This is a genomic window from Glycomyces niveus (assembly GCF_017592475.1).
Taxonomy (GTDB): Bacteria; Actinomycetota; Actinomycetes; order Mycobacteriales; family Micromonosporaceae; genus Glycomyces; species Glycomyces niveus.
In genome coordinates this window covers 281,687-337,605 of sequence record NZ_JAGFNP010000005.1, presented here as the reverse complement: position 1 = coordinate 337,605, position 55,919 = coordinate 281,687, and the positions used below count along the sequence as shown (strand labels likewise).

Annotated in this window: 49 protein-coding genes and 1 tRNA gene (2 of these 50 running past the window's edge); 22 read left to right on the top strand and 28 right to left on the bottom strand. The window is 70.3% G+C overall.

Features of this window, described 5'->3' with window-relative positions:
- Nucleotides 1-1,150, bottom strand: the 5' portion of a protein-coding gene (gene rimO / locus J5V16_RS12125; RefSeq protein WP_307792938.1) for a 30S ribosomal protein S12 methylthiotransferase RimO. 329 nt of this gene lie to the left of the window's left edge; only the first 1,150 of its 1,479 coding nucleotides appear in the window; its start codon is at nucleotides 1,148-1,150; the stop codon falls past the left edge of the window.
- Between the two features lie 226 nt (nucleotides 1,151-1,376).
- On the opposite strand from rimO, the gene J5V16_RS12120 reads away from it, so the two are divergent.
- Entirely contained in the window at nucleotides 1,377-2,456 is a 1,080-nt protein-coding gene (locus J5V16_RS12120) for a hypothetical protein (protein ID WP_208496531.1), read from the top strand.
- 52 nt (nucleotides 2,457-2,508) lie between these two features.
- Here the strand turns inward: J5V16_RS12120 and J5V16_RS12115 are convergent, their stop codons facing one another.
- The gene (locus J5V16_RS12115; RefSeq protein WP_208496530.1) at nucleotides 2,509-6,597 is read right to left on the bottom strand and encodes a DNA translocase FtsK; all 4,089 of its coding nucleotides are present in this window, start codon (nucleotides 6,595-6,597) and stop codon (nucleotides 2,509-2,511) included.
- 74 nt (nucleotides 6,598-6,671) lie between these two features.
- Between J5V16_RS12115 and J5V16_RS12110 the strand changes: the two genes are divergently transcribed.
- Together J5V16_RS12110 and J5V16_RS12105 are read left to right on the top strand one after the other, a co-directional pair.
- Nucleotides 6,672-7,373: an SDR family oxidoreductase gene (locus J5V16_RS12110; protein ID WP_208496529.1), complete on the top strand. Its 702-nt coding sequence runs from the start codon at nucleotides 6,672-6,674 to the stop codon at nucleotides 7,371-7,373.
- Between the two features lie 274 nt (nucleotides 7,374-7,647).
- Nucleotides 7,648-8,316 (top strand): hypothetical protein, encoded by a 669-nt coding sequence (locus J5V16_RS12105; protein WP_208496527.1) that lies wholly within the window; start codon nucleotides 7,648-7,650, stop codon nucleotides 8,314-8,316.
- A gap of 131 nt (nucleotides 8,317-8,447) precedes the next feature.
- On the opposite strand, the gene J5V16_RS12100 is transcribed toward J5V16_RS12105, so the two are convergent.
- From J5V16_RS12100 to thyX, 3 genes are all read right to left on the bottom strand, one after another.
- The gene (locus tag J5V16_RS12100; protein WP_208496526.1) at nucleotides 8,448-10,139 is read right to left on the bottom strand and encodes a ribonuclease J; all 1,692 of its coding nucleotides are present in this window, start codon (nucleotides 10,137-10,139) and stop codon (nucleotides 8,448-8,450) included.
- Entirely contained in the window at nucleotides 10,139-10,987 is an 849-nt protein-coding gene (gene dapA / locus J5V16_RS12095; protein WP_243901067.1) for a 4-hydroxy-tetrahydrodipicolinate synthase, read from the bottom strand. Before dapA ends, J5V16_RS12100 begins: the two co-directional genes overlap by 1 nt.
- 204 nt (nucleotides 10,988-11,191) lie before the next feature.
- Nucleotides 11,192-11,944 (bottom strand): FAD-dependent thymidylate synthase, encoded by a 753-nt coding sequence (gene thyX / locus J5V16_RS12090; RefSeq protein WP_208496524.1) that lies wholly within the window; start codon nucleotides 11,942-11,944, stop codon nucleotides 11,192-11,194.
- Nucleotides 11,945-12,150: 206 nt separating this feature from the next.
- Between thyX and J5V16_RS12085 the strand changes: the two genes are divergently transcribed.
- Together J5V16_RS12085 and J5V16_RS12080 are read left to right on the top strand one after the other, a co-directional pair.
- The gene (locus tag J5V16_RS12085; RefSeq protein WP_208496523.1) at nucleotides 12,151-12,642 is read left to right on the top strand and encodes a hypothetical protein; all 492 of its coding nucleotides are present in this window, start codon (nucleotides 12,151-12,153) and stop codon (nucleotides 12,640-12,642) included.
- Nucleotides 12,643-12,654: 12 nt separating this feature from the next.
- The gene (locus tag J5V16_RS12080; RefSeq protein ID WP_208496522.1) at nucleotides 12,655-13,476 is read left to right on the top strand and encodes a DUF4097 family beta strand repeat-containing protein; all 822 of its coding nucleotides are present in this window, start codon (nucleotides 12,655-12,657) and stop codon (nucleotides 13,474-13,476) included.
- 56 nt (nucleotides 13,477-13,532) lie between these two features.
- Here the strand turns inward: J5V16_RS12080 and J5V16_RS12075 are convergent, their stop codons facing one another.
- Nucleotides 13,533-14,039, bottom strand: coding sequence for a DUF2752 domain-containing protein (locus tag J5V16_RS12075; protein WP_208496521.1), 507 nt, complete (start codon nucleotides 14,037-14,039; stop codon nucleotides 13,533-13,535).
- A 240-nt stretch (nucleotides 14,040-14,279) separates the two neighbouring features.
- Between J5V16_RS12075 and J5V16_RS12070 the strand changes: the two genes are divergently transcribed.
- A complete protein-coding gene (locus tag J5V16_RS12070; RefSeq protein WP_208496520.1) occupies nucleotides 14,280-14,975 on the top strand; it encodes an LppM family (lipo)protein in 696 nt (231 codons plus the stop codon).
- 91 nt (nucleotides 14,976-15,066) lie between these two features.
- Nucleotides 15,067-15,918 carry a hypothetical protein gene (locus J5V16_RS12065; RefSeq protein WP_208496519.1) on the top strand — a complete coding sequence of 284 codons (852 nt, stop codon included), beginning with the start codon at nucleotides 15,067-15,069 and terminating at the stop codon, nucleotides 15,916-15,918.
- Nucleotides 15,919-15,967: 49 nt separating this feature from the next.
- Here the strand turns inward: J5V16_RS12065 and dapB are convergent, their stop codons facing one another.
- The 6 genes from dapB to J5V16_RS12035 all read right to left on the bottom strand — a co-directional run bounded on the left by dapB (nucleotide 15,968) and on the right by J5V16_RS12035 (nucleotide 22,413).
- Nucleotides 15,968-16,702: a 4-hydroxy-tetrahydrodipicolinate reductase gene (gene dapB / locus J5V16_RS12060; RefSeq protein ID WP_208496518.1), complete on the bottom strand. Its 735-nt coding sequence runs from the start codon at nucleotides 16,700-16,702 to the stop codon at nucleotides 15,968-15,970.
- Nucleotides 16,699-17,997 carry a M16 family metallopeptidase gene (locus J5V16_RS12055; RefSeq protein WP_208496517.1) on the bottom strand — a complete coding sequence of 433 codons (1,299 nt, stop codon included), beginning with the start codon at nucleotides 17,995-17,997 and terminating at the stop codon, nucleotides 16,699-16,701. Before J5V16_RS12055 ends, dapB begins: the two co-directional genes overlap by 4 nt.
- Complete coding sequence (locus J5V16_RS12050; protein ID WP_208496516.1) at nucleotides 17,998-20,430, bottom strand: polyribonucleotide nucleotidyltransferase; 2,433 nt, start codon at nucleotides 20,428-20,430, stop codon at nucleotides 17,998-18,000.
- 349 nt (nucleotides 20,431-20,779) lie between these two features.
- Entirely contained in the window at nucleotides 20,780-21,055 is a 276-nt protein-coding gene (gene rpsO, locus J5V16_RS12045) for a 30S ribosomal protein S15 (RefSeq protein WP_208496515.1), read from the bottom strand.
- Nucleotides 21,056-21,141: 86 nt separating this feature from the next.
- Nucleotides 21,142-22,104, bottom strand: a complete 963-nt coding sequence (locus J5V16_RS12040) for a bifunctional riboflavin kinase/FAD synthetase (protein WP_307792937.1) — start codon at nucleotides 22,102-22,104, stop codon at nucleotides 21,142-21,144.
- Between the two features lie 75 nt (nucleotides 22,105-22,179).
- Complete coding sequence (locus J5V16_RS12035; RefSeq protein WP_208496514.1) at nucleotides 22,180-22,413, bottom strand: hypothetical protein; 234 nt, start codon at nucleotides 22,411-22,413, stop codon at nucleotides 22,180-22,182.
- 253 nt (nucleotides 22,414-22,666) lie between these two features.
- Here J5V16_RS12035 and J5V16_RS12030 point away from each other — a divergent pair, with 253 nt between their 5' ends.
- Nucleotides 22,667-23,779, top strand: coding sequence for a phospholipase D-like domain-containing protein (locus J5V16_RS12030; protein ID WP_208496513.1), 1,113 nt, complete (start codon nucleotides 22,667-22,669; stop codon nucleotides 23,777-23,779).
- A gap of 48 nt (nucleotides 23,780-23,827) precedes the next feature.
- On the opposite strand, the gene J5V16_RS12025 is transcribed toward J5V16_RS12030, so the two are convergent.
- From J5V16_RS12025 to J5V16_RS12015, 3 genes are all read right to left on the bottom strand, one after another.
- Nucleotides 23,828-24,781 carry a carbohydrate ABC transporter permease gene (locus J5V16_RS12025; RefSeq protein ID WP_208496512.1) on the bottom strand — a complete coding sequence of 318 codons (954 nt, stop codon included), beginning with the start codon at nucleotides 24,779-24,781 and terminating at the stop codon, nucleotides 23,828-23,830.
- Entirely contained in the window at nucleotides 24,778-25,752 is a 975-nt protein-coding gene (locus J5V16_RS12020; RefSeq protein WP_208496511.1) for a carbohydrate ABC transporter permease, read from the bottom strand. Before J5V16_RS12020 ends, J5V16_RS12025 begins: the two co-directional genes overlap by 4 nt.
- Nucleotides 25,753-25,838: 86 nt before the next feature.
- A complete protein-coding gene (locus J5V16_RS12015; RefSeq protein ID WP_208496510.1) occupies nucleotides 25,839-27,194 on the bottom strand; it encodes an ABC transporter substrate-binding protein in 1,356 nt (451 codons plus the stop codon).
- Nucleotides 27,195-27,507: 313 nt separating this feature from the next.
- Here J5V16_RS12015 and J5V16_RS12010 point away from each other — a divergent pair, with 313 nt between their 5' ends.
- On the top strand, nucleotides 27,508-28,854 hold the full coding sequence (locus J5V16_RS12010; protein ID WP_208496509.1) for a GH1 family beta-glucosidase: 1,347 nt from the start codon (nucleotides 27,508-27,510) through the stop codon (nucleotides 28,852-28,854).
- Here J5V16_RS12010 and J5V16_RS12005 read toward each other — a convergent pair.
- A complete protein-coding gene (locus J5V16_RS12005) occupies nucleotides 28,851-29,420 on the bottom strand; it encodes a thiamine phosphate synthase (protein ID WP_208496508.1) in 570 nt (189 codons plus the stop codon). The two genes, J5V16_RS12010 and J5V16_RS12005, sit on opposite strands and share 4 nt — an antisense overlap.
- Nucleotides 29,421-29,564: 144 nt before the next feature.
- On the opposite strand from J5V16_RS12005, the gene J5V16_RS12000 reads away from it, so the two are divergent.
- Together J5V16_RS12000 and J5V16_RS11995 are read left to right on the top strand one after the other, a co-directional pair.
- The gene (locus J5V16_RS12000) at nucleotides 29,565-30,347 is read left to right on the top strand and encodes a maleylpyruvate isomerase family mycothiol-dependent enzyme (RefSeq protein ID WP_208496507.1); all 783 of its coding nucleotides are present in this window, start codon (nucleotides 29,565-29,567) and stop codon (nucleotides 30,345-30,347) included.
- A gap of 142 nt (nucleotides 30,348-30,489) precedes the next feature.
- Nucleotides 30,490-31,767 carry a YibE/F family protein gene (locus J5V16_RS11995; protein ID WP_208496506.1) on the top strand — a complete coding sequence of 426 codons (1,278 nt, stop codon included), beginning with the start codon at nucleotides 30,490-30,492 and terminating at the stop codon, nucleotides 31,765-31,767.
- A gap of 9 nt (nucleotides 31,768-31,776) precedes the next feature.
- On the opposite strand, the gene J5V16_RS11990 is transcribed toward J5V16_RS11995, so the two are convergent.
- A complete protein-coding gene (locus J5V16_RS11990) occupies nucleotides 31,777-32,697 on the bottom strand; it encodes a LysR family transcriptional regulator (protein ID WP_208496505.1) in 921 nt (306 codons plus the stop codon).
- Between the two features lie 101 nt (nucleotides 32,698-32,798).
- On the opposite strand from J5V16_RS11990, the gene J5V16_RS11985 reads away from it, so the two are divergent.
- Nucleotides 32,799-34,046: a pyridoxal phosphate-dependent aminotransferase gene (locus J5V16_RS11985; protein WP_208496504.1), complete on the top strand. Its 1,248-nt coding sequence runs from the start codon at nucleotides 32,799-32,801 to the stop codon at nucleotides 34,044-34,046.
- On the opposite strand, the gene J5V16_RS11980 is transcribed toward J5V16_RS11985, so the two are convergent.
- The 3 genes from J5V16_RS11980 to J5V16_RS11970 form a co-directional block, all read right to left on the bottom strand.
- Nucleotides 34,043-34,390 carry a hypothetical protein gene (locus J5V16_RS11980; RefSeq protein ID WP_208496503.1) on the bottom strand — a complete coding sequence of 116 codons (348 nt, stop codon included), beginning with the start codon at nucleotides 34,388-34,390 and terminating at the stop codon, nucleotides 34,043-34,045. The two genes, J5V16_RS11985 and J5V16_RS11980, sit on opposite strands and share 4 nt — an antisense overlap.
- Nucleotides 34,391-34,515: 125 nt before the next feature.
- The gene (locus tag J5V16_RS11975; protein WP_208496502.1) at nucleotides 34,516-34,806 is read right to left on the bottom strand and encodes a 4a-hydroxytetrahydrobiopterin dehydratase; all 291 of its coding nucleotides are present in this window, start codon (nucleotides 34,804-34,806) and stop codon (nucleotides 34,516-34,518) included.
- Nucleotides 34,807-34,832: 26 nt separating this feature from the next.
- On the bottom strand, nucleotides 34,833-35,444 hold the full coding sequence (locus J5V16_RS11970; RefSeq protein ID WP_208496501.1) for a carbonic anhydrase: 612 nt from the start codon (nucleotides 35,442-35,444) through the stop codon (nucleotides 34,833-34,835).
- Nucleotides 35,445-35,604: 160 nt separating this feature from the next.
- On the opposite strand from J5V16_RS11970, the gene J5V16_RS11965 reads away from it, so the two are divergent.
- On the top strand, nucleotides 35,605-36,339 hold the full coding sequence (locus J5V16_RS11965) for a winged helix-turn-helix transcriptional regulator (RefSeq protein WP_208496500.1): 735 nt from the start codon (nucleotides 35,605-35,607) through the stop codon (nucleotides 36,337-36,339).
- Here the strand turns inward: J5V16_RS11965 and J5V16_RS11960 are convergent.
- Nucleotides 36,336-37,151: a putative hydro-lyase gene (locus J5V16_RS11960; protein ID WP_208496499.1), complete on the bottom strand. Its 816-nt coding sequence runs from the start codon at nucleotides 37,149-37,151 to the stop codon at nucleotides 36,336-36,338. The two genes, J5V16_RS11965 and J5V16_RS11960, sit on opposite strands and share 4 nt — an antisense overlap.
- 202 nt (nucleotides 37,152-37,353) lie before the next feature.
- Between J5V16_RS11960 and J5V16_RS11955 the strand changes: the two genes are divergently transcribed.
- Nucleotides 37,354-40,401, top strand: coding sequence for an AfsR/SARP family transcriptional regulator (locus J5V16_RS11955; protein ID WP_208496498.1), 3,048 nt, complete (start codon nucleotides 37,354-37,356; stop codon nucleotides 40,399-40,401).
- 130 nt (nucleotides 40,402-40,531) lie between these two features.
- Nucleotides 40,532-41,512 (top strand): zinc-binding dehydrogenase, encoded by a 981-nt coding sequence (locus tag J5V16_RS11950; RefSeq protein WP_208496497.1) that lies wholly within the window; start codon nucleotides 40,532-40,534, stop codon nucleotides 41,510-41,512.
- Nucleotides 41,513-41,740: 228 nt separating this feature from the next.
- On the opposite strand, the gene J5V16_RS11945 is transcribed toward J5V16_RS11950, so the two are convergent.
- Nucleotides 41,741-42,940 (bottom strand): MFS transporter, encoded by a 1,200-nt coding sequence (locus J5V16_RS11945; protein ID WP_208496496.1) that lies wholly within the window; start codon nucleotides 42,938-42,940, stop codon nucleotides 41,741-41,743.
- 190 nt (nucleotides 42,941-43,130) lie between these two features.
- A complete protein-coding gene (locus tag J5V16_RS11940; protein WP_208496495.1) occupies nucleotides 43,131-43,979 on the bottom strand; it encodes a helix-turn-helix transcriptional regulator in 849 nt (282 codons plus the stop codon).
- Nucleotides 43,980-44,081: 102 nt separating this feature from the next.
- Between J5V16_RS11940 and J5V16_RS11935 the strand changes: the two genes are divergently transcribed.
- Complete coding sequence (locus J5V16_RS11935; protein ID WP_208496494.1) at nucleotides 44,082-44,825, top strand: SDR family NAD(P)-dependent oxidoreductase; 744 nt, start codon at nucleotides 44,082-44,084, stop codon at nucleotides 44,823-44,825.
- Nucleotides 44,826-44,908: 83 nt separating this feature from the next.
- On the opposite strand, the gene J5V16_RS11930 is transcribed toward J5V16_RS11935, so the two are convergent.
- Nucleotides 44,909-44,982 (bottom strand) — tRNA-Ile (locus tag J5V16_RS11930).
- Nucleotides 44,983-45,294: 312 nt separating this feature from the next.
- Between J5V16_RS11930 and J5V16_RS11925 the strand changes: the two genes are divergently transcribed.
- The 4 genes from J5V16_RS11925 to J5V16_RS11910 are packed head-to-tail and all read left to right on the top strand — an operon-like array spanning nucleotide 45,295 to nucleotide 49,467.
- A complete protein-coding gene (locus J5V16_RS11925) occupies nucleotides 45,295-46,677 on the top strand; it encodes a branched-chain amino acid ABC transporter permease (RefSeq protein WP_208496493.1) in 1,383 nt (460 codons plus the stop codon).
- 9 nt (nucleotides 46,678-46,686) lie between these two features.
- Entirely contained in the window at nucleotides 46,687-47,730 is a 1,044-nt protein-coding gene (locus J5V16_RS11920; RefSeq protein ID WP_208496492.1) for a branched-chain amino acid ABC transporter permease, read from the top strand.
- Nucleotides 47,720-48,622, top strand: coding sequence for an ABC transporter ATP-binding protein (locus tag J5V16_RS11915; protein WP_208496491.1), 903 nt, complete (start codon nucleotides 47,720-47,722; stop codon nucleotides 48,620-48,622). The genes J5V16_RS11920 and J5V16_RS11915 overlap by 11 nt, the downstream gene beginning before the upstream one ends.
- Nucleotides 48,623-48,630: 8 nt before the next feature.
- Nucleotides 48,631-49,467, top strand: a complete 837-nt coding sequence (locus tag J5V16_RS11910; RefSeq protein ID WP_208496490.1) for an ABC transporter ATP-binding protein — start codon at nucleotides 48,631-48,633, stop codon at nucleotides 49,465-49,467.
- Nucleotides 49,468-49,540: 73 nt separating this feature from the next.
- Here J5V16_RS11910 and J5V16_RS11905 read toward each other — a convergent pair whose 3' ends face one another.
- Nucleotides 49,541-50,782, bottom strand: a complete 1,242-nt coding sequence (locus J5V16_RS11905; RefSeq protein ID WP_208496489.1) for an ABC transporter substrate-binding protein — start codon at nucleotides 50,780-50,782, stop codon at nucleotides 49,541-49,543.
- A gap of 281 nt (nucleotides 50,783-51,063) precedes the next feature.
- Here J5V16_RS11905 and J5V16_RS11900 point away from each other — a divergent pair, with 281 nt between their 5' ends.
- Both J5V16_RS11900 and J5V16_RS11895 read left to right on the top strand, forming a co-directional pair.
- Complete coding sequence (locus tag J5V16_RS11900) at nucleotides 51,064-52,176, top strand: hypothetical protein (RefSeq protein ID WP_208496488.1); 1,113 nt, start codon at nucleotides 51,064-51,066, stop codon at nucleotides 52,174-52,176.
- An 85-nt stretch (nucleotides 52,177-52,261) separates the two neighbouring features.
- The gene (locus tag J5V16_RS11895) at nucleotides 52,262-53,194 is read left to right on the top strand and encodes a carbohydrate kinase family protein (RefSeq protein WP_208496487.1); all 933 of its coding nucleotides are present in this window, start codon (nucleotides 52,262-52,264) and stop codon (nucleotides 53,192-53,194) included.
- A 34-nt stretch (nucleotides 53,195-53,228) separates the two neighbouring features.
- Here J5V16_RS11895 and J5V16_RS11890 read toward each other — a convergent pair whose 3' ends face one another.
- From J5V16_RS11890 to J5V16_RS11880, 3 genes are all read right to left on the bottom strand, one after another.
- Nucleotides 53,229-54,392 (bottom strand): hypothetical protein, encoded by a 1,164-nt coding sequence (locus tag J5V16_RS11890; RefSeq protein WP_208496486.1) that lies wholly within the window; start codon nucleotides 54,390-54,392, stop codon nucleotides 53,229-53,231.
- 152 nt (nucleotides 54,393-54,544) lie between these two features.
- Nucleotides 54,545-55,711 (bottom strand): serine hydrolase domain-containing protein, encoded by a 1,167-nt coding sequence (locus J5V16_RS11885; protein ID WP_208496485.1) that lies wholly within the window; start codon nucleotides 55,709-55,711, stop codon nucleotides 54,545-54,547.
- Nucleotides 55,712-55,798: 87 nt separating this feature from the next.
- A protein-coding gene (locus tag J5V16_RS11880) for a glutaminyl-peptide cyclotransferase (RefSeq protein ID WP_243901063.1) crosses the window boundary here: on the bottom strand, nucleotides 55,799-55,919 show its end. Its footprint extends 725 nt past the window's final position; the window shows 121 of its 846 coding nt (coding positions 726-846); its start codon lies off the right edge, out of view; its stop codon occupies nucleotides 55,799-55,801.

The following is a 55,919-nucleotide window of genomic DNA, read 5'->3' as shown; positions in this document are numbered from 1 at the left end:
CGGAGTAGGCGAACACGCCGGTGGAGTCGAGGCGGGCCTCTTCGAGGAAGCCCATGAGCTCCTGCACGTCCTCCTCGGTCTCGCCGGGGAAGCCGACGATGACGTTGGTGCGGGCGCCGGCGAGCGGGGCGACGTCGCGGATCTGCTTGAGCAGCGCGAGGAAGTTCTCGGTCGAGCCGAAGCGGCGCATCCGGCGCAGCACCTTCGCGGACGAGTGCTGGAAGGACAGGTCGAAGTAGGGGACGACCTTCTCAGTGCGGTGCATCGCCTCGATGAGGCTCGGGCGCAGCTCGGCGGGCTGCAGGTACGACAGGCGGATCCACTCGATGCCGTCGATCGCGGCCATGTTCTCGAGCAGGTGCTCGAGGGCCTGCGAGTCGGCGAGGTCCTTGCCGTACGAGGTGGTGTTCTCGGAGACGAGGTTGAGCTCCTTGACGCCTTCGGAGGCGAGCCAGGCCGCCTCGGCCAGGATCTCCTCGGGCGTGCGGGACACGAACGAGCCGCGGAAGGACGGGATCGCGCAGAAGGTGCAGCGCCGGTCGCAGCCGGACGCGAGCTTCAGGTTCGCGACGGGGCCGTCGGTGAGGCGCTTGCGCACGACCGCGAGGTGCTGGGGGGTGCCCGCACCGAGGGTCGCGGCGTCGGCCTGGGAGGCGCGGGAGTGGCCGGGGACGACGGCGGCGGCGCTCTGGCGCGCGGCCGGGGCCAGCGGCAGGAGCTTGCGGCGGTCCGAGGGCTGGTGGGACTCGACCGTGCGCCCGGCGAGGATGTCGTCGAGGCGGGCGGCCATGTCCGGGTAGTGGTCGAAGCCGAGCACGGCGTCGGCCTCGGGCAGGCTCTCGGCGAGTTCGCGGCCGTAGCGCTCGGCCATGCAGCCGGTCGCGACGACCTTCGCGCCGGTCGCGGAGGCGTCGAGGAGGACGTCGATGGACTCGGTCTTGGCCTGCTCGATGAAACCGCAGGTGTTGACCATGACGACGTCGGCGTTCTCGCCGTCGTCGCTGATGCGCCACCCTCCGGCGGCGAGGCGGGCGGCCAGTTCCTCGGAGTCGGTCTCGTTGCGGGCGCAGCCGAGCGTCAGGAGCGCGACGCTCTTGCCGGCCTCGCGTGCGGTCGATTCCTCGGAACGGGTCGAATGAGCTGCAGACACCAGGAAAGCGTACCTACCGGCGGGCCGCGAATGCCCCCGGCGGCGGGCCGGGCCACAGTGATACAGCTCAGCGCCGCCGCGGGGGCCGCAGGGCCGCATCGCGGAGCGCGTCCCGACAGGGCCGGTCCAAGCCGCCGAAAAGGCGACAATTCTCCCCATTGTGACCCGTCTGCGCAGGGACAACAGTGGATCACCGCACCTGGCGGCCATACCCTAGGCTTGTCCTATGTCCCCCAAAGGCATCGCCCCAGCCCATCGCCCTGCCTTCCGAAGGTCGGCATTCGCCCTGCTCGCCACCGCCGCCGTGCTGTCCGTCGCCGCGTGCGGCGAGACGCCCACCGGCACGCTCCACACGCGCGCCGGGTACACGCTCACCAGCGACGAGATCCCGGTCTCCGTGTGCCCCGCCGAAGACGCCGCGCGCTTCGCCGGCGACGAAGGCCTGCTCCTCGGCGCCCACTTCGAGCTGCGCGTCGAGTGCGTCGCGTCATTCGACGCGCTGCCCGAGGGCTTCCAGCTCGACTACCTCCTCGGCGAGCACGTGAACCTGTACTCGCCCGAGCCCGGCTACGAGTTCACGCTCGTGCAGTTCGCGCACGAGCCCGGCGACGCCGAGCCGTTCAACGCCGAAGCGGGCGAGCTCGCCGCGACGCTGAAGATCGGCGACCGCGCCTGGGACTTCGACGGCGAGGTGCCCGCCCCCGGCGCGGTCTACTTCACCGTGGCGAAGAAGGACGCCCCGATCACCCTCGAGGTGGTCGACGCCGAGCGGACCCAGACGATGGACCTGCGGGAGCGCACCCGTGAAGGCCTCATCCAGGCGCTCTACACCGGAAAGGCCTCGGTCGAGACCGAGGCGGCCAAAGGCTCGGTCGACGGCCGCACGACCCAGGGCAGCTACGAGTACTGGTTCGACGACTGGGAGTACGAGACGGTCTTCTACCTCTCCCGCGACGTCTTCCAGCCCGGCACGGGCTGGGTGGCCGAACCGGACCGGGCGCTCCTCACGGTCGAGTTCGGCTGGCTCCACTCCGCCAGCGGCCTCGAATGGCCCATCGACCCGAAAAAAGTCCTGAAGGTCTCGGGCCCCGAAGGCGAACTGGCGCCGGTCTCCTCGAACCACTCGGACGAGGACCTCACGGACGCCGTCTGGCGCACGTACACGCTCACCTACGACGTGCCCGCCGACGCGCTCGCGTTCACGCTGAACTTCCACCCGGTGGGTCCGGTCAAGTGGCCCGAGGAGGACGTATCGCTGCCGCTCTCCGGCGAGAAGAACCACGAGATCGCCGCCAGCTTCGAATAGGCGACCGCGAAGGGCCGGTCCGCAGATGCGGACCGGCCCTTCGCATTCTTGCTCAGCCCTGGAGCGAGGCGATGACGCCGTCCAGGTCCTCGGGCTTGACCAGCACGTCGCGGGCCTTCGTGCCCTCCGAAGGGCCCACGACCCCGCGCGTCTCCATGAGGTCCATGAGCCGCCCGGCCTTCGCGAACCCGACCCGCAGCTTGCGCTGCAGCATCGAGGTCGACCCGAACTGCGTGGTCACGACCTGTTCGATGGCCTGGATGAGCAGCTCCAGGTCGTCGCCGATCTCGGGGTCGATCTCGCGCGTCGAACCCGGCGCGGCGGTGACCTCCTCGATGTACTGGGCGTCCATCTGGGCCTTGACGTGCGCCACGATCGCCTCGATCTCGTCGTCGCCGACCCAGGCGCCTTGAATGCGCTCGGGCTTGGAGGCGCCCATCGGCAGGAACAGGCCGTCGCCTCGGCCGACGAGCTTCTCAGCGCCGGGCTGGTCGAGGATGACCCGCGAGTCGGCCAGTGAAGAGGTGGAGAACGCGAGCCGGGACGGGACGTTGGCTTTGATGAGGCCGGTGACGACATCCACGGAAGGCCGCTGGGTGGCGAGCACCAGGTGGATGCCTGCGGCGCGGGCCAGCTGCGTGATGCGAACGACCGATTCCTCGACGTCCCTCGCCGCCACCATCATGAGGTCGGCGAGCTCGTCGACGATCACGAGGAGATAGGGATGCGGCCGCAACTCACGACCCGACGCCGGATCGGTCTTCAATTCACCTGAGCGAACCTTGCGGTTGAAGTCGTCCACATGGCGCACCCCCGCTTTCGCGAGATCCTCATACCGCATGTCCATCTCCTTGACGACCCATTGCAGCGCATCGGACGCCTTCTTCGGGTTGGTGACGATCGGATGGACGAGATGCGGCACGCCCTCGTAGTTGGTGAGCTCGACCCGCTTCGGGTCGATGAGGAGCAGCCGCACTTCCTCAGGTGTGGCACGGACGAGCATCGACACGAGCAGCGTGTTGATGAGGCTCGAGTTGTGCGTGGGGATCATGGCGCGGCTCGCCAGGAACTGGTGGCTCGGACTGTCCACTTCGATGCACCGCACCGGCACCGACGGCACCGGCCGGACATCGACGATGTACCGCTCGCGAGTCGTCGGACGCACGGACTCGACTTGGCGCTCGCCCTTCCGGCTCAGCCGGAACACCTGGTCCGACGTGGTGAACGCGACAGAATAGCGGACCGAAGTCTCAGGTTTGCGGCCCTTGACGTTCCTGGTCGAGACGGTGGCCTGGTAGCCCAGACCGCGCACCAGTTCCAGGAAGTCGCTTGCGAGCCGCTCACTCGTCACGGCGAAGGCGATGTTCCCGCTCTTAGAGACCGTGCCGTCGGTGTCGAGCAGGCCTGCCAGCAGGTCGCGCCGCTGCGATTCGGACGCCCGCAGGTACTCCTGCGGAATGTGCTTCTCCCCGAGTTCCTTGAACAGTGCGCTCATCGATCGGCACGGTGTGCGCGCCGGGCCTTCGGGCTCGGCACCGCCGTTGCGGCCGACCGCAAAGCACCCCTTCGCCGCGGCGAACACCGCGGACTCTCCGACGCCCTGGTGCCGGGCGGCCCGAGTCAGACCGACGCCCTGTTCCGCCAGCCGGATCGCGGACCGGATCCGCTCATCTCGATCCGGGGCGTTCGAGATCGTGTACTGGGGCCGTGCGCCCGGATGTTTGGTGACGACATACCCGTCGGCTCGGATGCCGTCGAGGATCTCCTCATCAGCGGACGTGAATCCTGCGGATCCGGTAGTGCCGTCGCCCAGCCAGCAGCCGAGCGTGTACGGCGCGATCGGAAGGTCCGCAGGAGGAAGGTCAAGCGCGCCGGCGACCGCTACCGCGTGGTTCGCCCACGACTGCCCGCGGCCCTCCACGCGCAGCGTTGCGGCGATTTCAGCGGTCGTCGTGATGTGCTGCCGTTCCTGGCGGCGAGCGGATCGGCCCGGCATCGTGACGCGGTCGACCAGCGCCTGGTACATCGCGTGGCCGGAGCGAACAGGCGAACGCCTTCGCACGGTCCTGCCGCCGCGCTTGTAGAAGGTGCTCGCTTCGCCCTCGATCACCGGGATGTCCTTGGCGACCTGCAGGAGAACGGTCCTGTACCGTGCTCCGACGTCGTCGACGACCTGCGCGGTCGACATCGGAATGTCGGGCAGTCCGAGCACCGAATGAGCGCGCGTCTTGATCCAGAGGACCTCGTCCTCGGACCAGTACGAGTCATTCCTGCGGCGCCGTGCTTTGGAACGGTCGGAGCGCGTCGTGGTGACCCACTGGTGCTCGGCGTCCGCGACGATGACCGTGCCGTCCGAGAACTCCACCTCGTAGCAGGGTCGGTCCTCCATCACTTCGGTGGCTGCGATGACAGTGCAGGGTACGCCCCGCTCATCGAATACGCGGTCACCCACTCGCAGATCGCCCATAGTCGACCACCCTGCAGGTGTCGGGATTGGCTCGTCCAGCGACAAAGCTTTCCCAGAGCCGGTGGCTCCAGCCACCAGCAAGTGCGGAGTCTTGGTCAGGTTGGTGAGGACATAGCCGCCTTCGACGTCCTTGCCCAGGCCAACGATCATCGGATGGTCGTCGGAAAGCGCGAGTGGTGATCGCAGGACATCGCCCAGTGCCACATCGTCGCGGTCGGTGTTCGGGATCTCGACGCCGACCGCGCTCTTGCCTGGGATCGGGTTGATGATGCGGATATCCGAGCTCTTCACCGCGTACGCGATGTTCTTCGAGAGCTGGATGATCCGCTCGACTTTCACGGCGGGTCCCAGCTCCACTTCGTAGCGGGTCACCGTCGGGCCGCGCGTGAAGCCGGTGACGGCCGCATCGACCTGGAACTGCGCGAACACTTCCTGAAGCGCCGCAATGACCGAATCGTTGGCTTTGGAGCGCTTCTTGGCGGTCGGCCCGGTCGGGAGCAAGTCGATCGGCGGCAGGCGGTACTCGCCCTCGACAGCCGCACTGCCGTCCGAAAGGGTCGGCTGCTCGATGCGCTTGGGCGGTGGCGAGTGCTTCGGCGGCTCGCGCACCGGCTCGGGCTCGGGGATCGGCACGGAGTCGCGGGCCGAGACGTGCTCCGAGTTGAGCTCGGGCACCTCCTCGGGCGCGAGTCGCGGCAGGACCGTCGTGGGGTGGTGGACCCGGCGGGCCTCCTCCTCCTGGAGCTGCTTGGCCTCGCGGCTGGGCTTGCGAGCCTTCGGCTTCGGCTCGTCTTCCGCTTCCTCGTCGTCATCGTCCTCGTAGGAGTCGACCTTGCCCGTGGCGAGGTCCCAGAGGCGGCCGAGCTTGTACGGCACCTGGTTGAGCGGCGTCGCCGTCACCACCAGGACCCCGAAGAGCAGCAGGAGGATCAGCAGCGGGAACGCCACGTACGCCGAGACGCCCAGTGCGAGCCCTCCGCCGACGAGCCAGCCGATCTGGCCGCCCGCGACCATCCGCTCGCCCATGTCGGCCGGCAGGCCCGACATCAGGTGCAGCAGACCGAGGCTCGAGAGCCAGATCGAGGTCCAGCCCACGAGCGAGCGGCCGTGCGCGTCCTCCGGCGGGACCTGCCGCATCACGCGCAGCCCCCACAGGACGAGCAGCACCGGCAGCGCGCGGGTGGCCAGGCCCAGCAGCCAGTCGAGGATGAACGCCAGGCGCTCCCCGATCGGACCGGCCACATCGAACCAGACCGCGCAGGCCAGGACGATCGCGATGGCGATGAGGAAGAGCCCGAGGCCGTCTCGGCGGTGCGCGGGGTCGATGTCGCGGGCCGTGGCGGCCTCCTTGCCGACGGAGCGGGCCATCCAGCCCGTGGAGCGGGCGGTGCCGACCCAGAGCCCGCGCAGGCCGAGCCCGAGGGCCTCGAGCGGCCCGGGGACCGCGTCCATGCCCTTGCGCTTCGGGGCGGCCTTTTTGGCGGTCCGCTTGGCGGCCTTCTTGGCGGCGGTCTTCTTCGCGGTCGTTTTCGCCGCCTTGCGGGCGGCGGGTTTCGCGGGCGATCTGGCGGCGGTGGAGGCGGGCTTGCGGCGCGCCGCGGGCGCACTGCTCTTGCGAACGGTGCCCCCCTTGCGGGCGGCGCCGCCCGAACTGCCGCTCGTCCTGGCCATCATGCCCCATACGTTACCGCCCTCATGCTGAGCGGAGTCGGCCCGAAGGCAACCATGAAAACGGTTAATGTGAGGACATGTCGAAAACGATTCTGGTGACGGGCGCGGGCCGCGGCCTCGGCCGGACCCTGGCCGAGCAGCTCACCGCGCGCGGCGACAAGGTCATCGCGCACGCCCGCAGCGAGTCCGCTCTGGACGGTGTGCCGCACGACCGGAAGCTCGTTTTCGACCTCGGCGAGCCGGAGACGATCGCGGCCGCGGTCGCGGATCTCGGCCTGGAGCGGCTCGACGGCGTGATCCACAATGCCGGGATCGCCCACATCGCCGCCGTCGCCGACCAACCGCTGGAGCAGTGGCAGCAGACCCTCGCGATCAACGTGACCGCGCCCGCGGAGCTCACCCGGGTCCTGCTTCCGGCGCTGCGCGCCGCGCGCGGCCACGTTGTCTTCGTCAACTCGGGCGCGGGGATCAACGCGGCGCCGAAGTGGAGCTCGTACGCGGCGAGCAAGCACGCGCTGCGGGCGCTGGCGGACTCGCTGCGCGGCGAGGAGCAGCCGAACGGCGTGCGGGTCACCAGCGTGTACCCGTCGCATTTCGCCACCGACATGCAGCGCAGCGTGCGCGAGCAGTACGGCGCGGACTACGACCCGGCCCGCGCCACGAGTCCGGAGTCGATCGCGCAGACCATCATCGGCCTCCTCAACACCCCGGCCGACATGGTGGTGAACGAACTCCGTCTGGAGCCCCCGAACCCCCTGCCGATCCGAGCGCGAAACTAGGCGAATCACGCTTCAAGCCGATAAATCCCTCTTAAGGGACCCGGCCTCGGCGAAGTTTGCGAGCCGTAAGTTTGCGGAGCACAAAAATAGCGCGCCGGTACGACACTTTCCGTACCCGCAGGTCAGCGCCACCGCGCCACTAAAGCGAGCGAGCCTCACGCGTTTGGCAGGCACCCCTTAGGATGCTCTGTCGGATACCCGTGTCCCACAAGGCGACCCGTCTTCGCCTTGATACTCAGCCCATCGGATACCAGAGTTAGGTGTGATCTCTCTCTTGAGCGACCCCGCAGCCCAGTACCCGCAGTACGCCTCGCAGCCGCAAGCCCAGCCGAGCCAGCCGCAGCAGCCCGCGTACCAGCAGCTCCTCCCCAGCGGCCCGGACCGCCCGACGCCCGTCGGGCTCGGGCTCGCCGGGGCGGGCCTCCTGCTCCTCGCGGTCGGCTCGCTGCTCCCCCAGATCTCGTTCAGCGGCAGCGACGCCGACGAAGTCGGCGGCTTCGGCATCGACACCGCCGGCGTCGGCCTCCCCGGTCTCGCGCCCGCGCTCGTCCTCATCGTCCTCGTCGGCTGGGCCGCCGCCGGTGTCAAGCCCGGCCTCGCCTGGGCCGCCAAGCTCGGCGGCATCGGCCTCGCCGCGATCACCGTCGCCGCCGCGCTCCACCCGGTCATCGAACTCAACAGCGCCTTCAACGGCGACGCCTGGGAGGACGCCGACCTCGACGTGAGCGCCACCGCCGGCGGCGGCATCTGGCTCTACATCCTGGCCGCCGCACTCCTGGCCGGCAGCATCTTCCTGATGCGCTGGGCGCCCCCGAAGCAGCAGCCCGCCCAGCCCCAGTACGCACCGCAGCCGTACCAGCAGCAGGCCCCGCAGACCACCCAGCTGCAGGTCCCGCCGCAGCAGCCCCAGCAGCCCAACACCTGGCCGGGCCACAACCCCTAAGCGCGCCAGAGCAAAAGCGGCGGGGGCCCGCCCCCAACAAAGGCGCGGCCCCCCCCCCGCCCCGCACCCGAAAAAGCGGCGGGGCCGCTCCCTCAAGAAGGGAGCGGCCCCGCCGCATTCGTTCGCAGGCCTCAGACTTCCAACACGTGAGGCACGATCATCGGGCGGCGGCGGTAGGTGTCGTTGACCCACTTGCCGACCGTGCGCCGCAGGATCTGCTGGAGCTGGTGCGGGTCGGTGATGCCGTCCTGCGCCGCGCGCTCCATCGCGTCGTCGATGAGCGGCAGCACCCCGTCGAAGGCCTTGGGGTCCTCCGAGAAGCCCTTCGCCGAGACCGTGGGGCCGCCGACGACCTTGCCGTTCTCGGAGTCGATCACCACGGTCGCGGCGATGAAGCCGCCGTCGCCGAGGACGCGGCGCTCGTTGAGCACCGGCTCGCCGACGTCGCCCACCGAGAGGCCGTCCACATAGATCAGGTTGTTCGGGACGTGCCCGACGAGCCGCGCGCGGCCGTCGATCAGGTCGACCACGTCGCCGTTCTCGATGACGATGACCTGGTCGGCCGGGACACCGGACTCGATCGCGAGGCGCGCGTGCGCCTGCAGGTGCCGGGCCTCGCCGTGGACCGGGATCATGTTGGAGGGCTTGACGACGTTGAGCACGTACAGCAGCTCCCCCGCCGGGGCGTGGCCCGAGACGTGGACCTTCGCGACGTCCTTGTGGATCACGGTGGCTCCGGTGCGCGCGAGCCGGTTGATCACGCCGTACACGGCGGTCTCGTTGCCGGGCACCAGCGACGAGGCGAGGATGATCGTGTCGTCGGGCTCGACCGCGATGTGCCGGTGGTCGCCGGAGGCCATGCGGCCCAAGGCGCTCATCGGCTCGCCCTGGGAACCGGTGGACATGTACACGATCTCGTCGGCGGGCAGGCGCACCGCCTCGTCCATGCTCACCAGCAGGCCGTCGGGGACCTGCATCAGGCCGAGGTCGCGGGCGATCGCCATGTTGCGCACCATCGAGCGGCCCACGAACGCGACCTTGCGGCCGTGCGCGTGAGCGGCGTCCATGACCTGCTGCACGCGGTGCACGTGGCTGGCGAAGGACGCGACGATGATGCGGCCCTTCACGTCCTCGAAGAGCTTGTCGAGCACGGGCCCGATCTGGCGCTCGGAGGTCACGAAGCCGGGGATCTCGGCGTTCGTGGAGTCCGAGAGCAGCAGGTCCACGCCCTGGTCGCCCAGGCGCGCGAAACCGGCGAGGTCGGTGATGCGCCCGTCGAGCGGCAGCTGGTCCATCTTGAAGTCGCCGGTGTGCAGCACCAGGCCGGCCTCGGTGCGGATCGCGACGGCGAGCGCGTCCGGGATCGAGTGGTTCACGGCCAGGAACTCGAGGCCGAACGGCCCGAGCTGCAATGTCTCGTTCTCGGCCACGACGATCCCGGCGGGCTTGATGCGCCGCTCGCGGAGCTTGGCCTCCACCAGGGCGACCGAGAACTTCGAGCCGACGACCGGGATGTCGTTCTTGTGCTCGAGCAGGTACGGGATCGCGCCGATGTGGTCCTCGTGCCCGTGGGTCACGACGATGGCCTCGATGTCGTCGAGGCGGTCGAGGATCTGCGTGAAGTCCGGCAGGATCAGGTCCACGCCGGGCTGGTCGACGTCGGGGAAGAGCACCCCGCAGTCGACGATGAGCAGTCTGCCCTCGTACTCGAAGAGGGTCATGTTGCGGCCGATGGCGCCGAGGCCGCCGAGGGGGATGACGCGCAGCGCCCCCTCGGGGAGGGCGCCGGGCGCGCCGAGATTCTTGGGTCGAGTCAGGCCCATCAGGCCTCCTTCAGGTCGGCGAGGGCGGTGGCGATGCGGGCGCTGAGCTCGGCGTCGGCCGGGACGTGCGGCAGGCGCGGGTCGCCCGCGGGCAGGCCGAGGCCCTTGAGGCCGGCCTTGACGCCGACGAGTCCCGGGTTCTCGAAGAGGACTTCGGTGACCGGCAGGAGCGCGTCGTTGATCGCCGAGGCCTTCGCGATGTCGCCTTCGTCGAAGGCGTCGAACATGGCGTTGAGCTGGCGTCCGATGAGGTGGGCGGTCACGGAGACGATGCCGACCTGCCCGGTGGCGTACGCGGCGAGGTTGATCTCGTCGACGCCGCAGTAGACGGCGAGGCCGGTGGCGCGGCGGAGTCGCTGGCCGTGGACGACGTCGCCCGTGGCGTCCTTGACGGCGATGATGCGCTCGTGGCGGGCCAGTCGCTCGTAGGTGGCGTCGGCGATGCCGATGACCGAGCGGGGCGGGATGTCGTAGAGCATGACCGGCAGCTCGGTGGCGTCGGCGATGGCCTCGAAGTGGGCGGCGACGCCGTCCTGCGTGGGCTTGTTGTAGTAGGGGGTGACGAGCAGGAGCCCGTTGGCGCCGGCCTGCTCGGCGGCCTGGGCGAGGCGCACCGAGTGGCGCGTGTCGTACGTGGAGGCGCCGGCGATGACGTGGGCGCGGTCGCCGACGGCCTCGAGGACGGCCTCGATGACCTGGGTCTTCTCGGCGTCGGTGGTGACAGGGGATTCACCGGTCGTGCCGTTCACGACGAGGCCTTCGCAGCCCTGCTCGTCGACGAGGTGGCGGGCGAGGGCGGCGGTGCCGGGGACGTCGAGTTCGCCCGAGGGCGTGAACGGCGTGATCATGGCCGCGAGTGTTCGCCCGAAGGGGCGCGTTGCGTTGCGCATGTTGCTTTCACCAATGCTGGGTCCGGCGGCCGGGGCGCCTGCGCCCGGCCGCTCGCTGCGTTTTGTAACTGTCTCAAGTTTTTCCGCCGCACCACTGCGGTTCGGCGCTCGCGGCGGTGCCGGCGAGCCTTCCGAGCGGTGTGCGGATATGCGTCCGCGGCTCTAGCCCTCGGTGACGTAGGGGCTGGAGGCGACCTCGGTGCCGTCGTCGAGCTTCGTGATCTGGAAGTCGGCGAAGACGTTGGCGGCCTTCTCTTTGAGCTGCTTGAGGCATGCGATGGCCAGCGCCCGGATCTCGACGTCGGCGTGCTCGGAGGCGCGCATGGCGATGAAGTGCCGCCAGGCGCGGTAGTTGCCGGTCACGACGATGCGGGTCTCGGTGGCGTTGGGGAGTACTGAACGCGCCGCTTGGCGCGCTTGCTTTCGGCGCAGCGTGGGGTTGGCGACGTCGGCGAACTGCTTCTCGAGGCCTTCGAGGAGGTCGTTGTAGGCGCTCTGGGCGGCTTCGGCGGCGGCGAGGAAGCGCGCGTGGAGTTCGGGGTCGTTCGCGATGACGTCGGGTTCGACCATGGCGGCGTCGCGTTCGGGGACGTAGCGCTGGGAGAGCTGGGAGTAGGAGAAGTGGCGGTGGCGGATCAGCTCGTGGGTGAGGGAGCGGGAGATGCCGCTGAGGTAGAAGCTGACGGTGCCGTGCTCGAGGACGGAGAGGTGGCCGACCTGGAGGATGTGCTCGAGGTATCCGGCGTTGGTGGCGGTCTTGGGGTTGGGCTTGGTCCAGGACTGGTAGCAGGCGCGGCCGGCGAATTCGGCGAGGGCTTGGCCGCCGTCGGCGTCGGTGTCCCAGGGGACGTCGGCCGGGGGCTCGAAGTGCGTCCAGGCGATGAGTCGGACGTCCATCGGTACGATTTCGGGCATCCCCGCTCCCCCTCGTTTCATGTGCAGTGCCTGTTAGTGCTGGTGCTCGACTCCCTGAGGGTACTCGGCTGCGGAGTGTGGTCCGGCACGCGCCCGGGTTCGGGGGGTGTCGCGGAGGTGTGCGGGCGGCGGTGGTGGTTCGGATCGCACTGCCTGGTTTCACAGCGCCGGTTGACAGACGTCAGAAATGATGTCACCATGGTGTCATGGACTTGACGCCGTATATCGAATCGCTCCGCCGGAGCCTCACCGCTGCCGCCGCGCCCGGCGGCGAGGATGCCGCGCGGACCGCTGAACTGCTGGCCGAGGCGCTCGATGCGGGCGCTCGTCTGGCGCTCATGGAAGCACTCTCGGAAGCCGCCGCGGAGATCACCGCGGGGCTCGACCAGGCCGGTTCCTCGGCCTCGGTCGATCTGCGCGTGCGCGGCCGGGAAGTGGACCTGCAGGTGCGCGGTGGCGAGACCGCCGAGGCCGCGCCGCCGCCGGCCCCGCCGGTGGACGACGACGTCGCCCGTATCACGCTGCGTCTTCCCGAGTCGCTGAAGGAGGACGTCGAGAAGGCGGCCTCCTCCGACGGCGCCTCCGTCAACGCCTGGCTGGTGCGTGCGATCAACAACGCCGTCCACGCCTCGCGCACCTCGGGGCAGCCCGCCGGCGCGAAGTACAGCCAGCGCATCACCGGCTACGCCAGGGCTTAGGAGCACCGAGCAATGAACGAGTACACCGAATTCACCCATGACGGGCCGGTCACGGCGGCGATCACCCTTGCCGACGGGTCGGTCACCGTCACCGCGCACGAGCTCGACACGGTGCTCGTGGAGGTCAAGCCCGCGCAGCGCCGCTCGGAGGGCGACGCGGACGCCGCGGACCTGGCGCGCGTGGAGTTCGAGAACGGGCACCTGCGGGTCGTGGCGCCGGAGAAGGCGCAGAACTGGTTCTTCCGCAAGGAGATCGGCGTGCACCTCTCGGTGAAGGTGCCGGTCCGCTCGGAGGTCTCGGTCAAGACGACGTCGGCGCCGATCAGCCTGCACGGCAGGCTGGGCGCGGTCTCGATCAACACGGTCGCCGGTTCGGCGACGGTGGAGAACGCGACGAGCGTCCGCGCGAACACGGTCTCGGGTTCGATCAGCGTCATCGACGCGATCGAGGACTTCCGGGCGAACACCGCTTCGGGCCAGGTGCGGGCCGACCACGTCGGCGGGGACTTCTCCGCGAAGACGGTGGCCGGTTCGATCACGGCCGAGCGGGTCGACTCGAACGCGAACGTGAACACCCTGTCGGGCGGGATCGAGCTGAGCGCGCTTCGGTCGGGTTCGGTGCGGGCGAACACGGTCTCGGGCCGGATCAGCCTCGGGGTCGTGCCGGGCACGGACATCTGGGTGGACCTGGACGCCAAGGCGGGCTCGGTCACTTCCGAGCTGGCCACGGGTGACACGTCCCCGGCGCCGTCGAGCACGGGCACGAGCCTGGAGGTGCGGGCGCGCTCGGTCTCGGGCGACATCTACCTGCACCGGGCGAGCGCTTACGCGTAGAGCTGCAACCAACACCCACGAGAGGACCCGGTCGCCTGAGGCGGCCGGGTCTTTTCTCATACGTAGAAGAAGCTGAACGGCTCCCACGGCAGGTTGCGGGCGATGAAGAAGACGCCCCAGACGATGAGGAAGCCGGTGAGCGCGTTCGGGGTGAGGTGGAAGGTGGGGAGGCGCCAGGTGCGGCGCGTGACGAGGCGCGGCAGGGCCCAGGCGAGGTACATCCAGACGATGAACGGGGCGGCGAAGACGGCCATGAGGTGGTGGCGGGCGGCTTCGGGCAGGTTGAGGGTGGCGAGGTAGTAGAACGCGCGGGTGCCGCCGCAGCCGGGGCAGTCGAAGCCGGTGGCGACCTTGAACAGGCAGGTGCTGGGGCCGGTGTTGTCGGTCGGGTCCGTGACGACGATTCCGGCGGCGGCCGCCGAGAAGCAGCCGAGGATCGCGAGCGGCGCGAACGCCGGGTGCCCGACGACGCCGGCGACCCAGCGTTGTACGGGGTTGCCGCGCTTGGGTTCCGGGGCCGGGCCGGGTTCCGGCACCAGCGTGGCCTCATCGACTGCGCACACATCGCCTCCTCTCCGGAAAGCGTAGCCGGAGGAGTCGCGCGAGGTGGTTTCACAGGCGGGGCGGGAGCGATCGGGCTCGCAGTGGTGTGCGGCTTCCCCGCGGTTCGGCGCGCACGGGCGGACCATCAGGGTGCCGGTTCGCCGCCCCCGATACCAGGGTGGCAGGCGGGTGCGACATCGGCCTCCCGCGAGTCGGGCGAAAGCGACGAATCAGCGCTTTATCGGGCCTAAGCTCGGGGCATGCTGGGTCTGCTCACTCGCCGCGTGCTCCTCGCCGCCGCCGCACTCGGACTGCTCGTCGCCACGTCCGGGTGCCTCCGGCTCGACCTCGGCCTGCAGGTGCGGCCCGACGACACCGTGGGCGGCGAGTTCACCGCCGCGTGGAGCGACGAGTTCGCGGCCCAGGCCGCCGACCAAGGCCTCGACCAGGCGCAGCTCGACGCGTTCCTCGACGCCCTCCTCGACGGCGTCCCCGGCACCGAACGCACCCCGTACACCGAGGGCGGCTACACCGGCTACACCGCGACCTTCACGAACCGCCCCCTCGCCGACTTCGCCGACTTCGGCGGCGACGACTGGGGCTACCTCCGCCTCGACCACAGCGGCCGCGAGTACACGCTGGACAGCCACTGGGACCTCCGCGCCGCCGGGTTCCTCGACCCGGCCGCGTTCGAGGGCGCCGAGATCCTGGTCAGCGTCGACTTCCCGGCCCGCGTCACCGAGCACAACGGCGAGCTCGAGGGCCGCACCGTCACCTGGACCATGACGCCCGGCGACGAGTACGACCTCACCGCCACCGCCGTCGAGAACGACGGGCGCGCGTTCCTCATCATCGGCATCGCGTTCGTGGTGGTCGTATGCGGTCTCCTGTGGCTGTGGCAGTGGCGGCGTTTGCGCCGCTTCTCGGTCGGCAACCCGTCCGCACAGGGCCGTTAGCTCAAGCACAAACCGTAGCCGTCTCCTGCACGGCCCGTATTCTGGTGAGCCTGTCGGCGTAACGGATCTATAACACCAGCGGGGAGGGCCGGTGACTCAATACGAGTCGAAGAGCAAGGGGCACAAGCAACACGACCCCGCGATGGAGCTGAGCATCGGGCAGGTGCTCGCCGCCGCCGGCGCCACCGTCCTCGGCGCGGTCCTCGCGAAACTCCTCGGCCTGTGGGGCACCCTCGCCGGCACCGCCGTCCTCAGCGTCTGCTCCTCCATCGGCGCGGTCCTCATCCTCCGCGCGATGCGCCGCACCGGCGAGAAGATCAAAGCGCAGATCACCGCACTCGCCCCGGTCGCCAGAGGCAAGGCCGCGGCCGTGACCGCGGAGATCGAACCCGGCCGCGCCACCGCGACCGCGAAGATCCCCGACACCGAACGCCTTGCGGCGCTTCGCAAGGAGACCGCCGTCCTCGACGGCGCCGCGGTGGGCGCCGCCGACACCGACGAGATCGTGGTCCCCGCCGAGCCCGCCCCCGAAGGCCACATCACGAAGACCCAGTCCAACAAGCGGACCCTCGTGGCCATCGTCGTCTCGAGCGTCCTCGTCTTCGGTCTCACCGTCGCAGCGCTCTACCTCATCGGCGCGCTCACCGGCGACCCCGAGCGGTTCGTCAGCGACGGCACCGAGACGACCGTCATCGAGACGCAGGTCGAGAGCAGCGAGCCCGAGACCACGACGACCACGGTGGCGCCCAGCGAATCCGCGAGCCCGAGCGAGCAGACCACTTCGGAGTCGCCCTCCGCGAGCCCCAGCCCCAGCGAGTCCTCGACCACGACCGAGTCGCCCAGCGCCTCCCCCACCCCCGACGCCGGCACCGGCGGCTCCGACGAGACCGCCGGCCCCACACCGGAGACCGGCGCGACCCCCGAGAGCCCCGCCGCCGAATGAGCAGACGAAAAGGGCGGCCCGCTTCGGCGGGCCGCCCTTTTTCGCTTGCCTAGTCCAGGAGGTCGTCGAGGCCGATCGTCAGGCCCGGGCGCCGCAGGACCTCGCGCACCGCCAGCAGCACGCCGGGCATGAACGAGGCCCGGTCGAGCGAGTCGTGGCTGATCGCGAACCGCTCGCCGGGGCCGCCGAAGCGCACTTCCTGGCTCGCCACGTACCCGGCCGAGCGGACCGCGTGCACGCGCACGCCGTCGATCTCGGCGCCGCGGGCGCCCTGCGGGTCCGACTCGGTCGCGTCCGGCATGTCCGGCAGCCCGGCATCGGCGCGGGCCGCCGCGATCATGCGCGCGGTGTGCACGGCCGTGCCCGAAGGCGCGTCGACCTTGCGCGGGTGGTGCGACTCGATGATCTCCGCGTGGTCGAAGTGCTTGGCGGCCTTCGCCGCGAACTGCATCATCAGCACCGCGCCGATCCCGAAGTTCGGGGCGATCACGGAGCCGACTTCGGGGTCGGCCGCCAGGATCTCCCGGGCCGCCTCGAGGCGCTTGGCGTCGAAGCCCGACACGCCGACCACGGTGTGGATGCCGTGCTCGACGCACCACTCCAGGTTGCCCATCACGACGTCAGGCAGCGTGAAGTCCACGACCACGTCGACGCCCGCGAGCTTGTCCAGTGCCTCGTCGCGGCCCACGGTCGCGGCCAGCTCCATGTCCCCGGCGGCGTCCACCGCCTCGCACACGGCCTGGCCCATGCGCCCGTGCGCGCCGAGCACGCCCACCTTGATCATGCGAATTCCTTCTGGTCGAACGGCCCCACGGCCACGGTCGTCATCGGCTGCGAAAGGATCTCGGCGGCCACGGCCCGGATCTGCTCCACGGTGACCGCCTCGATGTCCGCGATCTCCTGCTCCAGGCTCCAATGGTCGCCGTACAGCAGCTCCTCGCGGCCCAGCCCGTTCATGCGCGAGCCGGAGTCCTCCATCGCCAGCACCATGCCGCCCTTGGCCATGCCCTGGCCGCGCCGCAGCTCGGCCTCGGTGACGCCCTCGGCGGCCACCTTCGCGATCTCGGCGAGCACCAGCTCGCGCACCTGGTGGACCTTGTCCGGGTTCGATCCGGCGTAGACGCCGAACATGCCCGTGTCCGCGAAGTACGTCGAGAACGAGTACACCGTGTACGCCAGGCCGCGCTGCTCGCGCACCGACTGGAACAGCCGGGACGACATGCCGCCGCCCAGGATGTTGTTCAGCACCTCGAACGCGTCCTTGCGCCGGTCGTGCCGCGAGAACAGCCGGCAGCCCACCACGAGGTGCGCCTGCTCGGTGTCGTGCCGCTCCACCAAGAGCCGCTCGGGCGCGGGGAAGCGCTCCTCGTCGTGGCGGCGGGGGCGCGGCGCACTCGCACCGCCCAGCAGCGGCGCGAACGCCTCCGACACGAGCTTCACGGTCTCGGCGTGGTCGACCCCGCCCGCGGCGCACACCGTCAGGTTCGGGGCCGTGTAGTGCCGCCGGTAGAAGTCGAAGATCTGGTCGCGGGTGAGCGCCCGGACCGTGTCCGGGTCGCCGGCGATGTCCCGGCCCAGCGCCCCGTCGCCGAACAGCGCCAGGGAGAACAGCTCGTGCACCACATCCGAGGGCTCGTCGGCGGACGCCGCGATCTCCTCGAGGATCACGTCGCGCTCGACCTCCACATCGGCGGCGGTCACGAGCGAGTTGCACATGGCGTCGCCGAGCACGTCGACGGCCATCGGCAGGTCGTCGTCGAGCACCCGGGCGTAGAAGCAGGTCAGCTCCCGCGCCGTGTAGGCGTTCGACTCGCCGCCGACGGCCTCCACGGCCTCGGCGATCTCGGTCGCCGTGCGCTTCTCGGTGCCCTTGAACAGCAGGTGCTCCAGGAAGTGCGAGACGCCGGCGAGTTCGGGGGACTCGTCGCGGGAGCCCACGCCGACCCACACGCCCACCGAGGCGGAGCGCATGTTCGGCACGGATTCGGTGAGCACACGCAAACCGCCGGGCAGCACGGTCACTCGGACCGTGCCGCCCAGCGGATCGTCAATCAGCGTGTGAGTCTGGGGACGACTCATCTACTCTTCCGAGCCTCCGCCTTCGTCGCTGCGGCGGGTGCGGCGGCGGCGGCGCTCGCCGTCGCCCGAACCGCGCTCGCCCCGGTCGCCGCCGCGCTCGCCACGGTCACCGCCGCGGTCGCCTCCGGAGCGCTCGCGGTCGCGGCGCGGGCCGCGGTCACCGCGGTCGCCCCGGTCCCCGCGGGACTCCTTGCGCTCGGCCGGGCGGCCCTTCTTGTACCCCTCGGGCTCCTGGCCCTCCGGGTACACCTTGTCCAGGTAGATCTTGCCGCGGTTGTCGATGTCGCCGATCTCGACCTCGATCTTGTCGCCGACGCCCAGCACGTCCTCGACCCGCTCGACGCGCTTGCCGTCGCCGACCTTCGAGATGTGCAGGAGGCCGTCGCGGCCCGGCGTCAGCGAGATGAACGCGCCGAAGTCGGTGGTCTTGACGACCGTGCCCAGGAACCGGTCGCCCACGTTCGGCAGGGTCGGGTTCGCGATGGCGTTGATCGTCTCGACCGCGGCCTGAGCGGCCTCGCCGTTCTCCGCCGACACGTAGATCGTGCCGTCGTCCTCGACGGTGATGTCCGCGCCCGTGTCGTCCTGGATCTGGTTGATCGTCTGGCCCTTCGGGCCGATGATCGCGCCGATCTTGTCGACCGGGATCTTCAGGGTCGTGATGCGCGGCGCGGTCGCGGCCAGCTCGCCCGGCTCGCTGATCGCGTCGAGCATGACGTCGAGGATCGCGTGGCGGGCGTCGTTCGCCTGCTGCAGCGCCTGCGCCAGCACGTCCGACGGCAGGCCGTCGAGCTTCGTGTCCAGCTGCAGGGCCGTCACGAACTCGGCCGTGCCGGCGACCTTGAAGTCCATGTCGCCGTAGGCGTCCTCGGCCCCGAGGATGTCGGTCAGCGTGACGTACTTGGTCTCGCCGTCGACCTCCTCGGAGATGAGGCCCATCGCGATGCCCGCGACGGGGGCCTTGATCGGCACGCCGGCGTTCATGAGCGACATCGTGGACGCGCAGACCGAGCCCATCGAGGTCGAGCCGTTCGACGCCAGCGCCTCGGAGACCTGGCGGATCGCGTACGGGAACTCCTCGCGGCTCGGCAGCACCGGCACCAGGGCGCGCTCGGCGAGCGCGCCGTGGCCGATCTCGCGGCGCTTGGGCGAGCCCACGCGGCCGGTCTCACCGGTCGAGTACGGCGGGAAGTTGTAGTTGTGCATGTAGCGCTTCTTGCTGACCGGCGACAGGGTGTCGATGGCCTGCTCCATGCGCAGCATGTTCAGCGTGGTGACGCCCATGATCTGGGTCTCGCCGCGCTCGAACAGGGCCGAGCCGTGGACGCGCGGGAGGATGCCCGCCTCGGCCGCGAGCGGCCGGATGTACGCCGCGAGGCGGCCGTCGATGCGGACGCCCTCGGTGATGACGCGGCGGCGGACCAGCTTCTTGGTGAGCGAGCGCAGCGCGGCGCCCAGTTCGCCTTCGCGGCCTTCGAAGTCGGCGCCGAGCTTCTCGAGCATGAGCGACTTGACGCGGTCGAGCTCGTCCTGGCGGTCGGTCTTGTCGGCGATCTGCAGGGCCTGGTCGAGCTCGGCCGAGACGGCCGCTTCGACGGCGGCGTACGCGTCGTCCTGGTAGTCGAGGAAGCGCGGGTAGTCGGCCTGCGGCTTCGCGGCGACGGCGGCCAGTTCGGCCTGGGCGCGCACGAGCTCGGCGATGACCGGCTTGGCGGCCTCGAGGCCGCCGGCGACGATCTCCTCGGTCGGCTTGGTGCCGCCGGCCGCGATGAGGTCGATGGTGTTCTCGGTGGCCTCGGCCTCGACCATCATGATGGCCACGTCGCCCGAGTCGAGGACCCGGCCGGTGATCACCATGTCGAAGGTGGCCTTCTCGATCTGCTCGAGAGTCGGGAAGGCGACCCAGGTGCCGTCGATGAGGACGATGCGGGTCGAGCCGAGCGGGCCCGAGAAGGGCAGGCCGGCGAGCTGGGTCGACATGGAGGCGCCGTTCATGGCGACCACGTCGTACTCGTCGCGGGCGTCGACGGCGAGGATGGTGCCGATGACCTGGACCTCGTTGCGCAGGCCGGTCTCGAAGGACGGGCGCAGGCCGCGGTCGATGAGGCGGCAGGTGAGGATGGCGTTCTCGCTCGGGCGGCCCTCGCGGCGGAAGAACGAGCCGGGGATGCGCCCGGCGGCGTACATCCGCTCCTCGATGTCGACGGTGAGCGGGAAGAAGTCGAAGTGGTCCTTCGGGTTCTTCGACGCCGCGGTGGTGGAGAGGACCACGGTGTCGTCCATCTGGACGATCGCGGAGCCCTGGGCCAGCTTGGCCAGGCGGCCGGTGCTGAAGACGATCTCGCGGGTGCCGAAGGCGCCGTTGTCGATCACGGCGGTGGCGTGGTGCTCCCCGAGGTTGAAGGCCTCAGGTGTCCGTTGGTTATCGGACATAGAGTGTCGATCTCCTTATGCAGTTGCTGCACTGCGTAGAACGGAATGCGGTTCGCCTGCGCGCTATTCCGGTCTTCGATCGAAGCACTCGGAAGCTCGGCCCCGCTGCGTGCGGGACGTTCCGGATGCCACTACCGAGGACCGGGGCGGTCTCTGGCGAGCCGCGTCGCCGCCTCGCTGCGAGGCGCCGACGAGCAAGGTGCTGTCGAGCACGGTGCTCGACGACCAGCTTACGTTACCGGGCCGACGCCGCGGCATTGGCGAACCAAAAGTGAGCCGCGACCGCCCCCCGGCCGGGGGACGCGAAAGGGAGCGCCCCTCACGGGGCGCTCCCTTGTCAAGACCGTGGTCAGGCGTTGTCGCGGATGCCGAGGCGCTCGATGAGGCCGCGGTAGCGCGCGATGTCTTCCTTCTTCAGGTACTTGAGAAGGCGGCGGCGCTTGCCGACCAGGAGGAGCAGGCCACGACGCGAGTGGTGGTCGTGCTTGTGCACCTGGACGTGGGCGGTGAGCTCGCGGATGCGGGCGGTGAGGATCGCGACCTGGACGTCGGTGGAGCCCGAGTCGCCCTCGCCGGTCGCGTATTCCTTGATGATCTCGGCCTTCTTTTCAGCGTCGAGCGCCATGTTCGAACACCCTTTCATGAATGGCGGCCAACCCGCGGTGTCGAGCAGGCTGGTCGATGGGACAACCTGTCCAGGCTAGCAGGGCGTCAGCCCAGGTCCAAGGCCCGGCGGGTGTCTGCGACGTCGGTCTCGATCTGCTTGATGAGCGGCTCGATCCCCTCGAAGGCGACCTGGCCGCGCAGGCGGGCGGTGAAGTCGAGGCGGACGCGCTCGCCGTAGAGGTCGCCGTCGAAGTCGAGGAGGTGGGCCTCGACGGTGCGGGCGGTGCCGTCGAAGGTGGGGTTGGTGCCGACGCTGATCGCGGCCGCGTGGCGGTGCGAGTCGTGGTGGAACCAGCCGGCGTAGACGCCGTCGGCGGGGACGGCCGCGCCGGGGGTCCATTCGATGTTCGCGGTCGGGAAGCCCAGGGCGGTGCCGCCGCGGCCGGCGCCGTGGACGACGGTGCCCTCGAGCCCGAAGTCGCGGCCGAGCACTTCAGCGGCGGCGGCGACCTCGCCCGCGGCGAGGAGGCCGCGCACGCGCGTGGACGAGAAGGGCTCCTCGTCTGCGGTCAGGCTCTGCGGCAGGACCTCGAAGTCGAACTCCTCGCCGAGTTCTGCGAGCTTCTTGACGTCGCCGGCGGCCTTGTGGCCGAAGCGCCAGTTCTCGCCGACGACGACCGCTGTGGCGTGCAGGCCGCCGACGAGGACGTGCCGGACGAAGTAGTCGGGGCTCAGCTGCGAGAGCTCCTTGGTGAACGGCAGCACGCACACGGCGTCGACGCCGAGCGCGCCGAGCAGTTCGACGCGCCGCTCGATGCTGGTGAGCTGCGGCGGCATCGCGTGCGGGGCGACCACGGCGGTCGGATGGGGATCGAAGGTGACGACGACGCAGCGGGCCTCGCGCTCGGCCGCGGCCTTGACGGCGGTGCGGACGAGGGCCGCGTGGCCGCGGTGCACCCCGTCGAACACGCCGATGGCGATTACCACTCTTGGCGACGCTTGCGAGCCATCACTTTGCCGAGCGGGCCAGCCCTCGGGGGTCGCGTCTATTCCACGCCAGGTTTCCACGGTGGAGATCTTGCCACTCCCGAAGGACGGGCGCCGCCCTGATCGGGCGGCAGTGATGCAAACGTGTTCCAGGCTCTAGAGCATCAGCGACTGGTCGGCGTTGCCGCCGGAGGCGAAGATGAGGAGCAGCAGGACCAGCACGGCCACCACCAGCAGCATGCCGATGAAGAGCCATCCGGTGCTCGCGGGCTCGGCCAGGCGGGGCTGCTCTTCGGCGAGCACTCGCGGTTCGGCGTGGTCGGGGTCCTGTCGGACCTGTTCGGCGAGGGTCCTGCGGAATTCCTCGGGCAGTTCTGCACTCATGCTCATGACGGGCTCCTACTGCGCTGTTCGGTGGGTACTGCCGGGTGGGGACCTCTCCATTGATTGTTGAGAAAACGTCGGCTATCCGACCGTCGTTTCCCAGAATCCGCCTGACAACAGCCCCATTTCACCCTCGTGGAAATTACACAGCCGTGAGCGCCCTACCACGCGAAACGTCCGGTAGCCGCCCGAAAGCCCGCCGCGGCCCCGATCCCGTGCCATGTTCATGTCTCAGGCGAAGAGAGATCGGAGGTCCGGCATGAACCGGAGAATCCTCGCCCTGCTCGCGGCGGGCGTACTGTTCGCGGCCGCCCTGACCGTGGCCGACGCGACGGAGGCCGACGCGGCCGCGACCGGCTGCGGACGCACCGGGAACTTCACCGTGTGCACCACGAACCCGAACGGCGCCAAGGACACCGCCATCGTCGACGAACTGACCAGACAGGTCGAGGCGACCGGGAAGGGCGACACCATCCGGCTCGCGGTGTACTACTTCTCGCTCGACAAGCCCATAGCGCCGCTCGCGGACGCGCTCGCGGCGGCCGAAAAGCGCGGCGTGGACGTCAGGGCCGTGTTCGGCACCCGCAACGACCGGCCCTCGCTCAACGACGCGGTCATCGCGAAGCTGAAGAACGCCGGGGCCTCGGTGCGCCAGTGCGGCGCCGGATGCCTGCCGAACTCGGGCGGCACCAAACAGGGGCCGATGCACAACCGGTTCTTCCTCATCGAGAAGGACGGCGCGCCCAACGTGCTCGTGACGAGCCTCAGCTTCGTGGGGTCGCAGCTGACCCAGGCGCACAACCTGCTCGGCGTCCACGGCGACCGCGCGGTCTTCGACTTCTACAGCGCGTACTGGAACCGGCTCTACGCCAAGAGCTGGGACGGCTGGACCGACGCCAACAAGGGCAAGACCGGCTCGATCGCGAAGGCGTGGGTGTTCCCGCGCTCGGCCGACCCGGTCGCGGCGGAGCTCTCGCAGATCACCGCCTGCGATGAGGGCGACCGCGTCTGGGTCGGCCACGCGAACTTCCAGTCCAAGCGCCCCGAGGCGCGGGCGCAGCTCGACCGCGTCCAAGGGCTCGGCTGCCAGGTGCGGGTCGTCGTGCGCTCCGGACCGACCGCCAGCCCCGGCTGGATCGAGGACAAGCTCGGGTCGAGCAACGTGCGGGTGCACGACGCGCACCGCAACAAGTACATCGTGGCCGAGGCCCGGTTCGGGGACAAGCACCGCGCGGTCGTGTGGACCGGCACACACAACCTCAACGGCAACGGGCTCAAGCACTCCGACGACAACATGATCCGCGTGATGAACCAGACGGTGGCCGACCGGTACATCGCGCACTTCCAGGCCCTGTGGAGCGGCGCCCACTGAGCATGAAGGGGCGGGGCCGCGCGGCCCCGCCCCTCGACTGCGTATCGCCTATCCCTTGACGGAGCCCGCCAGGAGCCCGCGCACGAAGTAGCGCTGCAGCAGCAGGAACACCAGCAGCGGCACGATGATCGCGATGAAGCCCGCCGCCGGCAGGCGGGTCCAGTTGTTGCCCCAGCTGCCGGCCATGTCGCCGAGGACCGCGGTGAGCGGGCGCGTGGCCTCGCCGCCGCCGAAGGTGCGGCCGACCAGGAAGTCGTTCCACACCCACAGGAACTGGAAGATCGCGATCGACGCGATCGCCGGGGTCACCAGCGGCAGCACGACCTTGCGGAAGATCTGCGAGTGGCTCGCGCCGTCGATCCGCGCCGCCTCCATGACGTCGCCCGGGAGCTCCCGCATGAAGTTGTGCAGCAGGAAGATCGCCAGCGGCAGACCGAAGATCGAGTGCGCGATCCACACCTGCACGATCGTGTTCACGCCCTCGAGCTCCCACGCGGGCGTGATGGTCACGTCGCCGATGTGCAGGCCCTGGCTGAAGAACGACAGCAGCGGGATGAGCGCCATCTGGAGCGGCACGACCTGCAGCGCGAAGATCGCGATGTACAGGAGGTTGCGGCCCCGGAAGTCGATCCAGGACAGCGCGTACGCCGCCATGGCCGCGAACACCACCGGCACGACCACACCGGGGACGGTGATGACGATCGTGTTGATGAGGTTGCGGATGAGCCCGCCGCCCTGCGTGTTCGAGTACAGGACGTAGTTGTACGTCTCCAGCGTGGCCGACCCGGGATTGGTGAAGAACATCCACCAGCCCGAGTCGTTGATGTCGTCCTCGGGCCGCAGCGAGGAGATGAACAGCCCCGCCGTGGGGATCGTCCACAGTGCCGCTATGACGAGGGCGACGACGCTGGCGACGCGGCTGGAGAGGACGCGCCGGATGCGCTCGCCCCGGCTCTCGCCGATGGTCGGGACCGCTTCCGGTGCTTTCGTGTCGATGCTCATCGGGTCTCCAGTTCCTGGCTGCGCATGTTGCGCACCTGGTAGATGACGACGGGGATGACGAGCGCGAACAGCAGGACGGCCATGGTGGCGCCGCGTCCGTCGTTGCCGAGCCGGAAGGCCTGGTCCCACATGTTGTGGGCGAGGACGTCCGTGCCGTGGTGGCCGCCGGTCATGGCCCGCACGATGTCGAAGAGCTTCAGCGTGGCGATGAAGACGGTGACGGCGACGACGACGATGGCCGAGCGGATCGACGGGACGGTGACGCTCCAGAAGATCTGCGACGGGCTGGCCCCGTCGATGCGGGCCGCCTCGACGATCTCGGTCGGCACGCCCTTGAGCGCGGCCGAGAGCACGACCGTCGCGAAGCCGACCTCGATCCACACCAGGACCACCATGAGCAGGAAGTTGTTCCAGGGCGTCTCGTTGAGCCAGTTGACGGGGTCGCCGCCGGACCACACGAGGACCTGGTTGAGCAGGCCGATCTGGTCCCCCGAGGCGTCGTACTCGTAGACGAGCTTCCAGATGATCGAGGCGCCCACGAACGAGATGCCCATCGGGAGGAACACGAGGGCCTTGTAGGCGCGTTCGCCCCTGCGGCCGTCGATGAGGACGGCGTAGACGAGGCCGACCACGGTGGACACGAGAGGGACGATCACGATCCACAGGACGGTGTTGATGAGGACTCGGAGGGCGTCGGGGTCGGTGACGGCCCAGGAGTAGTTGTCGAGGCCGACGAACTGCGTGCCGTCGCCCGAGAAGAACGACATGGCGACGGTGCGGATCGCGGGGTAGACGAGGCCGACCACCAGGAACAGGACGGCGGGGGCGAGGAACACGAAAGCGACCGCACGGCTGCGGTCGCGGCGCGAAGCGAGTTCGGCGAGCCCGTAGAGGGCGAGGAGGACCGCTGCGAAGGCGAGCAGGCCGACGCCCAGCAGGCCGAAGCGGTCGGTGTAATCGGAGATGTCCACGTTGTGTGACTCCAGTTGTCCGGGATGCAATGGGCCGAGCGGGGCCGGTGGGCCCCGCTCGGCTTCTTGTCAGCTACACGGCCGGGTTACTGCGGCCAGGAGGCTTCGATGTCGTCGGCCATCTGCTGCGAGGTCTTCGCGCCGTCGGCCCACTCGACGATGCCGGTCCAGAAGGACGAGGCGCCGACCTCACCGGGCATGAGGTCCGAGCCGTCGAAGCGGACGGTGACGGCCGGGTCGGTCAGGATCTCGGTGGCGAACACGTTCACCGGCGTGGTGGCGACGGAGGCGTCGACGCCCTGCTGGGCGGTGCTCCACGGGCCGGTCTGCAGGCGGGTGCTGTGGTAGAGCTCCGAAGCCAGGTACTGGCGGGTGGCCTCGGTGGCCTCCGAGTCGGAGAACGCGGCCACGAACTCGCCGCCGACCAGCATGGTGTTGTCGCCGGCGTTGGTCTCCGGGAAGCGGAACGCGAACACGTCGCCGTCCTCGGCCACCACGGTGTCCTCAGGCCACATGGCGCCGTAGAAGGAGGCCATGCGGTAGAAGGCGCACTCGTTGTCGAGGATCGGGTGCCCCGCGGTCTGGAACGCGGTGGAGCTGATGGTGTCCGGGCCGTTGAAGACGTAGTCCGGGTTCTGCAGGACCGTGCCGGCCTTGTCGATCGCCGAGACGATCTGCGGGTCGTTGAACGGGATCTCGTGGTTCACCCACTGGTCGTACACGTCGGTGCCTTCACGGAGGACGATGTCCTCGATCCAGTCGGTGCCGGGCCAGCCGGTGGCGCCGCCGGACTCGAAGCCGGCGCACCACGGGGTCGTCCCGGCGGCGGCGATCGTGTCGGACAGGGCGATCAGCTCGTCCCAAGTTGTCGGCACCGTGTAGCCGTTGTCGGCGAAGAACTGCGGCGAGTACCAGATGAAGGACTTGGCGTTCGCGGAGTTCGGCGCGGCGTAGAGCTGGCCGTCGATGGTGCCGTAGGCGAGCCAGTCCTCGGACCAGCCCTCGGTGGCGAGCGCGGAGAGCTCGTCGGAGGCCGGGACCAGGTCGTCCTTGAAGTTGGACATGAGGCCGGGCTGCGGGAAGAGCGCGATGTCGGGGGCCGTGCCGCCGTCGACGCGGACCTTCATGTCGGCCTCGAACTGGGCGGTGCCCTCGTATTCGATGTTGATGCCGGTGCATTCCTCGAAGTAGTGCCAGCCGGCCTGCATCTCGTCGGCCTCTTGGTCCAGGATGGACGCGAAGATGGTGACGGTCTCGTCCTCGAAGTCGCCGTAGGAGTCGTACTGCGCGCAGTCCTCGGCGGCGGCCGGGATCTCTCCGCGGATGTTGAAGCTTTCCTGTTCACTCTCGTCCGGCGCGCCGCACGCCGTGACGGCGAGCGCGGTGGCACTGGCGGCAGCCGCAAGGCAGGAGATTCTTCGTGTCTTGCTCATCGGGGTCATCCCTCTCTTCGCAGGTTTCCGTGCCCCCGGCGAGTCCGACTGCCTCCCTGCCCCCACCTGCGGTGAACCGCTCTCACGAGTTCGGCCCCTGGTGGGGACTGCCTCACCCGCCGTTGGGGCGACGCTGGCAATGGTGCTCTGGGTAACACTGAATGTCAAGTGTGCATTGCTGAATCGTTACCGGGCGCAATTGGATCGATATCTGTCGACACCCCATTCATGGGAGCGATTCCAATGACGTATCATTCCGAGGCCCGGCAACCGACCGCTGTTCAATAAAATACAGCCGATAGTTCGCGAAAGGTGCGAATCGATGACGCAGCTGACCTTCCCGCAGGGCTTCCTGTGGGGGACCGCCACGGCCTCCTACCAGATCGAGGGCGCGGCGGGCGAGGACGGCCGGGGCCCGTCCATCTGGGACACGTTCTCGGCCACCCCAGGCAAGACGTGGCGCGGCCAGTCCGGCGCCGTGGCCTGCGACCACTACCACCGCGTCGACGAGGACGTCGCCCTCATGGCGTCGCTCGGCGTCGACACCTACCGCTTCTCGATCGCGTGGCCGCGCATCCAGCCCGACGGCACCGGACCGGCCAACCCCAAGGGCCTGGACTTCTACGACCGGCTCGTCGACAAGCTCGTCGCGGCCGGGATCAAGCCGATGCCGACGCTCTACCACTGGGACCTCCCGCAGTCCTTCGAGGACCGCGGCGGCTGGCCCGAGCGGGAGACCGCCGAGCGATTCGCCGACTACGCCGCGATCGTCGGCGCCCGCCTCTCCGACCGCGTCCACACCTGGTGGACCCTGAACGAGCCGTGGTGCTCGGCGTTCCTCGGCTACGGCAACGGCCACCACGCGCCGGGCCGCACCGAGCCCGCCGCCGCGCTCGCGGCCGTGCACCACCTCAACCTCGCGCACGGCCTCGCCGTGCAGGCGCTGCGCGGCGTCGGGGCCGAGCAGGTGTCCATCGTGCTCAACCCGACCCAGTGCCGCGGCGAGGAAGAGGCCGTGCGGGTCGTGGACGGCATCGCGAACCGGGTGTTCTTCGACCCGATCCTGCTGGGGCAGTACCCGGCCGACGTCATCGAGCGCACGCAGCACCACACCGACTGGTCCTTCGTCAAGGAGGGCGACCTCGAGGCGATCAACCAGCCGATCGACGTGCTCGGGATCAACTACTACAGCCCGACCTGGCTGCGCGCCAAGCCGGGCGAGCCGGAGAGCGACGTCGGCCCGGGCACGATCGGCGTCGAGGGCTACACGCCGGACGGCCTGGAGTTCACCGACATGGGCTGGGCGGTCGACGCCACGGGCCTGACGGACCTCCTGGTGCGCATCCACAAGGACTACGGCATCGCCACGATGATCACCGAGAACGGCGCGGCCTACCCGACCGGTCCGGGCGAGGACGGCGAAGTCCACGACGAGGAGCGCGTGGCGTACCTCCGCTCGCACATCGCGGCCGTCCACGACGCGATCGAGGCCGGCGCCGACGTGCGCGGCTACACCGCCTGGTCGCTCATGGACAACTTCGAGTGGGCCTTCGGCTACGACAAGCGCTTCGGCATCGTCCACGTCGACTACGCCACCCAGAAGCGCACCCCGAAGGACAGCGCGAAGTTCTACTCGAAGGTCATCGCCGACAACGGCCTCGACCGCTAGGCGAGCGCGTCCCGGATCCGACGCACCGCCCGCTCCGGGTCATGGGCGCGCATGACCGCGCCCATGACCGCGACCCCCGCCGCGCCCGCTTCCCTTGCGGCGCGGGCACGGTCGGGGCCGTCCACGCCGCCGAGCGCGTACACCGGAATCGGGCTCGCCGCGCATGCCTCACGCAGCGCGGCGGGCCCGATCGCCGGTCCGTAGCCGGGTTTGGAGTCCGAGGGCCAGACCGGCGAGTAGGTGCAGTAGTCGAGGCCCGGGTCGATCGGCTCGCCCGCGTGGACGGAGCGGCCGACGAGCGGGGGGCGCGGGTCCGGCATCGGGAATCGCGACGAGAGGTGCGCGGCCGCCACCGGTCCTTCCGGGTCGCTGACGATGAGCAGTCCTCCGGCGGCGTCGAGGAGCGGCTGCAGCGCCGCGGCGAGCGCGACCCGCTCGTCCCACCGCAAGTGCTTGTCGCGCAGCACGAGTGCGAACGGTCCCCCTTGGAGGGCGAGCGCGACCTGGGCGGCGAGCGGCCGGGGGCAGGCGGGGAGGTCGGAGACGACGATGAGCCGGTGTTCCACGCTCCGACCATAGCCGCGCGTGCGGCCGCTGAGGCGGGAGTCTCTTCGCGCCCGAGTCGCCTGTACTTCCTGGTTTTAACGCTTATGTATCGGTCCACGTCTCGAACTTGCGTAATTCACGACACAGGTGCGAAACTTCATGGGATGAACATCGGCGATCAAATCAACGGGCTGCGCACCGAAGGGGAGCGGATCGCTGTCGCTGGTGGAGAACTCGCATTGAACGCGAGTGTGCCCACCTGCCCGGGCTGGAACGTCAAGGACCTCTTGACCCACATCGGGACCGTCCATCGTTGGGCGGCGGCGATCGTGGGCGAAGCGTTGCCTTACGATCCACGGAAACAGGAGTTCCAGCGCATCGTGGGGCCTTTGCCGCACGACGACCTGCTGGTCGACTGGGTCCGCGAAGGGCTCCTGCGGCTTGCGGCCACACTGGAGGCCGCTCCTAGCGGACTCCAGTGCTGGCAGATGTTCCCCTCCGAGTCGTCGCGCCGCTTCTGGGTCCGCAGGCAGGCCCACGAGACCACCATCCACCGCGTCGACGCCGAACAGGCCCGGGGCGACGAGATATCACCGATCTGCCCCGAGTTCGCGGCGGACGGCATCGACGAGCTGCTGCTGGGCTTCCACGGCAGACCCTCGAGCCGGGTGCGGGCGCTGCGTCCGTCCGTGCTCCACATCCACGCCACCGATCTGCCGCCGGGGCGCGGCGACTGGTACATCCACCCCACCGACACGGGTCCGCTCGTGACGTTCAGCGAGGTCGAGACCCCGCACTGCGTCATCGAAGGCCCGGTGGAGCTGCTGTACCTGGCGCTGTGGAACCGGCTGCCGTTCGACGACCTCCTGGTCCGCGGGGACCCGGCACTGCTCCACTTGTGGCGCAATTACTCCGCGGTCCGGTGGGTCGATCCGGTGGACGTCTGAACCGTTCTCACTGTGGGCTACTGGAGCGCTACAGTACGGAGCCGCAGGTAGCCGACCGGGCATAGTCCGACATGTCCGGACGAATGGGGCCGGGGCGCGCTGCTGCGCGGCATCGGGGGCGCGGGATCGTAAGCTCACGTTCGTGAACCAGGACTCGCTGAAGCACAGCCACACGATTCCGAACGACGCCGTCCCGCGCGCCGCGCTGTGGATCCTGGTCCCTGCTGCGGTCGCGACCGTCCTGGGGCTGATCCTGCTGTGGCCCACGGGGGTCGAGGACGCCTCGAGCATCGAAGCGTACGGGACCGAGGTCGACGGCCACGTCATCGCGATCAACGAGACCGAATGCGACGAGGCCGACGCGGAGCTCAACGAGCAGCTGCAGGTGACGGTGTGCGGCGACGTCGTCGTGCATCTCCTCACCGGGGAGCACGCCGACGAGGAGGCGATCGTCGACATCCCCAGCGGCCCAGGGGCACCCGTGGTCGAGGTCGGTGACGACGTCATCCTCATCTACACGCCCGACTCGGTCTCGGGCCAGCAGTACCACATCATCGACCACGACCGGTCGAGCGCGCTGTGGGCGCTCGCGATCGCGTTCGCCCTCGCGGTGGTCGCGTTCGGGCGCTGGAAGGGCGTGCGGTCGCTGGTGAGCCTCGCGCTCACGTTCGCGGTGGTGCTGCTGTTCATGGTCCCGGCGATCCTCGACGGGTCCTCGCCGATCCTCGTCGCGGTCGTCGGCTCGGCCGCGATCATGCTCGTCTCGCTCTACTTGGGACACGGCTGGAACCGGACGACCACCGTGGCGGTGGTGGGGACGCTCGCGTCGCTCATCGTGACGGTGCTGCTCGCCGAGGCGGCCGTGAACCTCACGAAGCTCAACGGGGTCCTGGACGAGAACACCACGAACCTCGCCATGCAGTACCCGATCGACATGTCGGGCCTGCTCCTGGCGGGCATCCTCATCGGCGCGCTCGGCGTGATCGACGACGTGACGGTCTCCCAGGCCGCCACGGTGGACGAGGTCGCGAAGGCGAACCCGAAGTGGGGTCCGGCGCGGCTGTTCAAGTCGGGGATGCGGGTCGGGCGCGACCACCTGACCTCGGTGGTGAACACGCTCGTGCTCGCCTACGCGGGCGCGTCGCTGCCGCTGCTGGTGCTCATCGCCGCGGCGAACCGGCCGCTGGAGCAGGTGCTCACGAGCCAGATCATCGCCACCGAGATCGTGCGGTCCGTCGCGGGCACGCTCGGGCTCATCGCGGCCGTGCCGATCACGACCTGGCTGGCCGCGTACCTGGCGCGCTGGCAGCCGAAGCCGAAGGAGCCGAAGGCCCCCAAGGAGGCGCCGCGGCCCAAGCCGGAGGCCGCCGGGACGTGGGACGAGGGCGAGTCGCCCTACCCGCCTTCACATCTGCGTTGACTGCGCCTCTTAGAAGCGCTCTGCGGCGGCCATGAGCTTCTTGGCCGACTGGTGCAGGGCCTGGAGGACCGTCATCACCGCCGGGCGGCCCGTGGAGGCCGTCCGGTGGACCACGTAGACCTCCCGGCCCGGCAGGTCCTCGGCGACCTTCCGCACGGCCACGTCCTTGCGTTCGGCCGCGGCCATCCACGGCGCGACCGTCACCCCGAGGCCCTTGGCGACGAGGGTGAGGATCGTGTCGAGCCCCTCGAACTCGGAGACGGGCGCGCTGATGCCCTCGGCCCGCCACAGCCGCGCCAGCGCCATCCGCGAGGGCTCGCCCTCCGGGGAGGCGATCCAGGACTCCCCCGCGAGTTCGTGCGCGGACAGGACCTCCTTGTCCGCCAAGGGGTGCCGTACGGGCAGGACGGCCACGAGCGGGTCGTTCACGAGGTGGTGGAAGGTGAGCGGGCCCGCGGTGGGCGGGCGGCGCTGGCCCGACCAGTCGTCGATGAGGGCCAGGTCTATCTCGCCGGAGCGGACGCGCGCCAGGGACTCGGAGACGGTGTGCTGCTGGAGCAGGACCATCTGGAGCTCGGGGTAGCGGCGGAGGCGGCGCACGATGGGGCCGGCGAGGGCGACGGCGACGGTGGGGAACGCGGCGACGGTGACGCGCCCGCGGGGTTCGGCGGACTCGGCGGCGAGGTCGGTCTCGGCGGCGTCGATGGCCTCGAGGATGTGGGCGGTGTGGGCCACGAGGCGGCGTCCGGCGTCGGTCAGCTGCGCGGAGCGGGCGGTCCGTTCGAGGAGCGAGACGCCGGTCTCCTTCTCCAGGGCGGCCAGCTGCTGGGAGACCGCGGAGGCGGTCTGGCCGGTCGCCGCGGCAGTGGCGGTTATCGATCCATGGGCCGCGAATTCGTAGAGAAGCCGCAGGCGGCGCACGTCGAGCATAAGGAAATCTTACCCTCGGCGAAAGGTAGAAATACTTGCGATGATGCTCCGGGCGGAGGAGATTGGTCCACGTTGCTCGACCATCCAACAAGGAGCCACCCGTGACCGTCTCCGCCACCCTCGCCGCCAACGAAGCCATCGCCGCTCGCCGCGCCGCCGGGCAGGAGGTGCTCGCGCTCGGCTTCGGTGAAGCCGGGATCCCGGTGCACCCGTTGCTGAGCCAGCGCCTCGCGCAGGCCGCCGGGAGGATCGCCTACGGGCCGGTCGCCGGCACCGAGGAGGCCCGCGGGGCCGCCGCCGGGTACTGGACCCGCCGCGGCAACCCGACGGAGGCCGGCCAGGTGCTCCTCGGGCCCGGCTCCAAACCGCTGCTGTTCGCGCTGCAGCACGCGGTCGGCGGCGACGTCGTCCTCCCCCAGCCCGCGTGGGTGTCCTACGCGGCGCAGTCGCAGCTGCTCGGCCGCGAGCCGGTCCGGGTGCCGGTGCCGCACGGCGAGGGCGGCGTGCCCGACGCGGCGCTCATGACGGCGGCGGTGCTCGAGGCGCGCGCGGCGGGCCGGGACCCGCGGCTCGTCGTGGTCACGCTGCCGGACAACCCGACCGGCCGACTCGCCTCCGAGGCGTCGGTGCGGGCGCTGTGCGCGGCGGCGCGCGAGCTCGACCTGGTCATCGTGGCCGACGAGATCTACCGCGACCTCGTGTTCCAGCCCGGGGACTTCCCCTCCCCCAGCCGGTGGGCGCCCGAGCGGACGGTCACGACCACCGCGCTGTCGAAGAACTACGCGCTCGGCGGCTGGCGCATCGGCGCGGCCCGGTTCCCCGACTCCGATCGGGGCCGCGAGCTGCGGGAGACGGTGCGGGGCATCGCCTCCGAGCTGTGGTCCTCCGCGCCGCTGCCGATGCAGCACGCCGCCGCGTACGCCTGGTCCGACCCGGCCGAGCTCGTCGACCGGGTCGCCATGGCCCGCCGCCTGCACGGCGCGGTGGCGACCGCTGTGGCCGAGGTCTTCGCGGGCGTCGGCTGCGAGGTGCGGGTCCCGCAGGGCGGCTTCTACGTGTGGCCCGAGTTCGGACCGCTGCGCGCGGTGCTCGCCGAGCGGTGGGGGGTGCGCACGAGCGCCGACCTCGCCCGGGTCCTGCTGGACGAGTTCGGGATCGTGGTCATCGCCGGTGAAGCGTTCGGGGACGACCCGGCGGCGCTGACGATCCGCGTCGCGGTCACCGGGATCTACGGCGACTCCGACTCCGAGCGCCTGGCGGCGCTGCTCTCGGACGACCCTTTGGCGATGCCCTGGATCGGCGAGCACCTGGAGCGCCTGCGCGAGAAGCTGAAGGCCCTCGTCTCCTAGTAGAAGTGCTCGTAGGCCGCGATCGCGACCGCCACGCAGACGATCACCAGGACGACCGCGGCCAAGAGCAGCAGCGCTCCGACGAAGCGCTGGATCTCGAGTTCGCGGCCGTCCCTGACCGGTCCGCGCCAGCGGCCGTACCGCCAGTGGTCCCGGCCGAGCTCGTCGTCGCCGACGTCCAGCAGGAGCGTCTGGAGGTCGGCGACGCTGTCGGCCCTCGCGGCCAGCCGCCGCCGCAGACGGTACTCCGCGGCGTCGATCACGCCCTTGCGCCGGGCCCTGGCGAGTCGGTCGAGGACGATGCGCTTGTCGGTCCCGGAGGGCCGGGCGGCAAATGCGTCCATGGCGATGCTCCCACTGTGCTCACTTCATCTTCGCAGAGACGAAGGCCGGGGGTGTGCCCCGTTTTCGCAGGTCGTAAGCATCGCGGACGCATGCGCATCAGGGATGCGCAGCAGCCACTCCCGCACTAGTCCAGGAGGTCGCTGACCGCCCGCGCGAGGTCGGTGTCCTTGGCGGAGACTTTGTTCCCGGCGGAATGGGTGGTCGCGGAGACGCGGAGCTTGTTGTAGTTGATCGTGAGGTCGGCGTGGTGGCCGCGCTGCTCGTTGAGGAAGCCGACGGCGGTGGCCGCGGCGAGGGCCCGGAGGTGCCCGTCGAAGGTCCAGGTCTGCTCCAGGCGGTCGCCGACGTGGCTCCAGCCGGGGAGTTCCGACAGCGCGAGCTCGATCTCGGCCTCGGTCAAGGGTTGGTCGCTCATACCCCGATTCTGACAGCTCGTCGCGATCAGTTCTCGTCGATGAGGCTTACTTTGCCCGTGTCCAGGTCGTAGACCGCGCCGACCACCATGACACCGTCGAGGTTCTCCCGGCGGCTCAGGTCGGCGACGGTGCGGCGCACCTGGAGGCGCAGCGCGCGGGACGCGGCCTCCTCGGGGTCCTTCGTCTCGGTCCAGGCCTGCGAGGCGGGCTGCCACAGCTGTTCGACGAGGTAGTCGGTGCGCGGGTCGTGGGAGTCGTCCTCGACCGCGTGCAGGGCCGCGTTGATCGCGCCGCACCGCTCGTGGCCGAGGACCACTACGAGGGAGACGCCGAGCTCGGCGGCGCCGAACTCGAGGGAGCCGACCGCGGCCCGGTCGGGGACGTGCCCGGCCGTGCGGACCACGAGCAGCTGCCCGAAGTCGCAGTCGAAGACGCTCTCGGCGGTGACGCGGGAGTCGATGCAGGTGAACACCGCGGCGCTGGGCGTCTGGCTGGGCGCGGCCTCGCGGGCCGCGACGATGTCGCGCTTGTACCGCGGCTCGCCGGCGACGAATCGGCCGTTGCCTTCGATGAGGGCGGCGAGCGTACTGGCGGCCTGGTGGTGCTCCATCAGCGAGGAGGCGGTCAGTTCTGGCACGCCCTGAATGGTGCCGCAGGATCCGTCCCGGCGCAAGCGGGACCGGCCGCAGGACACGCACCTTTTACAGAGCGCACGTTACCGTTTCGAGATCTGTTGGTCATTAACCAGGACTAGACCTTCGCCTTACGGGACTTTAAGCTTGATACTGACTACCGCAATGGGATTCACCTGCGGTCTCTCCTCTCCCCCTGTTCGGATTGAAGGTGGAACCGTGCGCACCTACGGCGACGGCTGCCCGGCCGCCCATGCGCTCGACCTCGTCGGCGAGCGCTGGTCGCTCCTCATCGTCCGCGAACTGCTCCTCGGCCCCAAGCGCTTCACCGACCTTCGCGCGGGCCTCCACGGCGCCAGCGCGAACGTCCTGTCGCAGCGGCTGCGCGAACTCGAATCGCACGGCGTGGTCTCCAAACGCCGCCTGCCGCCGCCCGCCGCGTCCAAGGTGTACGAGCTCACCGAGTGGGGTCGGGACCTGGAGCCGGTGATCGTGTTCCTGCTGCGCTGGGGCGCGCGCTCGGCCGCGATCCCGCTCGACGCGCCGATGGGCGCTGACGCGCTCATCCTCTCCATGCGCTCGCTGTTCATGCCCGTGGCCGCGCGCGGCTTCGACGCGGCGTTCGAGCTGTGGGTCGACGACCGGCCGTTCATCGCCGAGGTCATCGACGCGCAGCTGCTCCTCGCGCCGGGGCGGCCCGAGCACCCGCACGCGGTGATCCGCACGGACGCGGAGACGCTGAAGCGGCTCACGCTCGGCGGCCGCAGCCTCGACGTCTCGCTGCACGCCGGCCGCGTCACCGTCCAGGGCGACCAGGCGATGGCCGAGCGGTTCCTGGGGCTGTTCCGGCTCCCGGAGCCCGCTCCGGCGTCGGCGGGGGCGACGCCGGGAGCGGTCTAGCGGATGACGCGTATCTCGCCGGTGCCGTTGATCTTCGCGCGCCGGTCGGTGATGAGCATGTGCCCGGGCGCGTGCGTGATCGCGAACGGCAGCTTGGCCTTGACCACCGCTTCCTGAAGCGTCACACCGCAGGCCCAGAACACCGGCACGTCGTCTTCGCGCAGCCGCACCGGGTCGCCGAAGTCGGGCTTGCCGAGGTCGCGGATGCCGATCGCGGACGGCCGCCCGATGTGGACGGGGGCGCCGTGCGCGTAGGGCATGTCGGCGGTGATCGCCGCCGCGTGGTCGGCCATCCGGGCCGGCATGGGCCGCATGGAGACCACCACGGGGCCGCGGAACCGCCTGGCGCCCAGGGCTTTCAGGTTGGTCCGGTACATGGGGACGTTGACGCCCTGCTCGAGGTGGCGCAGGGGGATGCCCGCGCGCTCCAGGAACGGCTCGAACGTGAAGGTGCAGCCGGTCAGGAGCGTCACCAGGTCGCCGCCCCACAAGTCGGCGACGTCGGTGCGCTCGGCGACCAGCTCGCCCTTGCTCCACACCCGGTAGGCCGGGAGGTCGCGGCGCAGGTCGGCGCCGAAGGCCAGGTCGGTCCAGAACCGGCCGGGCCCCACCACGTCCAGCAGCGGGCAGGCCCGCGGGTTGCGCACCGCGAAGCGACGCAAGGCGATCGCGTGCTGGGCCGGGACGGCCACCAGGTTGGCCTGCACGTACCCGTGCGACCATCCGCTCGTCGTGGCGACCAGCCCGGCGCGGAACCGGGCGCGGGCCTCTTGGGGCCTGGTCTGGGACTCGGGACGCTGTCTCGTGAACATCGCTCCTCCTTCGCTCGATACGTCGAGCTTCGCGGCGGCGGCGTCAAGACCTTCACGAGTCGTTCATGAGACACAAACCGGTAGCTGCATAGTCACGGTGCGCAAACCCCTTGCAACCGTTCCCAAACGATCATCGAATGCCCATAGACTGGAGTCGTTCCCCGCGCTTACGGCCGCACCTCGACTCCCCGGGAGGTGGACCGTGGACTTCGGCATCCTCGGGCCTCTGCAGCTGACCTGGGAGGGCCTGCCCGTGGCGCTGCCCGGGCGGGTCCTGCCGCGGCTGCTCGCCGTGCTGCTCCTGGAGGCCGGGCACGTGGTGCCCCTGCCGAAGCTCGTCGACGCCATATGGGAGGAGCTGCCGCCCGCGACCGCGAAGCGGCAGATCCAGAACACGGTCGCCAGCGCCCGCGGCATCCTGCTGCCCACCGGCACGAGCGAGATCGAGACCGTCGGCGAGGGCTACCGGCTGCGGGTGCGGCCCGAGAAGCTCGACTCGCTGCGGTTCCAGCGGGCCGTGCGGATCGCCCGCGAGCAGGAGGCCGCCTCCGAACCCGAAGCGGCCCTGGGCAGTCTGCGCGAGGCCCTCGACCTGTGGCGGGGGCCGACCCTGGCCGGGTTCGGCGGCCGCGTCATCGAGGCGGGCGCGCGGCGCTGGGACGAGGAGCGCGCCGCCGCCGAGGAGAGCCGCGCCGAACTCGAACTCGGGCTCGCCACCGGCGTTCCGGTGGTGGGCGACCTGCGGCGCGTGCTCGAGGCGCATCCGTACCGGCAGCACACGGCCGAGCTGCTCATGACCGCGCTCTACCGCGAGGACCGGCCCGCCGAAGCGCTCGACGTGTACGAGTCGATCCGCCGCCAGCTCGCCGAAGAGCTCGGCATCGACCCCGGGCAGCGTCTGAAGGAGCTGCACACCGCGATCCTGCGCGACGACTCGTCCCTCCGGGCCGCGGCGCGGACCGGGGCGCCGAAGGCGCGCGTGGCGCTGCCGGCACCCGCGCAGCTGCCCTCCGACAGTATCCACTTCACTGGCAGGGCAGGGGAACTCGACGTCCTCGACCGGCTCCTCGGGCCGGGGCCGCAGGTCGCGGTGCTCTCGGGGATCGGTGGTTCGGGGAAGACCACGCTCGCGCTGCACTGGGCGCACCGGGTGCGCGAGCGGTTCCCGGACGGGCAGCTGTACGTGAACCTGCGCGGGTTCGACCGCACGCCGTCACTGGCACCGCTGGACGCCCTGGCCGGGTTCCTGCGGGCGCTGCGGGTGCCGACCGAGGCGATCCCCTCGGACCTCGACGAGGCGGCCGCGCTGCTGCGCTCGCGCCTGGCGGACACGCGGACGCTGCTCATCCTCGACAACGCCCGGAACTCGGCGCAGGTGCTGCCGCTGCTGCCCGCCACGGCCGGGTGCGTCGCGGTCGTCACCAGCCGCGGGCGGCTCCCCGATCTCGCTGCGGCCCACGACATCCGGCAGATCACGGTGGGCGCGCTCGACGGCGGCGAGTCCGTGCGCCTCCTCGAGAGCCTCGTCGGCGGCGACCGGGTCGAGCGCGAAACCGATGCGGCCCAACGGGTCGCGGAGCTGTGCGGGGGCCTGCCGCTGGCGCTGCGGATCGTCGGCACCAACCTCGACGCGCAGCCCGGCACCACCTTGGCGGAGACCGCCGCGGCGCTGGCCGGGCGCGACCGGCTCTCGCGGCTCGCGGTCGAGGGCGACCCGACCACCACGGTGGCGGCGGCGTTCGACCTCTCCTACCAGGCGCTCGAGCCCGAGGAGGAGCTGCTGTACCTCAACCTCGCGTACCTGCCGGGCACGGACTTCTCGAAGGGCCTGGCGTGCGCCCTGGTGACGTGGGAACCCGAAGCGGCCGAACGGCTCCTGGCGAACCTGGTGGCCGCCCACCGCATCGACGAGTACCGGCCGGGCCGCTACCGCTTCCACGACCTGGTGCGCGAGTACGCGCGGCGCAAGGCCGAGTCCGCGTTCGACCCGGCCGCGCTGCAGCGGCTCCGGGAGCAGGCCGTGGCCTGGTACGCGAAGGGCTCGACGCGACTGCCGGTGCTGGAGTACCGCAACATCGTGGCGACCTTCCTCGAATGGAACGGCCACCCGCACGTCTCGCGGCTGCTCTCCCGGCTCATCGCGTTCGCCGACGCGGGCTACCGCGACGACGCCGCGAACCGGCGCGCGCTCTCCGACTCGCTCTACGAGCTGCCCGAGCTCGCGCATGTGGCCGAGCTGGGCATCGAGACGGGGACGCGCTCGGACGAGCCGATGGACGCGGTGCGGGCGTACGCGCTCGCGGACGCGGTGGCGTTCGCTTCGGGCGACCTCCACAAGTCGAAGGCGTACGCGGAGAAGACCCTCGAGTACCTGCGGTTGACGCCGCACGGGGACGCGACGGGCAAGGCCCGCAACGACCTCGCGACGACGCTGACGCAGCTGGGCCGGTACCGGGAGGCGGTGTCGCTGCTGCGGGAGGCGGTGATCGCGGCCGAGCGGTCGGGGAACCGGGCCGTGCGGGTGGAGGTGCTGACCTCGCTCGGCACCGTGTTGCGGCGCATGGGGATCTTCGCCGAGGCCGAGGCGCTGCTGCTGAAGGCCCGCGACCTCGACGCGGCCGCCGACGACGGGCCGACGACGGTGTACCCGCTGCTGTCGCTCTCGGAGCTGTACGTCGACCAGGGCCGCATCAGCGCCGCCGAGGCTTTGAGCCGGGAGATCGCGGAGATGCTGCGCGACCATCCGTCGAAGTACTACCGGTCGCGGCTCTACTTCCGGCAGTTCGCGGTCCACCGCGCGGACGAGGACCACCCGCGCGCGGAGGCGGCGCTGCTGCGCAGCCTCGAGCTGGTCGAGCAGTTCAACAACTGGCGCCACCAGTTGATCTACACGTACTGGCTGGCGGACCTGTACGTGGACACCGAGCAGTTCGAGCAGGTGCGGGACACGCTGGCGCGGGTGGCGCACCTGGACCGTTACGAGACCTCGGAATCGCTCGCGGTGCGGGCGCGGGTGATGTGCAAGCTGCACACCGCCGAGGGCGATCTGGGGCGGGCGATCCGCATGGGCCGCCAGGCGTGCGACGTGTTCGCGGCCATGCCCGACCCGCTGCGCCAGGCCCGCAGCCTGCTCGCCCTCGCCAACGCCTACCAGGCGGCCGGCCGCGCCGACCGGGCCGACCGGTGCCGCGACGAGGCCCGGACCCTGCTGAACGCGCTGGGTCTCGACCCGGGCTCCCCGAACCCGTGACGTTCTGCAGGGGCAGGTTAAGTCGGTCGACAGATGCAGGGCCAGTCGGCGCGTTCCTACAGTTGCATCAACACCCACCGATGCGGCGGCGAGAACGGCGGCGGCATCTGAAACGACAGCGAGGGATGACATGCACGCGATCCGGCAGCACGAATTCGGCGGCCCTGAAGTCCTGGTGTACGAGGAGGTCGCCGACCCCGAGCCGGGCCCCGGCCAGGTGCGCATCGACACCCGCGCCGCCGGCGTCCACCTGCTCGACACGACCTTCCGCAGCGGCGACAAGAACGGCCCGTACCCGCTGCCGCCGCTGCCGATGATCCCGGGCCGCGAAGCGGCCGGGATCGTCGACGCGGTCGGCGAGGGCGTTGACGCGTCCTGGATCGGCAAGCGCGTGGTCGCCCACTTGGGCTTCGCTTCCGCCGGGTACGCCGAGAAGGCGGTGCGCGAGGTCGAGAACGTGCACGAGATCCCCGAGGGCGCCGGGTTCCCGGAGGCGATCGCGATGATCGGCACCGGCCGGACCGCGCTCATGGTCCTGTCGGTCGGCCCGGTGACGGCTGAAGACGTGGTGATCGTCCCGGCCGCGGCCGGCGGGATCGGCACGCTGCTGGTGCAGGCCGCGAAGAACGCGGGCGCGTACGTGGTCGGCCTCGCGGGCGGGCCGGACAAGGTGCGGCAGGTCGCGGCGAACGGGGCCGACGCGGCGATCGACTACAAGGCGGCGGACTGGACCTCGGTGCTGGACAAGGCTTTGGAGGGCCGCGAGGCGACGCTGCTGTTCGACTCGGTCGGCGGCGACACCGGCCGCGCGGCCTTCGACCGCCTCGGCTTCGGCGGCCGCATGGTGGTCTTCGGCTGGTCGGCGGGCAAGGCCACGGAAGCGACGGTCGAGGACATCGTGGGCCGCGGCCTCACGGTCTCCGGCGCCCTGGGGCCGAAGCTCCTCGCGAAGCTGGGCGGCCTGCGAGCGCTGGAAGAGCGATCCCTGGCCGAGCTGGCAGCGGGACGCCTGCGCCCGGCGGTCCACACCTTCAAACTCAGCGAGGCGGCGGAAGCCCATCGCGCCCTTGAGAACCGGGGCACGACGGGCAAGGTGGTCCTGGTCCCCTAGCGCGAAGCGGACGCGTGCCGGCTGCTGCGAAGCGGCGGCCGCCAGCGCGAAGCGAGCAACTCGATGCGCGACGCGGCGACGCAACCCGCCGCGGGAGCGCTCGGGCGGTTCGGCGGCGGTCGCGAGGCCGCCGCCGCAGCCGCGGCACGCGGCATCGGAGACGGCACCGCCGCCCCGGCGGTCGGCCGGGGCGGCGGTGTTCGGGCCTCGATTCGGAGGCCCGTGTCGTTAGGAGGCGCGGGCGAGTTCGGCCGTGGTCAGGTGGGCCGGGATCATCGCTTCGGCCTCGGTGTGGGCTCGGGCGAGCGGGACCGAGAGGGCGAGGCCGGCGAGGGCCAGGCCGACGCCGACGAGGATCGGCGCGGTGAGGCTGAGGCCGGCCGAGAGGGCCAGGCCGCCGAGCCAGGCGCCGTTCGCGTTGGCGAGGTTGAAGGCCGCGTGGTGCAGGGAGGAGGCGAGCGACGGGGCGGCGTGGGCGCCGTCCAGCAGCAGCCGCTGCATGATCGGGCCGACCAGCGACGACGAGAGCGCCATCAGGAACACCCCGGCGATCGCCAGGACCGGGTTCGCCATCGTGAAGTACATCATCAGCAGCACTGCGGCGATGGTGGTGAACGAGGCGAACAGGCCCTGGATCGGGGCTCGGTCGGCGACCTGGCCGCCGACGATGTTGCCGGCCGTCAGGCCGAGGCCGAACACCGCGAGGGTGATCGCGACGGCGACCGTGCCGAGGCCGGTGACCTCTTCGAGGATCGGCGTCAGGTAGGTGTAGGCCGCGAACATGCCGCCGAAGCCCACCGCGCCCGTGACGAGCGGGAGCAGGACGCGCTTGGAGCGGATCGCGCGGATCTCGTCGGCGGCCTTGGTGGGCACGATGACACCGCGGGTGTCGGGCACGGTCGCCCAGATCGCGGCGGCGGCCACCAGGCCGAGCGCGGCGACGGCGGCGAAGATCCAGCGCCAGGAGAACTGGCCGATGAGCAGGGCGCTCACGGGAACGCCGATGATCGTGGCCACGGTCAGGCCGGACATGATCCCCGAGATCGCGCGGGCGCGCCGCTCGTAGGAGACCAGGCTCGCGCCGACCACCGCGGCCGCGCCGAAGAACGCGCCGTGCGGGAGCCCGGCGAAGAACCGGGAGGCGAGCAGGGTCCCGAAGTCGGGGGCCAGGGCGGTGACGAGGTTGGCGACCGCGAACCAGGCCATCAGGGCGATGAGCAGCGGCTTGCGGGGCACGCGGGTGGTGGCGACCGTGAGGAGCGGGGCGCCGAGGACGACGCCGATCGCGTAGGCCGAGACGGCGAGGCCGGCTTCGGCGAGCGAGACGCCCGAGGAGGCGGCCACCTGGGGCAGGATGCCCATGATGACGAACTCGGCGGTACCGATGCCGAACGCGCCGATGGACATGGCGAACAGAGGCATGCGCATGGGAAAGCAGCTCCGGAAGGAAAGAGTGGGGAGGGTGAGAACGCTGAGGCTGTCACCGGCTGCTTCCTTGCCGTACCGGTCGCTGTCAAGAGCGGGAGGCTCGCGCCTCCGCACCAATCATAAATACACTCGCCATCGGAGTAAAAGCCTTTGCGGTGAAATCCGAGCGTGATGTCCGTCGCCGGGCGGGTCAAGGACGGCGCACGGGCGCCTCGAGTGTGACCGGCGCCCGCTCCAGCAGCCGGGCGAACGCCGCCGAGGTCGGCGAATCCGGTTGCGGCACATACATGACCAGCCGGAGCGCCGTCCCCGGCACCTCCAGGACCTGGCAGTCCCACTCCATCGGCCCGAACTCGTGGTGGACCACGCTCTTGCGCTGCACCCGCCGCACCGCCACGCGGTGGTCGGCCCACATCACCCCGAACTCCGGGCTGCCCCGCAGCAGCTCGTCCACCAGCGCCCGCAGCTTCACGTCCTTCGGGCTGCGCGCCAGCGAGGCCCGCAGGTCGGCGACGCAGTCCTGCAGGAACGCCAGCGACTGCGGGTCGGCGAGCAGCTGGGACGCGTACCGGCCAAGGAAGTTGGTGCGCAGCAGGTTCCGCTGTTCGGGCTCCAGGTGGCTGAGGTACCCCATGAGCCGGTCCGCGGAGGCGTTCCACGCGAGCATGTCGTAGCAGGCGTCGATCGCGTAGGCCGGGTAGTCGCGCAGGCCGTCGAGGAGGTTCCGGATGGTCGGCGGGATCTCGCGGCTGGATTCCGATTCGGGCAGCTCGTCGGCGAGGAGGAACAGGTGCGCGCGCTGGTCCCGGTCGAGCATGAGCGCCCGCGCGAGCGCGCCGAGCACCTGCTTCGAGGGCTTCGGGCCCCGCGCCTGCTCGAGCCGGATGTAGTACTCGACCGAGATGCCCGCGAGCTGCGCGACCTCCTGGCGGCGCAGCCCCGGGGTGCGCCGCCGCGGCCCCTCCGGCAGGCCGGCGTCGCCGGGCCGGATCGCGGCGCGGCGGGTCTTGAGGAAGGAGGCGAGCTCGGTGCGGTCCATGCCGTCCATACTGCCCCGGTTCAGGCGCGAGAGACAGGCACCGGCGGTACCACCATAAACGGTCCTCTTTGCAAGGCAGGGAATCGCGCGCAGGCTCGTGCCATGACCAAGAACATCGCCGTCATCACCGGCGCCAACAAAGGCATCGGCATCGAAATCGCCCGCGGACTCGGCCGCAAGGGCTTCACCGTCCTCGTGGGGGCCCGCTCGGAGGAGCGCGGCGAGGCCGCGGCCGCCGAGCTCCGCGCCGAAAGGCTCGACGCCCGCTTCCTCCACCTCGACGTCACCGACGAGGCCGTGGTCGCTGCGGCCGCCAAGCGCGTCGAAGACGAGTTCGGCAGCCTCGACGTGCTCGTCAACAACGCCGGGATCGCCCTGGCCGACGGGGACTGGAACACCAGCGAGCTCACCGTCGCCACCGCCCGGAAGGTGTTCGAGACCAACGTCATCGGGGTCGTCTCGGTGACGAACGCATTCCTGCCGCTGATCCGCCGGGCCGAGGCGGGGCGGATCGTGAACGTCTCCAGCGAGGTCGGCTCGCTGGGCTTCATGACCGGCGACTACCCGTTCTCGGGGATGCAGGTCGGCGCGTACGGCGCGTCCAAGTCGGCGCTCAACATGCTGACCGTCTCCTGGTCGAAGGAGCTGGAGCCCACCGGGATCAAGATCAACGCGATGACGCCGGGCTACACCCGCACCGACCTGAACGACAACCAGGGCACCCGCCGCCCCGAGGACGCCGCGGTCGCGGCCGTCAACCTCGCCCTCATCGGACCGGACGGCCCGAACGGCGGGTTCTTCCAGGAGGGCATCGAGTACTTCGACGACGAGGTCGTCCCCTGGTAGCAGCGGCGGCCGCCGGAATCGACGGCGCGGAGAAGGATTGAACAAGGAGGAAGGCCCCGCCGAGCGCGGGGCCTTCGTCGCCGTAGGGCAGGCAGGACTTGAACCCGCGACCCAGGGATTATGAGTCCCCTGCTCTAACCAGCTGAGCTACTGCCCCGAGCGGGCAATATCCTCTCACACCGCGTGGCCGGTCGGTGTCCGGAGGGGAACGCGGCGGGCGCGGGCGGGGCACAGGAACGTCGCGAGGACTTCATCGGGCCCGAATGCGGCGGCAATGGACGTAAGGAACGGTCGGGCGTCACGGAGGTGCTCGCCGGTAACATCTGAGCCACATTTGCAACGGTTCGATAACGACACCTGCGTTTGTGGGCCAGCTCTCCATAAGATCCGACTCACTCCCGTCGTTTCGTGTTTCTCGAACAATCCACGATGCGCGGGTTCCGACGCCCAAACCTCCCGAGGGGGCCCATTGAGACGTGCAGTGTTGTTGCTGTCGGCTGCGTTCGCCGGCCTGTTGCTGGGGCTGGGGGTGAACAGCAGCGCCACCGCCCAGGACGCCTTCGGCGTCCACGGCACCCTGGAGAACCAGCAGGACGAACCGGTCGCGGGTGTCTCGATCACCGTCACCGACGCCGCCGGCACCGAGATCGCCACGGTCCAGAGCGGCGAGGACGGCACGTGGGCCGTCCCGCTCGAAGCGGGCGGGGACTACGTCGTCACCCTCGACGAGTCCACGCTCCCCGACGGCCTGGTCGTGCGCAACGGCAAGCCCTCGCTCGAAGTCAGCATCAGCTCCGACCGGACCGTCCTGTTCCCGCTCGACGTTCAGGTGGTCGGCGGCTCCCCCGGCGGGGACGAGCCCTCCTCCGGCGGCGACGCGACCGAGGAGGCCCCCGGCGACGGCGAGTCGAGCTCCGAGGCCGACACGGCCGAGAACGGCGAGAACCTCGCCGAGATCGAGGACGAGGGCGGCGCCACCCGCGCCGTCAGCCTCCTCGTCTCCGGGCTCCACTTCGGCCTCATGATCGCCCTGGCCGCCGTCGGCCTCTCCATGGTGTTCGGCACGACCGGCCTCACCAACTTCGCCCACGGCGACCTCGTCACCTTCGGCGCGGTCATGGCCCTGCTGTTCAACCTCACCTTCGGCGTGCCCGTGTGGATCGCGGCGATCGCCGCCGTCATCCTCGGCGCCGCCTTCGGCTGGGTCCAGGACTGGGGCCTGTGGTCGCGGCTGCGCAAGCGCGGCACCGGCCTCGTCTCGATGATGATCATCTCGATCGGCGTCGCCCTGCTCATCCGCAACGTGACCCTGTTCTTCGTCGGCGGCGAACGCCAGCGCTACGACGAGTTCGTCGGCCAGAAGCCCTGGGACTTCGGCTGGCTCGTCGTCACCCCGAAGGAGGTCGTGACCGGCTCGATCGCGCTCGTCGTCTGCATCGCGGTCGGCATCGCCCTCGTCTACACGCGGCTCGGCAAGGCCACCCGCGCGGTCGCCGACAACCCCTCGCTCGCGGCCTCCACCGGCATCGACGTGAACCAGGTCGTGCGCCTGGTGTGGACGATCGGCGGCGGCCTCGCGGCCATGTCCGGCGTGTTCCTGGGCATCAGCGACGGCATCAAGTTCGACATGGGCCAGCACCTGCTCCTCATGGTGTTCGCCGCGGTCGTCCTCGGCGGGCTCGGCACCGCGTTCGGCGCGTTCGTCGGCGCCATGCTCATCGGCGTGTTCGTGCAGCTGTCGACGCTGGTGATCGCCCCCGAGCTGAAGTACGTCGGCGCGCTGGCGGTCCTCATCATCATCATGCTCACCCGGCCGCAGGGCATCCTGGGCCGTCGCGAGCGAATCGGCTAGGAGAGCGAAATGGATTGGCACTTCGTCTTCAGCCAGGCGCTCACGCAGGCCATCGGGCCGACCATGCTCGTGTACGCGCTCGGCGCCATCGGCCTCAACCTCCAGTTCGGCTACACGGGCCTGCTGAACTTCGGCCAGGCCGCGTTCGCCGCGGTCGGGGCGTACGGCCTCGCGCTTGCGGTGGTGGCCTTCGGGCTGCCGTTCTGGTGGGGCATCCTCGTCGGGCTCGCCTGCGCGGTGGTGCTGGCCCTGCTCATGGGCATCCCGACGCTGCGGCTGCGCGCCGACTACCTCGCGATCGTCACGATCGCGGCGGCCGAGATCGTGCGGCGGCTCTTCCGCGCGACGGTCTGGTCGGAGCACACCGGCGGCTCGGACGGCATGCGCGGGTTCTCCGACCCGTTCTTCGCGCTGAACCCGGTCCCGGAGGACGCGACCTGGACGTTCGGGTTCGTCTCCATGGAGAGCGGCCGCCTCACCGTCGACTTCGGGCTGTTCGACCTCCAGTACTCCCACCGCGACCTGTGGATCATGCTGATCGGCTGGGTGCTGGTGGCGTTCTTCTGCGTCGTCCTGGCCCTGCTCGTCCACAGCCCGTGGGGCCGGGTCCTCAAGGGCATCCGCGAGGACGAGGAGGCCGTGCGCAGCCTCGGCAAGAACGTGTTCGCGTACAAGATGCAGGCGCTGGTCATCGGCGGCATCATCGGCGCGGTGGCCGGGTTCGTGTTCGCGCTGAGCCGCGCGAACGTCCAGCCCGACACGTTCTCGACGGACTTCACGTTCTACTTCTACGTGGTCCTCATCCTCGGCGGCGCGGCCCGCATCTTCGGGCCCGTGCTCGGCGCGGCGCTGTTCTGGTTCCTGTACAACATCTTCTCGCAGGGGCTGAGCCAGGCCATCACCTCGGGCCTGATCCCCTCCGGGGCCATCAACCAGACGCAGGTGGGGCCGCTCGTGTTCTTCCTGCTCGGCCTCGGCATGGTGCTGCTGCTGATCTTCCGGCCGCAGGGCATCCTCGGCAATCGAAGGGAGCTGATGCTCGATGTCCGATGACACCCAGCCGGAGACCGAGGCGACGGCGCCCGCGGAGGCGGCGCCCGTCAGGGCCGGGATCTCGGCGGCGCGCGCGTCCCTCGCGGACGTGCCGCCCGAACCCGGTGCGCCCAAGCAGGACCCGATCCTCAACGCCACCGGCGTGCGCCGCGCCTTCGGCGGCCTCGTCGCCGTCGACGTCGCGCACCTGGAGGTCCAGCGGGGCACCATCACCGCCCTCATCGGGCCGAACGGCGCGGGCAAGACCACGTTCTTCAACCTGCTCACCGGTTTCGACCGGCCGAGCCGGGGCGAGTGGGTGTTCGACGGCCGCCGCGCCGACCGGATGCGCTCCTACCAGGTGGCGCGGGCGGGCATGGTCCGCACGTTCCAGCTGACGAAGGCGCTCACCCGCATGACGGTCATGGACAACATGCTCATCGGCGCCGGCAACCAGATCGGCGAGCGCTTCTGGGCCGGGCTCGTCCCGCCCCTGTGGAAGGCGCAGGAGGCCGCGAACCGGGCCAAGGCCATGGAGCTGCTGGAGCGGTTCAAGCTCGACCGCAAGCGCGACGACTACGCCGGGGAGCTCTCCGGCGGCCAGCGCAAGCTGCTCGAGATGGCGCGGGCGCTCATGCTCGATCCGAAGATGGTCATGCTCGACGAGCCGATGGCCGGGGTGAACCCGGCGCTGAAGCAGTCGCTGCTGGAGCACATCAAGGACCTGCGCGAGGACGGGATGACGGTCCTGTTCGTCGAGCACGACATGGACATGGTGCACGAGATCGCGGACTGGGTGGCGGTGATGGCGGCCGGGCAGTTGATCACCGAGGGCACGCCGGACCAGATCTCGGCCGACCGGCGGGTCATCGACGCGTATCTGGGCGCCCACCACGACGCGGCTCAGCATTAGGAGACGACATGAGCGACAACGAGACCGCGGCGGGGATCGGCCCCACGGGGGCGCCCCTGGACGAGGCGCAGGAGTCGGACACCGAGGTGTGCTCCCGGGAGGGGCACCTGGCGGCCTCGCAGGACGCGCTGCTGCGCGCCGACGAGGTGGAGGCCGGGTACCTGCCGGGCGTGTCGATCCTCAACGGCACCGACCTGTACGCGAACGAGGGCGAGCTGGTGGGGATCATCGGCCCGAACGGGGCCGGGAAGTCGACGCTGCTGAAGGCGATGTTCGGCCTGGTGGGGATCACCTCCGGCAAGGTGACCCTGCGCGGACAGGACATCACGAACAAGAAGGCGCACCAGCTGGTGCCGCTCGGCGTGGGCTTCGTGCCGCAGACGAACAACGTGTTCTCGGCGCTCACTGTCGAGGAGAACCTGGAGATGGGCGTATTCTTGCGTCCGAAGGCCTTTCGGGAGCGGTTCGGGTTCGTGACGGACCTGTTCCCGATCCTCGGGGAGCGGCGCGCACAGCGGGCCGGGTCCCTGTCGGGCGGCGAGCGGCAGATGGTGGCGATGGGCCGGGCGCTCATGATGGAGCCGTCGGTGCTGCTGCTGGACGAGCCGTCGGCGGGCCTGTCCCCGGCGATGCAGGACGAGGTCTTCTTCAACACCAAGCAGATCAACCAGACGGGTGTCACGGTGGTCATGGTCGAGCAGAACGCCCGGCGATGCCTCCAGATCTGCGACAGAGGCTATGTGCTGGACCAGGGCCGGAGCGCCTACACCGGTCCCGGCGCGAGCCTCATCGACGATCCGAAGGTGGTCGAGCTGTACCTGGGCACGCTCGGGAAGGCTCGCTAGAACACGGATAAAGGCGATGCCCCTCCGGTCCTGTGGTCCGGAGGGGCATCGCCGTTTCGAGCGGAGCTTTCGACTAGCCCTCGAGGCTGCCGAACTTGTACTCGAGGTTGATGAAGGTGTTGTCGGCCTGGTACTGGTAGATGCCGATGGTCGCGGCGGAGACGTCGCCTTCAGCCGAGAACTCGATGGGGCCGGAGTAGCCCTCGTAGTCGATGTCCTCGTCGTTCTCCAGGAGCTCGGCGCATTCGGTGAAGCCGTTGCACTTCGTGCCGCCGCGGCTGACGTCGATCAGGTTGTCCTTGATCGTGTCGGAGTCGACCTTGCCGCCCTGGATCGCGGCGAGCGCGGCGAGCACGGTGGCGTCGTAGGACTCGGGGCCGTACGTGAAGTCGGTCAGCTCCGGGTCCACTTCGAGCAGGCGGTCCTGGATGCCGGCGGTGTCGGCACCCGGGTAGGTGCCCTTGGCGCCCTCGAGGAAGCCGGCCGGGAACTGGTCGCCGTAGTTGGAGAGGTTGCCGTCGACGAAGTACCAGCCGAGGTCCTGGGCGCTCATGCCCTCCTCGGCGAGGGCCGGGGCGAGGTTCACGATCTCGTTGAAGGTGATGAGGACGACGGCGTCGGCGCCGGCGTCGGCCACGCGGCCGGCCTCGGCCGAGAACTCGGTCGCGGCCGGGTCGTACACGATGGTGTCGAGGACTTCACCGCCGAAGTCGGTGAAGTTCGTCGACACGGACTCGGCCAGGCCGGTGCCGTAGGAGTCCTGCAGCGCCAGGATCACGATCTTCTCGTGGCCGTCGGCGATGATCTGGTCGGCGAGGACGCGGCCCTGGAGCACGTCCGAAGGCGCGGTGCGGAAGTAGTAGTCGCCGTTGGGGTACGTGGTGAACTCCGGCGAGGTGTTCGCCGGGGAGATCTGGACGATCCCCTCCTGGTAGAGCTTGTCGATGAAGCTGAGCGACACGCTGGAGGAGGCGGCGCCGATGACGGTGTGGACGCCCTGGCGGATGAGGGCGTCGGCCGACTCGCTGGCGATGGGCGAGGTGGTGTCGCCTGAGTCCTGGTGGTAGACCTCGGCGTCGCAGCCGAGCACGCCTCCGGCCTCGTTGATCTCCTTGATGGCCAGGTCGACGCCGGCGAACTCGGGCGGGCCGAGGAAGGCCAGCGAGCCGGTCTGGGGCAGGATCGTGCCGACCTTCAGGGCGTCGCTTTCGCAGTCGGTACCACCGGAATCGGAGTCTTCGCCGCACGCGGTGAGCGAGAGCGCAGTGATACCCGCTGTGGCGACCGCCAGCAGTGCTCGGGGAAAGCGAGACATGAATGCTCCTAGTTTCGTTCGAGAGGTCACGCGGCATAGATATGGAGGTTTGCGTGATCCGAGTTACACACTATGCCGGTAGTGGAGGCGATGGCAGAGGTCGTGACCACACCCGGTCCTGTTTGTGATGAGTCCGTGACCTTCTCGAACAGGTATTGCAATCGCAGGTCGGCCGTGTTGCGGCCCGGGGTCGCCCTCCCCCGCGCGGTTCCCCCTCGCGGGGGAGGCGGTTCGCCCGCGCGCGGGAGGGAGCGGACCCCGGAATTCGCGAATCTGTAGGCATGACAACGCAACTGCCGCTCCAGCGGCCCACCCGCCTCGCCCGCGCGACCGTACTAGCCGCGTTCCTGTGGTCGCTCCTGGCCTTCCCGATCGGCCTGTGGCAGCTCCTCGACCCCGAGAGCGGCCCGTACTCGCACGACCTGTTCGACCCCACGATCCCCCTCCCCGCGGCGGTCCCCGACTGGCTCGCGCCGAGCGCGCTCCTCGCGGCCGGGCTCGGCGGGCTCCTCGTCGCCCGGGCGAAGCCGCGGCTGTGGCCGCTCACCGCGCTCTACGCCGCGGTGTTCGGGCTGCTGCTGACCACGATCTCGCCGATCTCACTCGCCGGGTACCTGTGCGCGTTCCTCATCCCGATCGGGGCCGTGACGGTGCCGGTGGTCCTGGCGCGCGGTGCGGCCGCCCGCCTCGTCACCGCCGCGGCCATCGCCGCGGTCCTGGTCGGCCTCGGCGTCACCGGCGTGGTCGACTACGCCGCGGTCGGCTCGTTCGCGGCGAAGCTCGGCCGGACCATGGCCGGGATGAGCGGCTACTTCTTCACCCAGATCTGGACGGTCGCAGGCGCCGCGATCTGGGCCGCGCTGACGCTGCACCTGGTGCTGACCCGCGGCGACGGCGAACCCGCTCCGGCCTGGGCCGCCCCGGAGCGCGCCGCGAAGTGGGGCCGGATCGCGAGCTGGACCGCGTTCGCGTGCGCCCTCCCCTACGGCCTGCAGCGGCTGACCTGGCTGACCCCCTGGCCCTACGTGGGCGGCCCGATCGACGACGACGCGGCGTTCCCGCTCGAGATCCGGATCTGGGGCCTGCTCCTCGGCACCGCCGCGCTGGGCGGCGGCCTGCTCTGCCTCGGCCTCACCCAGCAGTGGGGCGAGCGGTGGCCGTTCTGGATGTTCGCCTTCAAGGGCCGCCCGGTGCCGCCGATGGTCGCGATCGTGCCCGGCTCGATCATGGCCGCGATGTTCACCTTCATGGCGGTGCCCATGGCGGCCTTGGGCATCCGCAACGGCGACCCGGTGATGGGCATGCTGAGCTTCCCGTTCTGGCTGTGGGGCCCGGCGCTCGGCGCGGCGGTGCTCGCCTATGCGATCCGGCGGGGGCGGGTCAAGGTTGGATAGGGCTTGACCGATGGCGGGCGTCGACTTAAGGTCGATGCCTGCAATCATTTCCACTGTATCCTGCAATTTCTTGCAAAGGAATCACATGCTCGACATCCTGGTCGTCGGCGGCGTCGGCGTCGACACCATCGTGCGCGTCCCCGAGATCGCGATCGGCGACGGCGACTCGCTCGGCGTGGAACCGATCTACGACTACGTGGCGCACACCGGCAACGGGGTCGCGCTCGGCTGCCTCCACCTCGGGCTCGCCACCCGCTTCATCGACTACATCGGCGACGACGAGCAGGGCAGGCTGATCCTGCGCCACTACGAGCGGCACGGCCTCGACTTCCGCCATCTCATCTCCCCCAACGGGACCTCGCGCTCGGTCAACCTCGTCGACGCGGGCGGGCGCCGGTACTCCTTCTACGACTACCGCCACGACGCCGACCTGCGCATGCCCGCCGAGTTCTTCGGCCCGCACGTCGCCGAGGCCAGGCACGTCCACGTCTCGATCCCGAACCACACCCGCGACGTGCTCACCGCGATCCCCGAAGGCGTCACGGTCTCGACCGACCTGCACGGCTGGGACGGCGAGGCCGAGCACCAGAAGGCCTTCGCCCTCCGATCCGACCTCGTGACCCTCTCGGCCACCAAGCTCGGCGGTGACCCCGAGAAGGCCATGCGCTGGATCGTCGACAACGGCCGGGCCTCGGTCGTGATCGCGACCGACGGCGAGCACGGCGGGTACGTCCTCGAGCGAGGCGGCGCCCTCGCGCACTACGACGCGATCGACCCCGTCGCCGAACTCGGCGCGGCGGTGCCGGCCTGGGCCGACTGGGCGCCGGTGGACTCGAACGGCGCGGGCGACGCGTTCGTCTCGGGCCTGCTGTGGGCGCGGGCCCAGGGCGGCGACCTCGCGGCGGCCCTCGACGCGGGCCGCGTCGCGGGCGCGTACGCGTGCCGCTCGAAGGGCACGAGCACGGCGCTCATCACGGAGGCGCTGATGACCGAAAGCCTTGCGGCGCTCCGGAAGTAGACGACCAGCCCCGGCGCGAGGCCGGGGCCGGCCGCTATTCGGCGGGCTTGTTCGCGGTCATGGCCTTGGCGCGGGCGATCACGTCGTCGAACGGCGAGGGCTCGACCTCGACGGGACGCACCGCGTCGCGCCGCTCGGGCTGGACCACGAGCATGAACAGGCCGCCCACGACGGCCGCGACGACCGGTGCGCCCAGCCCGATCTCTACCGCGGGCCACACGCCGGTGGCCGCTCCGGTGGCGATGAGGAACGCGGCCCAGATCGGCACCGCCCAGGCCCCGGCGAGCACCAGCAGGTCGCGGCGGCGGCGCAGCTCGGGCCGGATGAGCCAGATCAGGAAGTCGAGCCAGGCGCCCGAGAGCAGGAAGATCCATACGTATCCGCCGTACTCGAACCCCGTGTACGCGCCGGCCATGACCGCCGGGTAGGCGAACGCGACCGTGAAGAACCCGAGGGGGAGCCGGAAGCGGCCGGTCATGAGCACCGCCAGCGCGAGCACGAGCACCGTGGTGAACACGATGCCCGCCACCGGGAAGCCCTCGAAGACGTTCGGGCCGCGCAGCGCCTGGGCGACCGCGAACGGGGAGTTCGTGTGCGGCACGAGGTAGGCGAGGAAGAGCACGAGCGCGGTCGTGATGTAGCCGAGGGAGAGGGCCGGGGCGGCCATGCGTGCCTCGAGCGGGATCGGCTCGGGTTCGGCGCCCCGGGCGGCGCGGCGCCAGGCCGAGAGCAGGGGCGCGGCGACGATGAGGACGCCGCCCGCGGCGAGCGTGAGGTGCGAGGGGCTGAAGAGGATCGCGAGGCTCGTTTCGACGCCGAGCACCTCGTGCCAGATCATGTCGGCGATGCCGGAGACGAGGAAGAGGGGCACGCCGACGACGGCGGGGCCGTAGCCGTGCGGGACGGCGGCCATGCCGGTGCGGCCGTCGGCGCGGTGGGCGCGCACGAACATCCACGCGATCCAGGCCGCGGTGGCGAAGAAGCCGGTGTAGAAGGCCAGGTGCCACCAGGTGAAGAAGGATTCGGCCCAGCCGCGGGCGTGGGCGTTGACGTCGAGGACGAGGCCGCCGAAGAACCACGCGGAGAAGGCCGCGGTGGTGAGGTCCTGCCACCAGGTGGCGTAGGCGCGAGGCTGCCGGGAGTCGGTCAAGAGGTGCATCTTGTACTCCAGCAATCGGTCCAGGGGTGTGATGGCCATGACCTCATCATGGCGTACCCGAACCTTCCGCGCAATTCCCGCTTGGCCTCTGGGTCTGTGCACTCAGGACGATAAGGTGGGCGGTTCCTCACGCGCGCTTAGGGCGTGCGGCCGGCCCGGCGCTGTTGCGCCGGGCCGGTCGGGAGGCGGCGTTACGCCTTGCAGAGCGCGGTGGCGGTCAGTGCGAAGAGGGCCTGGTCGAACGCGTCCCCGTCGCCGTATCCGGCCTTGTCGTCAATGCTCCAGGAGACGGTGAGGCGGCGCTCGCCGTCGAAGGAGTGGAAGGACTGGGTCTGGTGGCCGAGGCCGTCGCCGTGGTGGCCGTAGAAGGTCTCTTTCCCGGTGGGGCAGTCGATCTCGACGCCGCCGAGGCCGAGCCCGTAGTCGTGGCTCTTGCCCGTCTCCAGGAATGTGGCGGCTTCCGCGAACTGCTCTTCGGTGAGGAGGGTGCCGTCCGAGAGGGCCTCGTAGAAGTCGTTGAGGTCGCTGACCGTGGAGATCACGCCGCCCCCTGCCCAGGTCTGCGTGTTGGACAGCAGCGTGGCGTCGAAGTAGGGGCGGTCCGGGTCGCCGGTGGTGACGTACGGGACGGCGTGCGGGCCGCGGATGCCGGCGGTGTCGTCGCGCGGGAGGTAGGTGCGGTCGAGGTCGGCGGGTTCGAAGACGCGCGCCTCGAGTTCGTCGCGAAGCCTGTTGCCGGTGCGCTCTTCGATGAGCATGCCGAGGATCGTGTACCCGGTGTTGGAGTAGGACCAGCCGGTGCCCGGCCTGAAGTCGAGGTCTTCGGCGGTCGCTATCGCGATCAGTTCCTCAGGCTCGTGATGGGTCCGATAGCCCGCGTAGATCTCGGTGAAGTCGCCCTGGCCGAGGCCGGGGTAGGCGAGGCGGAGCCAGTCGGGGACGCCGCTGGTGTGCTGGAGGAGCTGACGGACGGTCGGGTCCGCTTCGTAGGGAAGGAGTCCGGGGAGGTGGTCGCCGATGGGGTCGTCGAGGTCGAGGAGGCCTTCGCCTTCGAGCTGGAGCACGACGGCGGCGGTCATGGACTTGGTGACGCTGCCGATGCGCACCCGGTCGCCCGGGCGCGCCGGGGCCGAGTCGCCGGCGAGGTCGCGGGTGCCGGCGGCGGCGGTCCAGGTGTCGTCGCCGTGCTCGACTTGGACGAGGACGGAGCCGCCGGCTTGCGCGGCGAACGCATCGAGTCGCGCCTCGAGGCGTTCGGTGTCGAGTTCGCGGGTATGGGCCGCGGCGCCCTGCCCGGCGGCGAGGACGCCGACGAGGCCGAGGGCCGCCGCGGCGGCGGGGATCATCTTGGTTCGCATGCCCAGAATCTATGGGCCGCAACGGCTTCAGACGATCCCGTGAACCCCCGCTTCCGCGGTACAGCCTGGGGTACCGGGGGCGGTGCCTCAGGCCGGAGCGAACCTGACGAGGAACAGCTTGGGCCAGTGCTTGCCGGTGAGGTAGAAGGTGCCCTCCTCCTCGCCGGCGGCGATGCCGTTGAGCACGTCGGCCCCGGCCGCGTCCTCC

Bases quoted from the DNA above. Each gene is read 5' to 3' on its own strand.
- J5V16_RS12010 (WP_208496509.1), top strand. From the start codon at position 27,508: ATGACGCAGCTGACCTTCCCGCAGGGCTTCCTGTGGGGGACCGCCACG.
- J5V16_RS11980 (WP_208496503.1), bottom strand. From the start codon at position 34,390: ATGGACGCATTTGCCGCCCGGCCCTCCGGGACCGACAAGCGCATCGTC.
- J5V16_RS11895 (WP_208496487.1), top strand. From the start codon at position 52,262: ATGCTCGACATCCTGGTCGTCGGCGGCGTCGGCGTCGACACCATCGTG.
- J5V16_RS11900 (WP_208496488.1), top strand. From the start codon at position 51,064: ATGACAACGCAACTGCCGCTCCAGCGGCCCACCCGCCTCGCCCGCGCG.
- J5V16_RS11920 (WP_208496492.1), top strand. From the start codon at position 46,687: ATGGATTGGCACTTCGTCTTCAGCCAGGCGCTCACGCAGGCCATCGGG.
- J5V16_RS11945 (WP_208496496.1), bottom strand. From the start codon at position 42,940: ATGCGCATGCCTCTGTTCGCCATGTCCATCGGCGCGTTCGGCATCGGT.
- J5V16_RS11935 (WP_208496494.1), top strand. From the start codon at position 44,082: ATGACCAAGAACATCGCCGTCATCACCGGCGCCAACAAAGGCATCGGC.
- J5V16_RS11915 (WP_208496491.1), top strand. From the start codon at position 47,720: ATGTCCGATGACACCCAGCCGGAGACCGAGGCGACGGCGCCCGCGGAG.
- J5V16_RS12050 (WP_208496516.1), bottom strand. From the start codon at position 20,430: ATGTCCGATAACCAACGGACACCTGAGGCCTTCAACCTCGGGGAGCAC.
- J5V16_RS11940 (WP_208496495.1), bottom strand. From the start codon at position 43,979: ATGGACCGCACCGAGCTCGCCTCCTTCCTCAAGACCCGCCGCGCCGCG.
- J5V16_RS12015 (WP_208496510.1), bottom strand. From the start codon at position 27,194: ATGACCCCGATGAGCAAGACACGAAGAATCTCCTGCCTTGCGGCTGCC.
- J5V16_RS12025 (WP_208496512.1), bottom strand. From the start codon at position 24,781: ATGAGCATCGACACGAAAGCACCGGAAGCGGTCCCGACCATCGGCGAG.
- J5V16_RS11905 (WP_208496489.1), bottom strand. From the start codon at position 50,782: ATGTCTCGCTTTCCCCGAGCACTGCTGGCGGTCGCCACAGCGGGTATC.
- J5V16_RS12100 (WP_208496526.1), bottom strand. From the start codon at position 10,139: ATGGGCCTGACTCGACCCAAGAATCTCGGCGCGCCCGGCGCCCTCCCC.
- thyX (WP_208496524.1), bottom strand. From the start codon at position 11,944: ATGCCCGAAATCGTACCGATGGACGTCCGACTCATCGCCTGGACGCAC.
- dapB (WP_208496518.1), bottom strand. From the start codon at position 16,702: ATGATCAAGGTGGGCGTGCTCGGCGCGCACGGGCGCATGGGCCAGGCC.
- J5V16_RS12055 (WP_208496517.1), bottom strand. From the start codon at position 17,997: ATGAGTCGTCCCCAGACTCACACGCTGATTGACGATCCGCTGGGCGGC.
- J5V16_RS11950 (WP_208496497.1), top strand. From the start codon at position 40,532: ATGCACGCGATCCGGCAGCACGAATTCGGCGGCCCTGAAGTCCTGGTG.
- J5V16_RS12115 (WP_208496530.1), bottom strand. From the start codon at position 6,597: ATGATGGCCAGGACGAGCGGCAGTTCGGGCGGCGCCGCCCGCAAGGGG.
- J5V16_RS12030 (WP_208496513.1), top strand. From the start codon at position 22,667: ATGAACCGGAGAATCCTCGCCCTGCTCGCGGCGGGCGTACTGTTCGCG.
- J5V16_RS12110 (WP_208496529.1), top strand. From the start codon at position 6,672: ATGTCGAAAACGATTCTGGTGACGGGCGCGGGCCGCGGCCTCGGCCGG.
- dapA (WP_243901067.1), bottom strand. From the start codon at position 10,987: ATGATCACGCCGTTCACGCCCTCGGGCGAACTCGACGTCCCCGGCACC.
- J5V16_RS12080 (WP_208496522.1), top strand. From the start codon at position 12,655: ATGAACGAGTACACCGAATTCACCCATGACGGGCCGGTCACGGCGGCG.
- J5V16_RS11990 (WP_208496505.1), bottom strand. From the start codon at position 32,697: ATGCTCGACGTGCGCCGCCTGCGGCTTCTCTACGAATTCGCGGCCCAT.
- J5V16_RS12070 (WP_208496520.1), top strand. From the start codon at position 14,280: ATGCTGGGTCTGCTCACTCGCCGCGTGCTCCTCGCCGCCGCCGCACTC.
- J5V16_RS12085 (WP_208496523.1), top strand. From the start codon at position 12,151: ATGGACTTGACGCCGTATATCGAATCGCTCCGCCGGAGCCTCACCGCT.
- J5V16_RS12035 (WP_208496514.1), bottom strand. From the start codon at position 22,413: ATGAGCATGAGTGCAGAACTGCCCGAGGAATTCCGCAGGACCCTCGCC.
- J5V16_RS11890 (WP_208496486.1), bottom strand. From the start codon at position 54,392: ATGGCCATCACACCCCTGGACCGATTGCTGGAGTACAAGATGCACCTC.
- J5V16_RS11960 (WP_208496499.1), bottom strand. From the start codon at position 37,151: ATGTTCACGAGACAGCGTCCCGAGTCCCAGACCAGGCCCCAAGAGGCC.
- J5V16_RS11965 (WP_208496500.1), top strand. From the start codon at position 35,605: ATGGGATTCACCTGCGGTCTCTCCTCTCCCCCTGTTCGGATTGAAGGT.
- J5V16_RS12120 (WP_208496531.1), top strand. From the start codon at position 1,377: ATGTCCCCCAAAGGCATCGCCCCAGCCCATCGCCCTGCCTTCCGAAGG.
- J5V16_RS12000 (WP_208496507.1), top strand. From the start codon at position 29,565: ATGAACATCGGCGATCAAATCAACGGGCTGCGCACCGAAGGGGAGCGG.
- J5V16_RS11975 (WP_208496502.1), bottom strand. From the start codon at position 34,806: ATGAGCGACCAACCCTTGACCGAGGCCGAGATCGAGCTCGCGCTGTCG.
- J5V16_RS11885 (WP_208496485.1), bottom strand. From the start codon at position 55,711: ATGCGAACCAAGATGATCCCCGCCGCCGCGGCGGCCCTCGGCCTCGTC.
- J5V16_RS11910 (WP_208496490.1), top strand. From the start codon at position 48,631: ATGAGCGACAACGAGACCGCGGCGGGGATCGGCCCCACGGGGGCGCCC.
- rpsO (WP_208496515.1), bottom strand. From the start codon at position 21,055: ATGGCGCTCGACGCTGAAAAGAAGGCCGAGATCATCAAGGAATACGCG.